44 protein-coding genes are annotated in these 52,388 nt (G+C 55.8%); 26 read left to right on the plus strand and 18 right to left on the minus strand.

All coding sequences use genetic code 11. The annotated features are described in order from the left end of the window. From B2R17_RS15345 to B2R17_RS15380, 8 genes are all read left to right on the plus strand, one after another. Positions 1-372, plus strand: a 372-nt coding sequence (locus tag B2R17_RS15345) for a uridine monophosphate kinase (protein WP_414707337.1), incomplete at its 5' end; no start/stop codon positions are given. A 99-nt stretch (positions 373-471) separates the two neighbouring features. Beyond that, complete coding sequence (frr, locus tag B2R17_RS15350) at positions 472-1,038, plus strand: ribosome recycling factor (protein ID WP_286764678.1); 567 nt, start codon at positions 472-474, stop codon at positions 1,036-1,038. A gap of 48 nt (positions 1,039-1,086) precedes the next feature. Then, a complete protein-coding gene (gene uppS / locus B2R17_RS15355) occupies positions 1,087-1,830 on the plus strand; it encodes a polyprenyl diphosphate synthase (RefSeq protein WP_286764679.1) in 744 nt (247 codons plus the stop codon). A gap of 80 nt (positions 1,831-1,910) precedes the next feature. Continuing rightward, positions 1,911-3,572, plus strand: a complete 1,662-nt coding sequence (locus B2R17_RS15360) for a serine/threonine protein kinase (protein WP_286764680.1) — start codon at positions 1,911-1,913, stop codon at positions 3,570-3,572. Positions 3,573-3,585: 13 nt separating this feature from the next. Beyond that, positions 3,586-3,960 (plus strand): hypothetical protein, encoded by a 375-nt coding sequence (locus tag B2R17_RS15365; protein WP_008667591.1) that lies wholly within the window; start codon positions 3,586-3,588, stop codon positions 3,958-3,960. A gap of 3 nt (positions 3,961-3,963) precedes the next feature. Further along, complete coding sequence (locus tag B2R17_RS15370) at positions 3,964-6,546, plus strand: ATP-binding protein (protein WP_286764681.1); 2,583 nt, start codon at positions 3,964-3,966, stop codon at positions 6,544-6,546. After that, positions 6,543-7,796 (plus strand): protein kinase domain-containing protein, encoded by a 1,254-nt coding sequence (locus tag B2R17_RS15375; protein WP_007334318.1) that lies wholly within the window; start codon positions 6,543-6,545, stop codon positions 7,794-7,796. The genes B2R17_RS15370 and B2R17_RS15375 overlap by 4 nt, the downstream gene beginning before the upstream one ends. A gap of 6 nt (positions 7,797-7,802) precedes the next feature. Beyond that, a complete protein-coding gene (locus B2R17_RS15380; RefSeq protein WP_008665358.1) occupies positions 7,803-8,486 on the plus strand; it encodes a class I SAM-dependent methyltransferase in 684 nt (227 codons plus the stop codon). On the opposite strand, the gene B2R17_RS15385 is transcribed toward B2R17_RS15380, so the two are convergent. The 4 genes from B2R17_RS15385 to B2R17_RS15400 form a co-directional block, all read right to left on the minus strand. Beyond that, on the minus strand, positions 8,468-8,851 hold the full coding sequence (locus tag B2R17_RS15385) for a translation initiation factor (RefSeq protein WP_008653307.1): 384 nt from the start codon (positions 8,849-8,851) through the stop codon (positions 8,468-8,470). The genes B2R17_RS15380 and B2R17_RS15385 overlap by 19 nt on opposite strands. Before the next feature lie 27 nt (positions 8,852-8,878). Then, positions 8,879-10,576, minus strand: a complete 1,698-nt coding sequence (locus B2R17_RS15390) for a SulP family inorganic anion transporter (RefSeq protein ID WP_008665356.1) — start codon at positions 10,574-10,576, stop codon at positions 8,879-8,881. A gap of 247 nt (positions 10,577-10,823) precedes the next feature. Further along, positions 10,824-12,191 (minus strand): sigma-54-dependent transcriptional regulator, encoded by a 1,368-nt coding sequence (locus B2R17_RS15395; RefSeq protein WP_008665354.1) that lies wholly within the window; start codon positions 12,189-12,191, stop codon positions 10,824-10,826. Next, positions 12,188-13,567, minus strand: a complete 1,380-nt coding sequence (locus B2R17_RS15400) for a two-component system sensor histidine kinase NtrB (protein WP_008665352.1) — start codon at positions 13,565-13,567, stop codon at positions 12,188-12,190. The genes B2R17_RS15395 and B2R17_RS15400 overlap by 4 nt, the downstream gene beginning before the upstream one ends. Before the next feature lie 220 nt (positions 13,568-13,787). Here B2R17_RS15400 and B2R17_RS15405 point away from each other — a divergent pair, with 220 nt between their 5' ends. The 4 genes from B2R17_RS15405 to B2R17_RS15420 all read left to right on the plus strand — a co-directional run bounded on the left by B2R17_RS15405 (position 13,788) and on the right by B2R17_RS15420 (position 21,310). Continuing rightward, positions 13,788-16,967: a DUF2309 domain-containing protein gene (locus tag B2R17_RS15405; RefSeq protein ID WP_414707339.1), complete on the plus strand. Its 3,180-nt coding sequence runs from the start codon at positions 13,788-13,790 to the stop codon at positions 16,965-16,967. Continuing rightward, positions 16,964-18,373, plus strand: coding sequence for a proton-conducting transporter membrane subunit (locus B2R17_RS15410; RefSeq protein ID WP_286764682.1), 1,410 nt, complete (start codon positions 16,964-16,966; stop codon positions 18,371-18,373). The genes B2R17_RS15405 and B2R17_RS15410 overlap by 4 nt, the downstream gene beginning before the upstream one ends. A 12-nt stretch (positions 18,374-18,385) precedes the next feature. Further along, a complete protein-coding gene (locus tag B2R17_RS15415) occupies positions 18,386-19,843 on the plus strand; it encodes a proton-conducting transporter membrane subunit (protein ID WP_286764683.1) in 1,458 nt (485 codons plus the stop codon). 126 nt (positions 19,844-19,969) lie between these two features. Beyond that, positions 19,970-21,310: a sugar porter family MFS transporter gene (locus tag B2R17_RS15420; protein ID WP_286764684.1), complete on the plus strand. Its 1,341-nt coding sequence runs from the start codon at positions 19,970-19,972 to the stop codon at positions 21,308-21,310. Between the two features lie 6 nt (positions 21,311-21,316). Here B2R17_RS15420 and B2R17_RS15425 read toward each other — a convergent pair whose 3' ends face one another. From B2R17_RS15425 to B2R17_RS15435, 3 genes are all read right to left on the minus strand, one after another. Further along, on the minus strand, positions 21,317-22,243 hold the full coding sequence (locus tag B2R17_RS15425) for a GGDEF domain-containing protein (protein ID WP_286764685.1): 927 nt from the start codon (positions 22,241-22,243) through the stop codon (positions 21,317-21,319). A gap of 82 nt (positions 22,244-22,325) precedes the next feature. Next, positions 22,326-23,375, minus strand: a complete 1,050-nt coding sequence (locus B2R17_RS15430) for a threonine aldolase family protein (RefSeq protein ID WP_286764686.1) — start codon at positions 23,373-23,375, stop codon at positions 22,326-22,328. A 40-nt stretch (positions 23,376-23,415) separates the two neighbouring features. After that, the gene (locus B2R17_RS15435; protein ID WP_008665333.1) at positions 23,416-23,736 is read right to left on the minus strand and encodes a DUF2853 family protein; all 321 of its coding nucleotides are present in this window, start codon (positions 23,734-23,736) and stop codon (positions 23,416-23,418) included. 154 nt (positions 23,737-23,890) lie between these two features. Between B2R17_RS15435 and B2R17_RS15440 the strand changes: the two genes are divergently transcribed. Then, positions 23,891-26,989 carry a DUF5060 domain-containing protein gene (locus B2R17_RS15440; RefSeq protein ID WP_286764687.1) on the plus strand — a complete coding sequence of 1,033 codons (3,099 nt, stop codon included), beginning with the start codon at positions 23,891-23,893 and terminating at the stop codon, positions 26,987-26,989. Here B2R17_RS15440 and B2R17_RS15445 read toward each other — a convergent pair. Beyond that, positions 26,978-28,177, minus strand: a complete 1,200-nt coding sequence (locus B2R17_RS15445) for an ATP-grasp domain-containing protein (RefSeq protein WP_286764688.1) — start codon at positions 28,175-28,177, stop codon at positions 26,978-26,980. The genes B2R17_RS15440 and B2R17_RS15445 overlap by 12 nt on opposite strands. Positions 28,178-28,391: 214 nt before the next feature. On the opposite strand from B2R17_RS15445, the gene fae reads away from it, so the two are divergent. Beyond that, positions 28,392-28,889 carry a formaldehyde-activating enzyme gene (gene fae / locus B2R17_RS15450; RefSeq protein ID WP_008658809.1) on the plus strand — a complete coding sequence of 166 codons (498 nt, stop codon included), beginning with the start codon at positions 28,392-28,394 and terminating at the stop codon, positions 28,887-28,889. Between the two features lie 63 nt (positions 28,890-28,952). After that, complete coding sequence (locus tag B2R17_RS15455) at positions 28,953-29,879, plus strand: methylene-tetrahydromethanopterin dehydrogenase N-terminal domain-containing protein (RefSeq protein ID WP_286764689.1); 927 nt, start codon at positions 28,953-28,955, stop codon at positions 29,877-29,879. A gap of 110 nt (positions 29,880-29,989) precedes the next feature. Here B2R17_RS15455 and B2R17_RS15460 read toward each other — a convergent pair whose 3' ends face one another. Beyond that, positions 29,990-31,735, minus strand: a complete 1,746-nt coding sequence (locus B2R17_RS15460; RefSeq protein ID WP_339886886.1) for a hypothetical protein — start codon at positions 31,733-31,735, stop codon at positions 29,990-29,992. A gap of 256 nt (positions 31,736-31,991) precedes the next feature. Beyond that, positions 31,992-32,252: a hypothetical protein gene (locus B2R17_RS15465; RefSeq protein WP_286764691.1), complete on the minus strand. Its 261-nt coding sequence runs from the start codon at positions 32,250-32,252 to the stop codon at positions 31,992-31,994. 69 nt (positions 32,253-32,321) lie between these two features. On the opposite strand from B2R17_RS15465, the gene B2R17_RS15470 reads away from it, so the two are divergent. Continuing rightward, positions 32,322-33,233, plus strand: coding sequence for a dihydrodipicolinate synthase family protein (locus B2R17_RS15470; protein ID WP_286764692.1), 912 nt, complete (start codon positions 32,322-32,324; stop codon positions 33,231-33,233). Positions 33,234-33,364: 131 nt separating this feature from the next. On the opposite strand, the gene B2R17_RS15475 is transcribed toward B2R17_RS15470, so the two are convergent. The 3 genes from B2R17_RS15475 to pyk form a co-directional block, all read right to left on the minus strand. Next, positions 33,365-33,745 carry an Hsp20/alpha crystallin family protein gene (locus B2R17_RS15475; protein ID WP_286764730.1) on the minus strand — a complete coding sequence of 127 codons (381 nt, stop codon included), beginning with the start codon at positions 33,743-33,745 and terminating at the stop codon, positions 33,365-33,367. Between the two features lie 104 nt (positions 33,746-33,849). Next, positions 33,850-34,275 (minus strand): Hsp20/alpha crystallin family protein, encoded by a 426-nt coding sequence (locus B2R17_RS15480; protein ID WP_286764693.1) that lies wholly within the window; start codon positions 34,273-34,275, stop codon positions 33,850-33,852. A gap of 303 nt (positions 34,276-34,578) precedes the next feature. Then, positions 34,579-36,009 carry a pyruvate kinase gene (gene pyk / locus B2R17_RS15485; RefSeq protein WP_008665317.1) on the minus strand — a complete coding sequence of 477 codons (1,431 nt, stop codon included), beginning with the start codon at positions 36,007-36,009 and terminating at the stop codon, positions 34,579-34,581. Between the two features lie 196 nt (positions 36,010-36,205). Here pyk and B2R17_RS15490 point away from each other — a divergent pair, with 196 nt between their 5' ends. The 9 genes from B2R17_RS15490 to B2R17_RS15530 all read left to right on the plus strand — a co-directional run bounded on the left by B2R17_RS15490 (position 36,206) and on the right by B2R17_RS15530 (position 45,567). Continuing rightward, a complete protein-coding gene (locus tag B2R17_RS15490; protein ID WP_286764694.1) occupies positions 36,206-36,829 on the plus strand; it encodes a hypothetical protein in 624 nt (207 codons plus the stop codon). Between the two features lie 37 nt (positions 36,830-36,866). After that, complete coding sequence (gene bioB, locus B2R17_RS15495; protein ID WP_008658819.1) at positions 36,867-37,946, plus strand: biotin synthase BioB; 1,080 nt, start codon at positions 36,867-36,869, stop codon at positions 37,944-37,946. A 1-nt stretch (position 37,947) separates the two neighbouring features. Continuing rightward, on the plus strand, positions 37,948-38,772 hold the full coding sequence (locus B2R17_RS15500) for an SDR family NAD(P)-dependent oxidoreductase (protein ID WP_286764695.1): 825 nt from the start codon (positions 37,948-37,950) through the stop codon (positions 38,770-38,772). A 103-nt stretch (positions 38,773-38,875) separates the two neighbouring features. Continuing rightward, positions 38,876-39,352 (plus strand): ribonuclease HI, encoded by a 477-nt coding sequence (rnhA, locus tag B2R17_RS15505; RefSeq protein WP_008665313.1) that lies wholly within the window; start codon positions 38,876-38,878, stop codon positions 39,350-39,352. Between the two features lie 107 nt (positions 39,353-39,459). After that, positions 39,460-41,010: a phytoene desaturase gene (locus tag B2R17_RS15510; protein ID WP_286764696.1), complete on the plus strand. Its 1,551-nt coding sequence runs from the start codon at positions 39,460-39,462 to the stop codon at positions 41,008-41,010. A 163-nt stretch (positions 41,011-41,173) separates the two neighbouring features. Beyond that, positions 41,174-42,052: a phosphatidylinositol-specific phospholipase C/glycerophosphodiester phosphodiesterase family protein gene (locus B2R17_RS15515; RefSeq protein ID WP_286764697.1), complete on the plus strand. Its 879-nt coding sequence runs from the start codon at positions 41,174-41,176 to the stop codon at positions 42,050-42,052. A 201-nt stretch (positions 42,053-42,253) separates the two neighbouring features. Beyond that, positions 42,254-43,816, plus strand: a complete 1,563-nt coding sequence (locus tag B2R17_RS15520; RefSeq protein WP_008658825.1) for a Gfo/Idh/MocA family protein — start codon at positions 42,254-42,256, stop codon at positions 43,814-43,816. A gap of 30 nt (positions 43,817-43,846) precedes the next feature. Continuing rightward, complete coding sequence (mtnA, locus tag B2R17_RS15525) at positions 43,847-44,917, plus strand: S-methyl-5-thioribose-1-phosphate isomerase (protein WP_286764698.1); 1,071 nt, start codon at positions 43,847-43,849, stop codon at positions 44,915-44,917. Positions 44,918-45,321: 404 nt separating this feature from the next. Next, entirely contained in the window at positions 45,322-45,567 is a 246-nt protein-coding gene (locus B2R17_RS15530; RefSeq protein ID WP_037250489.1) for a carbon storage regulator, read from the plus strand. 274 nt (positions 45,568-45,841) lie between these two features. Here the strand turns inward: B2R17_RS15530 and surE are convergent, their stop codons facing one another. From surE to B2R17_RS15550, 4 genes are all read right to left on the minus strand, one after another. Beyond that, complete coding sequence (surE, locus tag B2R17_RS15535) at positions 45,842-46,687, minus strand: 5'/3'-nucleotidase SurE (RefSeq protein ID WP_286764699.1); 846 nt, start codon at positions 46,685-46,687, stop codon at positions 45,842-45,844. 49 nt (positions 46,688-46,736) lie between these two features. After that, positions 46,737-47,459: a hypothetical protein gene (locus tag B2R17_RS15540; RefSeq protein WP_008658831.1), complete on the minus strand. Its 723-nt coding sequence runs from the start codon at positions 47,457-47,459 to the stop codon at positions 46,737-46,739. Positions 47,460-47,626: 167 nt separating this feature from the next. Continuing rightward, entirely contained in the window at positions 47,627-48,640 is a 1,014-nt protein-coding gene (locus tag B2R17_RS15545) for a mechanosensitive ion channel family protein (RefSeq protein ID WP_286764700.1), read from the minus strand. A gap of 109 nt (positions 48,641-48,749) precedes the next feature. Next, the gene (locus B2R17_RS15550) at positions 48,750-49,865 is read right to left on the minus strand and encodes a GNAT family N-acetyltransferase (protein ID WP_286764701.1); all 1,116 of its coding nucleotides are present in this window, start codon (positions 49,863-49,865) and stop codon (positions 48,750-48,752) included. 98 nt (positions 49,866-49,963) lie between these two features. Between B2R17_RS15550 and B2R17_RS15555 the strand changes: the two genes are divergently transcribed. After that, the gene (locus B2R17_RS15555) at positions 49,964-51,484 is read left to right on the plus strand and encodes a PDZ domain-containing protein (RefSeq protein ID WP_286764702.1); all 1,521 of its coding nucleotides are present in this window, start codon (positions 49,964-49,966) and stop codon (positions 51,482-51,484) included. A 9-nt stretch (positions 51,485-51,493) separates the two neighbouring features. On the opposite strand, the gene B2R17_RS15560 is transcribed toward B2R17_RS15555, so the two are convergent. Then, on the minus strand, positions 51,494-52,388 hold an 895-nt coding region (locus B2R17_RS15560), incomplete at its 5' end, for a triphosphoribosyl-dephospho-CoA synthase (RefSeq protein ID WP_286764703.1).

Here is a 52,388-nt window from a genome sequence, read left to right on the forward strand (position 1 = left end):
CGCCGCCGCGCCGTGCGCCACCTTGAGAAAAAGCGCGTGTGCATCTTTGCCGCGGGCACCGGCAACCCCTATTTCACCACCGATACCGCCGCGACGCTGCGCGCCAATGAAATGGCCTGCGAAGCGATCTTCAAGGGCACCAAGGTCGATGGTGTCTATGACAAAGACCCCGCCAAATTCGATGATGCGGTCCGCTATGATGACGTGAGCTATGACGATGTGCTGCAAAAGCGCTTGGGGGTCATGGATGCCTCTGCCATCGCCTTGGCGCGCGACAACAACCTGCCGATCATCGTCTTCTCTCTGGACGAACCGGGCGGCTTCAAGGGGATTCTCGCGGGCGAGGGCACATACACACGGGTTCAGGGCTAGGCCCCAACCTACGATAGATGCGGGGCTCCCTATACAAGGGGGGCTTGATCGCGTTATATCGGTTCAAATCTAGATAGTTACAAAACCACCGGGGACATCATGTCAGACGATTTTATGCTGGACACAGACGATCTTGAGCGGCGCATGAACGGCGCAATCGCATCGCTGCGCACCGAATTTGCCTCTTTGCGCACAGGCCGCGCGTCCGCCTCTATGCTGGAGCCTGTGATGGTCGACGCCTATGGCAGCAGCACGCCGATCAACCAGGTGGGCACCGTCAACGTGCCCGAGCCACGCATGGTCACCATCAATGTCTGGGACAAGGCGCTGGTCGGCAAGGTCGAAAAGGCGATCCGTGAATCCGGTCTGGGCATCAACCCGCAGCTCAATGGCACCATCATCATGCTGCCGATCCCTGAGCTGAACGAAGAGCGCCGCACCCAGCTAACCAAGGTCGCGGGCCAATATGCCGAACACGCCCGCGTCTCGATCCGCAACATCCGTCGCGACGGGATGGATCAGATCAAGAAAGCCAAGAACGACGGTGCGATGTCTGAGGATGACCAGAAAATCTGGGAGGGCGAAGTGCAGGACCTGACCAACCGCTTCATCACCCTCATCGACGACCAGCTTGAGACGAAACAGGCCGAAATCATGCAAGTCTGACCCGCGCTTTCGCGCAGGGACATAGAACTTGAAAGAAAAGGTCGAGACATGAGCACCGCCGAAACCCAGCCCCAGACGATACCCGGCGGGCCACGCCATGTGGCGATCATCATGGACGGCAATGGCCGTTGGGCCCAAGCACGCGATTTACCTCGCATCGAAGGCCACCGACGAGGCGTCACAACGGTGCGAACGGTCACGGAAATGGCCAGCGAACTGAAACTCGACGCACTGACGTTGTATTGCCTCTCGAGTGAGAACTGGAAACGGCCGCAGGCTGAACTTGACTTCTTGATGCACCTGCTGCAGCAGTATCTCGTTGAGGAACGACGAACCATTCGCGATCAGAATATGCGATTGCGTTTCATCGGAAGACGCGACCGGCTGAGCGATGAAGTCCTGAAAGAAATTGCTAAAACGCAGGCGGTGAGCGAGAACAACACCGGCACGGAACTGGTCCTGGCCGTCGACTACGGCGGACGCGACGAACTGACTCGAATGACTCGGCAACTCGCTCAGCAAGTCCGCGACGGCAAGCGGTCCATCGACGAGATCACTGAGTCGCTGGTGGATGAATCGCTGGACACGGCGGGACTGCCTGACGTCGATTTGATGATTCGCACAGGCGGAGACATCCGAATCAGCAACTACTTGCTGTGGCAAATCAGCTATGCCGAATTGTACTTCACCCCGAAATGCTGGCCCGAGTTCGAGCGAGACGACTTCCAGGCGGCTTTGGACGAGTTTGCCGGCAGACAACGTCGTTTTGGCGGGTTAAACGTGGGAGCCTGACACACTTCCCGACCCAATCTTCCATGACGTGGGTATGATAGAGAAGGTGTTTTTTCCATTCCGTTTTCGTTCGTTGCCTCATGCCTCGCAGTCGTCTCGGTCCGCTCGCCATTGAATCCCCGCTGGGTCCCGATCCGTCGGCGAGGGACGCGCGTGTTTGGCGTGCCGTGCACATCAAGATGCGAAAAGCGGTGGCCGTTCGCGTCTTCCAAATGCCATTTGGCGGAACCCAAGAATCACGACAGGCTTTCGCGGAAGAGTGGGATCGCCTCAAACGACTCGATCATCCAGCTATCGTCAAATGCTACGGTGGCGGCTTCGAAGAGTCGGAAGCCTACCTAGCTCATGAATTGGTCGAAGGATCCACCTTGGCAGAGGAGATTCAGCGTCGAGGTCGGTTGCCTTGGGAATCGGTTCTCGAACTCGCGGAGCCTTTGATCGATGCGTTGATGTATCTGCACGACCGCGACATCGTTCACGGAAGACTCACCCCTGACAAAGTCATCATCGCCGGGTTGAGTCCCGTGTTGATCGACGTTCGCGACGTCGACGGGACGCCGCCCTTTCGAAGCGGCCCGTACCACGTTTCGCGTCCACCATCGATCGGTCAAATGATGCGATCGGCTCCGGAGGCTCCCACGCCAAACGATCCGGTGACGACCCGCACCGATCTCTATCTGTTCGGTGCGTTGCTTTACGAGGCACTCACCGGTGCGCCGCCGATCACCGGTTCCACCGTTCAAGAAGTCACCAGCAATCTGAAATATCAGTCGCCAACTTCCGTGGCTTCCACCGTGATGGAATGCCCCGTGTGGATGGATCGATTGGTGATGCAGTTGCTCAACAAAGATCCCGGTCAGCGTCCCGTGTCGGCTGCCGCGGCCAAGCTTCAGCTAGCCGAAGTCCGCAAGCGTTCAATGTCTCGCAGTGGCGTCGCCGAGCATGCCTCGAGTGGTTTCAGCCCGCTGTCGGTGACCGACGATGCGGATCGCAAAGAAGCCCGCAAGTTGTTGGGGCGAAAAGAAATCGAAGCTGAAGTGGATTCGATTCCGGATGCGACACCGTGGCATGATCAAGCGTTGGTGCTGCTACCAATTCTGGCCGTTTTGATTGGCATACTGGTTTGGGTCGCTTGGCCAATGAACGAATCAAAGATGCGAAACGAAGCGGAGGAGTTGCTTGCACAAGACACACGCTCATCGATGTCGCAAGCTCGCATCAGCTACCTGGAACCGATGTTAGCTCAGTTCCCGGATGGAGAACATTCCGAATGGGCTGCCGAACAAATCGACCGCGTGCGAATGGTCGAGGCGGAGCACGCTTTGACAGTCAAAATGAATCGCAACTTGCCGCTCCAGAACGAAGCCGAACGCCTCGTTGCCGAAGCCATGAGGTACGAAACATTCGGTGACAATGCCACCGCGGTCGACAAGTACCAATCGATGATCACGGTGCTCGGCGACGAAGAACAATACAAACCTTTGGTCAATCTCGCCCGCAACCGCATCGCACAAATCTCACAGGCTGACACCAACCAAACCGAAGCCGCCCGGATCATCACGGACCGGTTGAAAGAAGCCGACCGGATGTTCGTTGAAGGGCGAACCATCGCGGCGCGAAAGATCTGGTACAGCATCGAAGAACTGTACGGATCCAACGCGGCTGTCGAACCACTCGTTGCCACCGCACAAAGTCGATTGGCGGAAACATCCGCCGGTGCCGCCGTCGACAAACTTCCTTAGCGAGATCGTCTGGATGACTTCCGCCGAAGCGAACCTGGAAATCCCGTCGCCGAACGAAGGCGTTGACTCGTCAGCGGAGCAAAAGCGTGGCGTCTCCGATGGTGTTCATCGTTCGATCGTGATTCAACCAGGAACGGTTGCACCGGCTTACTTGAACGGTGCCAACAACGACGACGCGGCTCAGTGGTCCAATCGCCCCGTCGCAACGTTGGCGGTTTTATTCTTTGTGACTGGTGCCTTTGGTATTCCGCTCTTGTGGCGAAACCCAAACTTCTTTGCGTGGCAACGAATCCTCTGGTCAATCGTGGTGCTGATCTACACGATCGCACTCTTCGCAGGAGTCGGCATGCTGGTGTTACACACGCTCGCCCCCGCACAGGGCAACTGACCGATGGGACAAGCGTGGTACGAATATCGCATCGACTACGCCTTATTCACCATCGTGTTCTTAGTCGGGCACTCCTCCATCCTTTCGCGGGTCCGGCGGGCCATGCCGCCGCCTTCCACGACACACCCGGAATCGTCCACCTCTCCCGAGGCAATCGGATCGGGCCTGCACACGAAATTGTCATTCTGCATTCTCGTATTGTTGCTGATCGGAGGTTTCATCGCGGTCGAAACCGCCGACCGTGTTCAGCGATCGCGGATGCGACAACAAGTTTTCGGAATTGCACCAACCTATGCTGCGGAACTGCAACAGCTTGGTCATGCGAACATCGACGAGCAAACGTCCCCGGATGATCCGCAATACCTTGGCATGATCGAAGCACAAAAGCGTTGGTTGTCGGTCAACCCACAAGTCACCGACATCTACACCATGCGACGAATCAGAGAGTCGGATTTGTACACCCGCCCGTTGCCCGAACGCGAAAATAACGACGGGCATCCCTACAAAATCATCGTCGACTCGGAAACGGACTACAGCGGTGATGGAAAGATTGAAGGCGTTCGAGAAAGTCGCACAGAGATCGGCGAAATCTTCTACGACAGAAGTGTCGAACAAATCGAACAAGCCTTCCGCGGCACAACAACCTTTGGCAATCAACCCAGTGTGGACCGCTGGGGAGTGTGGGTTTCCGCATACGCGCCATTGTTTGATGCTGACGGGAACGTTGAGGGGTTGGTTGGAGTCGATTTCCCAGCCCAAAACTACATCCGTTCAATCGTCCTCACCCGTCTCGGTGCGATGGGAATCGTTGCCGCACTCATCACGTTGTTTCTAGGTGCAGTCACCAGCATAGGAATGCTGAAGGCGGGTATCGTTGCCCAACAGCGCAACCAAGCTCTGCTGCAGGACCAGCGAGATTTGGCCACCCAAGCCGCCGCACAGGCCCGGCAGGCGGCCGTCATCAAGAACCAATTCCTGGCCAACATGAGCCACGAAATTCGAACGCCCATGCACGGCATTTTGGGAACCGCCGAGCTGATGAACCGAAGTTCGCTCGATGAGCAACAACGACACTACATGTATATGATTCAGACCTCAGCAAAAGGTCTGCTCACGGTCCTGAACGACATCCTTGATTTTTCGAAAGTTGATTCGGGACAGATGACGCTGGAGTCCGTCCCGTTTGAACTAATGGATCTTCTCAGCCAAACAATGCACGCCGTTGCGAATCTCAAAAACGAAGAGGTTGATCTGCAGTTCCAACCGCCCGTCGGTGTTCCCGAAGTCATCGTCGGTGACCCCACAAGACTTCGTCAGGTCCTGATCAACTTGGTTGGAAACGCTCTGAAGTTCACCGAACAAGGCCGAGTGACCGTCACCGTCGAAAACGAGACACATGACGCGACGACGTTGGACACATCCGATTCAAGAGGGTCTCGCATCGCGTTCACGATCACCGACACCGGTATCGGCATGACGGAACAGCAGCAGTCCAAGATTTTTGAGGCATTCACCCAAGGTGACTCATCCACGACAAGGCGTTTCGGCGGAACCGGGTTGGGCTTGTCGATCAGTTCGCAATTGGTGGAGTTAATGGGTGGGCGTCTGCAGGTCAGCAGTGTTCCAAACGAAGGCAGCAGCTTTCGCTTCGACATCCCGTTGCGAACGACCAATGGAGTGGCATCCCATGAGATAGCAAAGACTCAACCTGTCGAGACGCCCACGAAATCATTTGGGCAGTGCGATCAACCACGTGAGCTATTGCTAGTCGAAGATGGCGCCATCAACCGCACCGTCGCCGAAACCATGCTGCGTTCACGAGGGCATCGGGTGACGTCCGTTTCCAACGCGAGAGACGCCATTGAGCAACTCCGATTGCATTCATTTGACCTAGTGCTGATGGACGTGCAAATGCCGGAAATCGATGGTTTAACAGCCACCCAGATCATTCGAAACGATTTGCCTTCTCCAGCCAGCGACGTTCCCGTTGTCGCGTTGACCGCCCATGCCATGCGTGAAGACAGACAACGCTGCTTGGACGCCGGGATGAATGATTGCCTCACAAAACCCTATCCGCCTGAAGTGTTGTTTGAAACAATCGAATCGTTCGAGTCTCATACCGACGATCAAGACGACTTGGTTTCTCCGGCTCAACCAATCGAAAAGGCGCCTTCAACCAATGTTGACGATTCATCGGCTGAGCCATTGAACCGCGAGGTGATCCTTCACAATGTCGGTGGTGACTTGCAGGTGCTCGCGATGTTAGTCCAAACCATCACCGATGAATTGCCACCGCAAATGCAAAGGCTGCGACAGGCCATCGAAGTGGGTGATTCGACTCAAATTGCTCGAGCCGCGCACACGTTAAAAGGAACCGCCTCGGCAATTGGTGCGACGCGGGCGCAAGAAATCGCCGACAGGTTGGAAACCTTTCCTTCATGGGAGACGTCTGAAGAGAAGGCATCATATTTTTTCAACAATCAAATGAAAGCACTCGTCAGTGCCTTCGATTTGGCCCAAACTGAACTAAAGAAGTTTCTGCGTTCTTCATCCGGAAGAGAACACCCCGGAAACGAAACACTATGAAATTGCTGATCGCTGACGACAATCCAGTTTGGCGAAACCTGATATCGGCAGCTGTCGAAAACTGGGGCTACCGGATCGAGTTGGCTTCGGATGGCAACGAGGCTTATGAGCTTTTGCAGTCCGATGACCCGCCTCGTTTGGCGTTGCTCGATTGGTTGATGCCAGGGATGGAAGGCGTCGAAATTTGTCGCCGGATCAAACAAGATCCCGAAAACCCATTCACCTATATCATTCTGCTTACCAGTCGCGATCGTGATGAAGACATGATTCAGGGGTTGGACGCGGGTGCCGACGACTACCTCACCAAACCGATTGTCGCGCCGCTTCTAAAGAGTCGCTTGACCGCAGCGAGACGAATTGTTGAAGCCGTTCCACCGATGAAATGGACAAAACCTCAAATCGAAGGTTTCGACATTGATCATCTGATTGGACGCGGGGCCTTTGCAACCGTTTGGAAAGGCATGCACCGCGCCTCGGGCAAACCGGCCGCGATCAAAATCATCCGCGCGGATCTGGCAACCGATTTGGTCTTCGAACGGTTTGCTCGCGAAATTCAGGTGATGCGAAAAATGGATCATCCTGGAATTGCGACAATCTATGCGAGCCACTTAGAACGCGACTTGGCTTACTATGCGATGGAATTGATCGACGGCGAGTCTTTAGCGAACTACATCGCTCGGGAATCTCCGCGTGCGACTCGCATTATCGAGATGATGGCGATGGTTTGCGATGCCTTACAGCACGCGCACGATCATGGTGTGATCCATCGAGACGTGAAACCGTCCAACATCATGGTGGGTCCCGATGAGCAACCCAAACTGGTTGATTTTGGATTGAGTAAATCCATGTTCCGAACCAAATCACCCGTCTCGGCAAACAGCACCCACGATGGGGCTGTCCTGGGAACGCCACTTTACATGTCACCGGAACAAGCCCGCGGTGACGCCAACAGCGTGGATCATCGATCGGACCTTTACGCCGTCGCAACGATGCTTTATCTGTTTCTGCTTCGAGAGCACCCGCACGGTGCGCTGTCGCTGAGCCGCGAAGAAACGATCGATGCGATTGCGAACACCGATCCGCGACCGGCGACCGAGATCAATCCCAAATTCAACCCAAAACTCGAATCCATCCTTTCTCGATGCCTGTCCGACGATCCCGAGGAACGCCCCCAATCAGCAGGCCAATTGGCCCAAGAGCTTCGCGATTTCCTGAACGATCGTGCTGCGTTGCGAACGCAAACTCTTTGAATTGCTATGCCTCGACTTGATGCCCGCCTCAAACTGGTTGCGGCAGAGATCCGAGGAAAGGTCCATGCCGACATTGGGTCGGATCATGGTCATCTGCTCGCCGCTCTGTTGTCAGCCAGGCGGATCGAACGAGGCATCGCGGTGGAGAATAAACCGCAACCGCATCAGAATTCCTCCGCCACCTTGGAACGACTGAACGCGGAAGTTCGACTTGGCGATGGGATGGACGTCATTGAGAAGAATGAAATTGACTCGCTGAGCATTTGTGGCATGGGTGGCCAATCCATCGTTCGCATTCTCAGTGAGCATCCAAACCGACTGCCTCAACAAATCGTGTTGCAACCCAACAAGGCAATCGACTCGGTCCGACAATGGGCCAGAGACAACGGCTATTGGTTGACAGATGAAAAGTGCACCGGCATCAAACGGCGTTTCGAAGTGCTGGTTTTCAGACGATCCGGATCTTCACCCGATCCCGTCTATCAGAAGCTAGACCGGGCTGGTTTGGATGAGTCCATGGGCCTGATGTTCGGGCCGTGGTTTCTGTTGCGAAAAGACGAACAGTTGTTGCAGCGATTGGCCGAGGAACAACGCTATCTGCAAGCAAGACCCAACCTCACCGAAACGAGCCAGGCAAGGTTGGAAACCATCCGCCGCCTCCTGACGTCCGATCACTTCTTGAGACGATAGCCGATCTCGCCCAGTTTCTGCCGCACGCGTTCGACGTGGTCACCTTGCAGTTCGATCAAATCGTCCGCCTTTTTCACCGTGCCGCCCGCACCGCATGCGGACTGCAACGTTCCAAGCAAGTCTGGCAAATCATTCGCGCGGGACGTCAAACCTTCGACCAGCGTTACGGTTCGGCCACCTTTGCGCCGGTCCAATCGAACCCGTGCGGTTTGCTTTTCCGGCGGCAACCGGTCGGCTTCCCGCTGCTGTTGGGCTTCGGCCTCGGCCTTTTGCTGGGGTGTGCATTTGCACTCGGATTCCTTCTGACCGCACAAATCGCAGGTCGGAGGAATATCGAACGGAGTTCCCGCGAAGAGACGCGTCATGACGTCGGAGGGGGCAAAAGGATCGAATCAATGACTCACGAGAGATCGCTTTCGAGCAGCCATCGGGTGTCGTGAGAACGGTTGATGATGATCCATCCCAACGACGTTCAATTCAATCCCTTCGCGAGCGAATTCGCCTTCGAGTTCGTGCAATTTTTCCATCACGCTGTGATCGATCAAATGAACTTCACTGAAGTCGACGGTGCAGTTTTTGCCTTGTTTGAGGCTTTTTTCGACGACCTGACGCCGAAAACCGATCCAGTTGCTGAACACGGCCGAATCGCCCGCGTGAACGTTGACTTCCGTTTCGGAAGCTTCATCGAACTCCAACGTCGGCACAAACAACGATCGCAGAGGTACTCCATTGATCATGTGAATGGCAAACTTGGTGGCAATGCCGATCGCAATCCCAATCAACAGATCCGTTGCGAGGACGGCAACCAACGTTGTCGCGAAAATGATCAATTGTTCGCGGCCAACACGGTAAACACTTCGGAATTCGCTGGGCGATGCCAAACGAAAGCCGGTGAAGACCAGCATCGCGGCCAATGCTGCTCGTGGAATGTTGTGAATCAAACCAGGCAACAAAGCGACGAATCCTAGCAGGAAAACTCCGTGCCACATATTCGCGAAACGGGTCTTGGCCTGATTATCAATGTTGGCTTTGCTGCGGACGATTTCCGAGATCATGGGCAAACCACCAATCAACGAGGCCGCCATGTTGCCAACACCAACCGCCCAAAGGTCTCGGTCCAAGTTGGTCTTTCGTTTGTGGGGATCTAACATGTCGACCGCTTTGGCGCTAAGCAACGATTCCAGTGAACCAATCAACGCAAACATCAGAACCCAGCCCAAAGCCGCTGGAAGTGTTTCGCTGTTCAGGAAAACGCCAAAGTCAGGAAAGGTGATCGCACCAAACAAGTTGAACGGCACGGTTACCAAGTCGCTCTCACCAACCGCGAATTCTTTTCCCATCAGTGTGTATGTGTGATCGCTGCTCAGGTTCATCACCATTCCCATCGGAATCGCGACTAACAGAACCACCAATGGACCGGGCACCTTGTTGATGAAACCGTCGCTGGTTCGACTCTTCAAAAATGCCAAACCAAACAAGATCAGCAGCGACACGCCACCAATCAACGCGATCTCGGGATTCGCATTCATCAAAAGGTGCGGCAGCTCCTGCAAAATCTCGAGTGGTTCACCGCTGGCGGTTTGCCCGACCACGATGGGAAGTTGTTTGACCATGATGATGACGCCGATCGCCGCCAGCATTCCGTGGACCGCAGCGGTCGGGAAGAAGTCGCCAAGGATCCCCGCTCGCAGCAACCCGAATGCAATCTGAACCAGGCCGGCCACAACACCAACCGCGAGAGCCATTTTGTACGCTTGCATGTCAGCGACGGGGTCCACTCCGGCGGTGTAGCCAAAGCTATTCACGGCACCCAATACGATCACGATCATCCCGGCCGCGGGACCTTTGATGGTCAGCTCGCTGTTGCTCAAAAAGGTCGTCAGTATCGAACCGACAATCGCGGTGAACACACCGGCGATCGCTGGGAACCCAGAGGCGAGTGAAATCCCCAAACAGAGTGGCAGGGCGATCAAGAACACCAAACCGCCGGCGATCAAATCGTCTTTTAGAAACCGCTTGAACCCGCTGATGTCACCGCGGGGTGAGTTATCCATGCTGGCGGTCGAAGAATCCGAAGGTGCATTCATCATGAAGTCGGCATTGCGAATTGATTGAAAACCACTGCCATTGCAGAGGTCAACGCACTCAATTGCAGGCGTCGTACCAACCCAACATTCCGACCCGCGCGACCTGGGGCAGTTCGCTCATTTTGCCAGCGTTTTCCGGGGAAAAACCGATCTCAATTTTCTAGAAAACGCAGAGAGTCTCCGCTTCGACGGTGCATCCACCCGGTGAACGTGCAAACGATTGCGTGAAACCTGCAAAGAATTGCACGACTCAATGCAGACCGTAGCGTCCCATTTTGTAGTGGAGTGTCCGGACGCTGACCCCCAGCCGTTTGGCAGTGTTCTCTCGGTGGAAGTCACATTCGGCGAGAACGGTCGAGATCATCTCACGTTCGCAGTTTTCGACCGCTTCGCTGAGCGAAGCAGGCAGCGTCTTTGCCCCTCGATCCGTTGTAGCGGGCTGCAAATCGGCGGGGAGTTCGTTTGAATCGATCACGTCGCCGGTGTGAGTCACCACCAAACGCTCGACCAAATTGCGAAGCTGCCGAACGTTGCCCGGCCATTGGGCTCCGACCAGCACACGCATGGCGTCCGGAGCGATCTGTTTCATCGGCCGACCATGACGCGTGCAGAAGTGTTGAAGGAAGTGTTCGATCAACAAAGGGATGTCATCGCGACGCTGCCGAAGCGAAGGCACTTCGATTGGAATGACATTCAATCGGTAGTAAAGGTCTTCGCGAAAGGTGCCGTCTTGAATCAGCTCTGGCACCGATTTGTTGGTGGCGGAAACCACTCGCACGTCGGTTTCCAACAACTTCTCACCGCCGACTCGCGTGAAGCGACGTGACTCCAACACCCGCAGCAAATCGACTTGGCTTTTCGCTGACATTTCGGTGACTTCGTCGAGGAACAATGTTCCACCGGTCGCCTGCTCAAAGCAACCTGGTTTTTGCCGCGAAGCGCCGCTGAACGATCCTTTCTCGTGGCCGAACAATTCACTCTCGAGAAGAGTCTCGGGCATTGCTCCCAAGTTGACCGCCACAAATGGCCCACCGCTTCGGTCGCTCAAATCATGCAACGCTCGCGCCACCAATTCTTTGCCCGAACCACTCTCGCCCTGGATCATCACGGTGGCTTCGGTCGCGGCGACCTGCCGAATTTGATGAAACACGTCCTGCATCGCGGCACACTGACCGATGATGTTTGACAACTCACCAGCGTCGGCCAACCGAGTTCGCAGCGATTGATTTTCCTGACGCAGCTCTCGGTGTTCGCGGGCCTTTCGAACCTGTTGCCGAACCAAGTTCAGATCGAGCGGTTTGGAGATGAAATCAAACGCGCCAGCACGCATCGCATCGACGGCGGTTTCAACCGTGCCGTGGGCGGTGATGACGATGACGGCCACCTCCGGATCAAGGTGCCGAATTCGCCCCAGCAATTCGATTCCGTCCATGCCGCCACCCAGTCGAACATCGGCGATCACCAACTGGTAAACACCGGATTCGAACGTCGCCAAGCCTTCTTCCGCGTTGGCAGCGGTTTCGATTCGATCCGCTTCGTTGACCAATCCTTTCTGAAGCCCCGAACGAATGTTGGGTTCATCATCGACGATCAGTACCGAAAATTCGCTGCGGTTCATGCTGATTGACTCAGTGGAAGGAGGACCGTGAACTCGGTACCCAAAACGGAGTGGTCGGAGTCGGGATTGGTGTTCTCAATCACCCGAAAATCGATGCTGCCATCGTGCTGGCGAACGATCTTGTCACACAAGGCCAACCCCATGCCAGTGCCGTTGTTGCGAGTCGTGAAGTAAGGGTCAAAAATCTGAGACCGAATTTCTTCGGGAATGCCGATGCCTTCGTCACGCACATCGATCCGAACAAACTCGTCTTGGCGACTGAGTCGGAATGTAAGCTTTCCTCCGTCAGTCATCGCAGCCATTCCGTTGAGCGCCAAGTTCAGCAGGACTTGTTCAAGACCCACGGAATCACCCTCGATCAGTCCCGGCATTTCAGCGGGAAGCTGCACGTCTAGCTTCACCGATTGCTGCTCAGCTTGCGGACGCAGCAAACGCACCAATCGTTCGATCAGAATCGCCACGTCCACTGATGTCCGGCCAACTTCGTTGGTGGAAGCGTAATTGCGAAACCCATCCAGAACATCATTGATGCGGCGGATCTCAGTGTGCAAAACGTCCAGAAGTTCATCAACTTCCGCGTCCTGCGTGGTTGTTTCCAATCGCTCGCAAAGCAGCTGAATATGCAGCGACAAGGCACTGAGCGGATTTTTGATTTCGTGCTGCAAACCCGCCGCGAGTGATCCCAAACCCATGTAACGTTCCATCCGGCGGAGACGTTCTTCCATCAAGGCTCGTTCCGACACATCCCGCACGTGCAGGACGGTGCCGATCTCCTCACCCCTTCGATTTCTCAACAGAGTGCACCCGGCTCGCAGCGTTTGACGATGGCCTTGATTGTCGAGGTTGTAGTCGCGGTCGCGGATCGGGTGATGATAAGTCGCGACGTCTTCGCGAATCTCGGCTAGCAACGCGTGCCGCTTTCCGAGCGATTCCAACGTTCGCCCCAGATGTTCTTCGTCGCAACTGACCAACTGCTTTCCGCTCGGGTTGATACTGGTCATCCGTCCGTTGCGATCGGTGGTGATCACTCCGGCGTCCATGCTGGCCAGCACGTCTGCTGAATAAACTTTGACGTCTTCCAAAGTCCGTTCGCTGGTCAGGTAACCTCGCACGACCCAAGCAAACGCGACCGCGGTTCCGATTGTGTTCAGCCCCAACAAGACCAACAATCCGCCTTGCAGACTGAGTTCGCCTGACAATTCTCGAGCGGCCTCGAGATCACTCTTTGGCAAGTGCTGGGTCAGTTTGGCAAAGATTTCTTGTTCATGATGCACGTGGTACAGCATGGACGCGGTGACCGCGAAAGCTGTCAGGCTCAACAGTGCCAGCACCGCTGCGAATCGCCTGACGCTGGGGCCATCGTGGTTGTCAAACATCGGGTTTGCGTGGTTGAAGGGTCATGTTCATTCGCGGTCAGCGTGCAATGCTTTGCACACATTGCGTGCAAGATCCTGCACACCGTCAGGAGAAATGCAACGTGAGCGAGATTGCTTCAGCGGGCGGAAACTCCGTTTTTGACGCTGTTTTAGCCCGCCAGTCGCACTCGTTTTCTCCCAGATCCGCCCTTGGCACAACACGTGCTTTCCCAACGACCTTCTGTTTTCTTGGACGCATCCCAAATCGCCGCTTTGCGCCTTTCACAAGGACACTCAACCAAACACTTCACATCGAACCACAAACGTCCTGCAAGCGATCAAACACGCACGTCACTTCTTGCCTGCGCAGGGCCCTATCTCAGTATTCGTTCACCACAACACGTTGCACGCTTTCGAGGACCTGCCTTTCGAGAAAGCAGTGATCGAGGGTGGACGCCGATTTGGTTGCGAGCCCTATCTCAGCGAGGAACGCTACCACGAAGAGCTTCTGCGAGGTCGTATCAGCCGCGAGGATCTTCGTGAAGTCTTGATGGCTGACCTGCAGGATGACGCTGACAAACTGGTGGCGTCCTTTGGGACTCGCTACACACTGCGTTTGTCGATGTTGCAAACCGAACTGCAACCGATGCCCGAATCAGGGCTGAGCTGGGTCCTGGCCGAGAGCGAATTGCTGAAACGCTTTCGAGACGAAGTCCCCACGCCGTATCGGGAAAAAACAATCACCCAAACTCGCGGTTGGGTGATGCGGTACCTGGAATCAATCACCACTGACACCGCGTCGTCGAATCCGGCATCGCCACTTCCCGCTCCATTGCAAGATCGCTTGAAAGCGGCCGGTGAATCCCAGATCCATCGCTGGAGCGATCAACAATGGGAAGCCTTCACCTTGCACGCGTTGTGGGAGACTTGCCAACTGGGTGTTGAGACAGCCGAGGTTCAACCACCGAAGGCGGAGAGCAATGATTCACTCCATCGGCTGATGCTGAGTGAACTCGGGATGGATCTGAATACGAAGATCAACGACGTCCTGATTCGTTTTTGCGGCTGCTTCCTCGACCAAGGTTTCGCGGATTGGACATTGCCCGAACGAGAAAACGGCTTCGCCAAGGCTTTCGCGGGTTTGTACTTGGGCCGGTGGAGCATCCGTGCCGATTGGATGAAACACGTTGACGCTTCGCTACATGAAGTCCAGTCGTCGGATTGGGATGCCATTCACAGCATTGAACAATCGCTGGAACGGCTAGGCATCTCGGACAACGACTGCGAGAGTTTCCTGTCGGAATGTCTGCTTTCGCTGAGAGGTTGGGCGGGCATGATTTGGCAAATGGAAACGAACAGTCCATTCTTGGCCAATCCAATCCCCGAAGGATCGCTCAACGAGTACTTGGCCGTTCGTTTGATTTTGTTGGCACACGCCATCGAGCACTTCGGCAAAGCCAAGCTTAACATCGGAACTGTGAGCGAGATCCTTCGACTTGCGTTGAAATCGGCGGATGTCAGGTCCACGCCGTCGACGCGTTCTCGCACCCACACGATTTTTCAGCTGGCTCAATTGGGAGGCTGGACTCCCGAACAAATGCTGAACATGTCGGCTGCTCAATGGCGATGTTTGATAACCGAAATCGAGTCATTCACATCGCTGGACCGTCGCCGGTTGTTGCATGCCGCGTACGAACGCCACTACGCCAACCAAGCACTTGATGCGATTTCGATTCACTCTCGTCGCCGACGTGAATTGCCCGCGAATTCGCGACGGCGTCCGGCCTACGCGGCAATCTTCTGCATCGACGATCGCGAAGAATCCTTTCGCCGACATCTGGAAGAAGTCGCTCCGGATTGCCGCACCGCATCGGCTGCTGGCTTCTTTGCCGTGGCGATGTACTACCAGGGTGCCGACCACGCTAGCTTTCGTTCTCTTTGTCCGGCGATCGTAAAACCACAGCACTACGTCCGCGAAGAACCGTTGTTTTCTTCAATGGCCGCTGGTGAACGACGTGCCGTTCGGCGACGCCGGCTGGGTTGGTTCGCTCACCAAGTTCATCAAAATTCGCGAACGTTGATTGGCGGTTGGGTCACCGGGTTGTTTGGTGCCATTGCGACGGTACCGATGGTCGCACGCATCTTGGCACCTCGATTGACATCGCAAATTCGCGAATCGATGGGAAGCTTGGTTCGTCCGCCAGCAACAGAGTTGCATCTCGAACGACTGGCAGAAGCCCCCGGTTCCGATGCCGAGTCGATGGGGTACAGCCTCGATGAGATGTCCCAAATTGTCGTTCGGATTTTGCAAGACATCGGCATGGTCGATGCCTTCCCGCCAATCATCGTGTTCTTTGGTCATGGCAGCGGCAGCCTGAACAACCCACACGAATCCGCTTACAACTGCGGCGCGTGCAGTGGCGGTCGAGGCGGCCCCAACGCTCGGGCGTTCGCCGTGATGGCCAACGACCCTCGGGTGCGCCGCCGCGTTGCCGAACAGGGAATCAAACTGCCCGATGAAGTCCGCTTCGTCGGTGCCTATCACAACACCTGCAATGACGACGTCGACTACTACGATTTGGATCTCTTGCCGCGGTCACTTCGCGAGTTGTTCAGGCGAATCGAATCGGATGTCATTGAAACACGAGCCCGCAACGCTCACGAACGAGCCCGCCGGTTTGAATCGGCACCATTGGACCTGACACCGAACGAAGCTCTCGAACATGTCGAGGAACGCGCGGAAGATTTGTCGCAAGCACGACCGGAATACAACCACGCGACCAATGCGTTGGTCACGGTGGGTCGGCGTGATTGGTCACGAGGTTTGTTCATGGACCGCCGAGCGTTCGTAACCGAATACGATCCGGCGGTGGACGACGAAAACGGACACATTCTCACTCGCATTTTGCAAGCCGCGATTCCTGTATGCGGTGGCATCAGCTTGGAATACTACTTCTCGACCGTGGACGTCGAAGGGTACGGGTGTGGATCGAAATTGCCGCACAATGTGGCTTCCATGGTTGGCGTGATGACGGGTGCGGCCAGCGATTTGCGACCGGGGCTGTCTCAGCAAATGGTTGAGATTCACGAACCGATGCGAATTTTGTTTGTCATCGAAACCACCCCGGAGATGCTGCAAAGAATCATTTCCGAAAACGAAGGCATCCGGCGAATGGTCGAAGGCAACTGGGTTCAGCTCGCCATTCTCGATCCATCGACCTCCACCGTTCAGCGATACATCAACGGACACTTTGAACCACACATCGTCGCCGATCGTGAGATCCCAACGGTCCAGTCTTCGATGCATTGGTACCGTGGTCAGCGCGACCACCTCGGGTTTGCGACCGTCCAAGAACCAGAGATCAAAACACCTTTGAGTTCATCCGAATCCGACGCAAACACATCGGAGGTTCTGGTATGAACACGCTGGACATCTTCTTCCATGTTTTGGGCACCGCCGTTGTCGCCAGCCCCGTGCTGCTGCTTGCGGTCATGGGTTTGACATTGCTGTTCAATCGACCGCTCAGCGAAACCGCGACGGTGCGGCTCACGCAGACCTCAGTGTTGCTGTCCCTGATTCCCGCAATCGCGATTTTGATCACGATGTTGGCGACAGGGATCCGCAACGTTCCGATCGAGTTTGGGAATTGGGTGACGATTCCCGAACAAGCCTTTCACTTTCATTTGAAGTTCACCTTCGATCGCCTGAGCATTCCGTTCTTGATGCTCTCGTGTGTGTTGTGCGGTGTCGTCGGAGAGTTCACGCGACGATACTTGCATCGCGAACAGGGCTTTGCGCGGTTCTTCTTGTTCTACGCCATCTTCTATTGCGGGATGGTTTTGTCTTCGTTGGCGGGCACCATCGAAACGCTATTCGTTGGATGGGAGATGGTGGGACTGTCGTCTGCCCTGTTGATCGCCTACTTCCACGAACGCGAAAATCCGGTTCGAAATGGCCAACGCGTTTGGACGATTTATCGGCTCTCGGATGCCGCCTTGTTGATCGCCGCGATCACGATGCATCACATGGTCGGCGAGGGCGACTTTGGCGGGCTGATGAATTCAGAAATCTGGCCGGAAGGAACCGCGGCGGTGACTTCATCCCAAGCTTTGCTGGTTGGAACGTTGCTACTGATCGGTGCAGCAGGGAAATCGGCACTCTTTCCATTCAGTGGTTGGTTGCCACGCGCGATGGAAGGACCAACACCGTCGAGCGCAATCTTTTACGGGGCTTTGTCGGTGCACTTGGGTGCCTATCTGTTGCTTCGTCTCAGTCCTTTGTTGGAAGCATCTCTCGCATTGCAAATGATGGTGCTATCCCTCGGAGCAATATCGGCTATCGGAGGTGCCCTGATGTCTCGGGTGCAAACCGATATCAAGACATCGCTCGCGTATGCGTCGCTGACTCAGGTTGGGATCATCGTCGTCGAAATCGGATTGGGCCTGCGTTACCTCGCACTCATTCACATCATGGGACATGCGACCTTGCGAACGATGCAGTTGCTCAGGGCACCCACTCTGCTTCGCGACTACAACGACCTCGAGAACAAGATCGGGTCTCGCTTGCAGCAACAATCCTGGTCAGGCGTGGGCTGGTTGCCAAAACCAATCCAACGTTGGTGTTATCGATTCGGAGTTGACCGAGGCTTCATGGACATCGCTCTGGATCGCTGGATCGCGGGACCGTTCGTGGGTTGCTTCCTCGCCTGCAATCGAATGGAAGAACGGATCACTCGCTTTCTTTCGCGAGAACCTGAGCCGAACGTAGATAGTGATGAGTCCGGTTTCGACGGCAACACGCCGCAAGATATCTCCACCGCCGCATAGGAATCTCCTTCGTTGTCCGAACTGCATTTCCCATGGATCGAATGTTCGATTCTCGTTCCACTGCTCGGCGCAGTGTGGCTGCAACTTCGCAGCAACAATGAACGCGCGCTGCGCGACACAGTTATCATTTGCGTTGCGACATTGTTGCTGACGATCGGCGAACTGGTCGACTTCACCATGGTCGGCACGTTCGAAGCGCACGATCACTGGCAATTCCTCAGCTGGATTTTTCCGCCAGACGCTTTTGTGATCGACGAGCTGAGCGCGTTCCAGCTGCCGTTGGCCGCTTTGATTTTCATGGTCATTGTGCTGTCGACGCTTCGCACCAAAGCGCCGCGTTTCTCGCTTGAGTTGGCATTGATTTCAGAATCATTGGTGTTGGCAACGTTCAGCTGTCGCGCGTCATGGGCATTAATCGCATTGCTGATCGCTTCCACCATTCCGCCTTTCTTAGAACTGCGACGTCGCCAGCGGTGCACACGAATCTATTGTTTGCATATGGGCCTTTTTGCTGCTCTGTTGGTCGTTGGCTATGGATGGTTGACACTGGTCGACTCCGGCACCACCGCCATTCTGATTCCGGGTGCGTTGTTGACCGCCGCGGGACTGCTTCGAAGCGGCATTTTCCCGTTACATCTGTGGATGACGGATCTGTTTGAAAAGGCCACCTTTGGCACCGCGATTTTGCACACAACTCCGTTGGTCGGCGCGTACGCGGTGATGCGATTGGTTTTGCCGATTGCGCCTTCTTGGGCATTGCAAAGCATCGCGGTCTTGTCCTTGTTCACGGCGGTGTATGCCGGTGCAATGGCATTGGTGCAATCGGACGCTCGCCGAATGTTTTGTTTTTTGCTTCTGTCTCAGTCCTCGCTAATTTTGGTTGGACTGGAATTGGTCACTCCTACCGGACTGACCGGTGCGTTGAGCTTGTGGTTGTCGGTGGCCATGTCGCTGACTGGATTTGGAATCACGTTGCGATGCATCGAAGCGAGAATCTCTCGTTTCTCGTTGGATGAATTCCACGGTCTCTATGCACAGATGCCGATGCTGGCAGGATTCTTCTTGTTAACCGGGCTGGCATCCATTGGATTCCCCGCAACGATCGGGTTCGTTGGAATGGAACTGCTGATCGAAGGTGCGGTGGAGGTCTATCCGTTGGTCGGAACGATGGTGGTGATCGCGACGGCGTTTTGCGGCATCGCAGTCTTACTCGCCTACTTTCGAGTTTTCACCGGTCGCGAAAACCGAACGTTGGTTTCGATGCGGGCTCGTCCCGCCGAACGTTTCGCGATCTTGCTGCTGACGTTGTTGCTGCTCGGGGGCGGTTTGTACCCACAACCGGGAATCGCTTCGCGTTATCACGCCGCGAAAGAACTGACGCGTTTGCGTCACGATACACCACCGGATGACGTTCCAGCCCATGCCGCGTCGCGTGGGCACTCATCCCCGGCGGCGAACATACCCGAATGAAGTCTTGCTAGACTTTGGAACGGCGGTCACGCAAACGGTCAGTCGGCGCGAAATCATTGGCGCGGCGGCACGACGGTTGGGCAGCGTGCGTCCAACAAGCAACGTTCCAACACCGGGCAATCGAAATTGAATCAGCGTGTTTTTCTGTGGAGTTTGACGTCATCTTTGGCGGGGTTTCTGTTCGGCTTTGACACGGTCGTCATTTCCGGAGCCGAAAAAGCCATCCAGGGTCTGTGGGCGTTGGGTGATTTCCAACACGGCCTTGCCTTGAGTGCCGCGTTGTGGGGAACCGTCATTGGATCGTTGATCGGCGGTTGGCCGACTGACAAATTTGGACGCAAAACGACGTTGCTCTGGATCGGGATTCTTTACTTGGTCTCAGCGATCTGGTCAGGTTTTGCGACCGACGTCTTTTCGTTCATGATCGCCCGATTCATCGGCGGATTGGGAGTAGGTATTTCCACCGTCGCGGCTCCGCTCTACATCTCCGAAATCTCGCCACCGGAACATCGCGGGACGCTGACTGGATTGTTCCAATTCAACATCGTCTTTGGAATCATGGTCGCGTTCGCATCCAACTACCTGATTGGTACGTGGGGCGGCGAGAATGCTTGGCGATGGATGTTGGCGGTGGAAGCGGTCCCCGCGTTGATATTCACCGCCATGTGCTTTTCGTTGCCATTCAGTCCTCGATGGTTGATCGCGGTCAAGAAAGACCCAGCGGCCGGCATGTCGGTTTTGAAGCAATTGCGTCCAGAAGCGTCCGATGACGATGTGCAAAAGACGGTCGATGAAATCGTCGCGTCCGTCCGTGCCGAGTCGGACCTGACTCCCGCGGAACCATTTTGGAGCCGGCGATTGTTCACTCCCATATCGATTGCTTTCTTGGTCGCGTTTTTCAATCAGCTTTCTGGCATCAATGCCGTGCTGTACTTCTCGCCGCGAATCTTTGAGTTGGCCGGGATGGGCGAACAAGCCGCTCTTTTGCAATCGATCGGGATTGGCGTCACCAACCTGATCTTCACCTTCGTGGGTTTGTACTTGATCGACCGATTGGGTCGTCGCACGTTGTTGCTGATCGGATCGGCGGGCTACGTCCTGTCGCTTGGAACGTGCGCGTACGCTTTTCAGTCCGAAACGTTCAGCATCGTTCCCGCATGTATTTTTGCCTTCATCGCGGCGCACGCGATGGGGCAGGGTGCGGTCATTTGGGTACTAATCTCGGAAGTCTTTCCCAACGAACATCGCGCCGCGGGTCAATCACTGGGCAGCTTCACGCATTGGATCTTTGCGGCATTGCTGACGCTTGTTTTCCCGGCCGTGGTGGAAACGTTCCATCCCGCTGCCATCTTTGGGTTCTTTTGCTTCATGATGGTCCTGCAAGGACTTTGGGTCATCACGATGCTGCCAGAAACCAAAGGCATCTCGCTGGAGCAAATGGAAGCGAAACTCGGAATTCGCGTCTGAGCGAGCTCAGGCAATCTGGCCGCTGCACACGGGCCGAATAGCAGTCTCGATCTTGCACTGATTGCGCCCGCCTTTCTTGGCGGCGTACAGGGCCAAATCCGCCCGGCGAAAAGCAGAACGGCTGTCATCAGAAGCCAGCACACATGTGCCGCCGACACTGACGGTCACTCGAATGTTTTCAGGGTGGAAGTCCAACTGCTCGATCGCTTTTCGATGCTGCTGTTGAAGCGTTCCGAGTTCATCAATGGTGGTGTTGCCAAAGATGATCGCGAATTCTTCGCCACCGATTCGAGCCACCAGATCACCTGGGCGACTGGCGTCACGAAGCGCTTCGCCGACCTTGCAAATGACGTGGTCGCCCAAGTCGTGTCCGCGGGAATCATTGATTGATTTGAAACAGTCGATGTCGACGATGGCCACGCAGAACGGCACGCCGCTTTCTGAAAGTGTTTCCAATCGATTTTTGAATTCGATGTCGCAGCGTCGACGATTCGCGATTCCCGTCATCGAATCCAGAAGGGAAGCCTCTTGGAGTTCCAGCATCTGTCGCTGACGCAAAATGGCATGGATCGTCAATCGTGTCAGCAAGTGATCCTTCAGGTCATTCTTGGACAAGAAGTCCTGAGCCCCCGCTTCGATTGCGGCGAACCCGGTTTCCACGCGATCGTCACCGGTTTGGACGACGATAGGAATCGATGAGACTCGTTCTCGAATTGCGCGAATCGATTGCAGTCCGCTGCTGTCGGGCAATCCTAGGTCCAGCAGGACAACGTCGAATTCCGATTGGCCGGTCTTCTCAAGTGCTTGGCTGAGCGAAGACGCTCGAACGATCTCGGCATCGAACATCGTGGAGCGTTGGAACACCCGTGTGATGAACATCGCATCCAAGTCATTGTCTTCGACCAACAACAAGCGAAGAGATTCGATGGGCATAAGTTGGGATCAGTCCGTGAAATGGGTGCCGAGGTTTGAGAGTCTGGTCAAACGTAGGACACAGTCGGGACTTCGAAGGCAACTAACCCAGTAAACCCAGGAATTGGTCAATTTCGGCGGGATCCGTGCAGAATGAGGTCACGAATCGGTACATGGCGTGCCCCTCAGGTGGGTCCGTCGTGGAGTCGTTCGGCGTCGGCCAAGGATAGAAACGAGCCCCCGCCGCCTGCAAACTTTCCGCTCGCGACTTTTCCATCACCACAAACACTTCGTTGGTTTCGTTCTGCCAAGCGAGTTCCGCGGCGGAAGACTTCTCGATTCCGGCGGCCAATCGGGATGCCATCTTGTTCGCATGCCGAGCCAAACCGAGCCAAAGATCATCATCTAGGTAGGCATGGAATTGAGCTGCAATGAAGCGAGTCTTCGAAAACAGCTGCGCCGCACGCTTTCGAATGAATGGCATTTGCTTGGCCAACTCGGGTCGAAAGAAGATGATGGCTTCCGCACACCAGCAACCGTTCTTTGTCCCGCCAAACGACAACACATCCACACCCGCTTTCCAAGTCATCTCCGCGGGCGTCAGATCCAAATGGACGAGTGCATTCGCGAAGCGGGCACCATCCATGTGAAGTGGCAACTTATGGTCATGAACGATGCCGCTGATCTCTTTCAACTGGTCAACGTTGTAGACCGTGCCCACTTCGGTCGCTTGCGTGATGCTGACCGCCATCGGTTGTCCGTGGTGAACAAAGTTCGGATCAAACCGTCGCAATTGCTTTTGCAATGCCCGTGGGCAGATCCTTCCCAGGTCTCCGGAGACGGGAGCCAAACGAGCTCCCGAGGTAAAGAATTCGGGAGCCCCACATTCATCTTCGATCAGGTGGGCGTCACGGTGGCAGAGCACAAAGCCACCCGGTCGGTTGACGGCGGACAAAGCCAACGAATTCGCGGCGGTGCCGGTACCGACAAAAAAGACTTCGATATCGGTCTCGAACAAATCGTTGAAACGTTGTTCGAGCCGTTGATCCAGGTCGCTCGTCCCGTAGGCGGGCGACATCCCCTTCGCGTGGCGGCTCAAGGATTCCGCAATTGGATCGGCGGCACCGGCCCAATTGTCACTCGCAAAAAACATGAACCGATACCTCGCGAAAGTTTAGCGCATTAGAAAATCATCATCCCGCCACGCGGTTCATCGTATCGCTTTCTTGTGCCAACAAATAGTAGAACGTGACGCGGCATTTTGACTTGTCGCCCTGCATGATCTTGCAAACCTTCGCGATGGCCGCGTCAGCTTCTTCGGATGTCAGATCGAGGTTCACGGAACAGTAGCCACGTTTGATGCCGGCCAGTTCGTCCGGGTCGGTGGCCGCGACGATTGCTGAGTCACGGTTCGCCAAAGCCAACCGCAGATGGTTGGCCAAAGATTCCACCGCGTCTTCGCTGGGATTCGGCACGTACTTCTTGACGTTGGCCATGTATTTTTCGATGTCCATCTGTCTCTACTTCATGGTTAAAAGGAGCGGAAGCGACCACCCGTTTGTAGTGGACTGGGAACGTCAAAACAACCTTGCAAGCGATCGCTGTTAATTCTGCAACCACTGAACTAGATTGGTCGCTCCTATCACCCCCTCGAGGAGTTCCAACACCATGCAAGTGTGTAGATTTCGTAAGTTTCTTACGCAACAAACAGTCTTTGCTTTGGCTGTCACGGCCACTTGGTGCGTCAGTGCCACGGCCCAAAAACCAGACGCTGTCTTCACAGAAGCAAACGGGTTTGTGAAAGTCGAAGCGGAAGACTTTGCTTCACAAACCAACACCGACAAACGTGCCTTCTATCTGACAACCATTGAGTCGACTCCTTCGGTGCAACCCGATGGGGATCCTTCTCATGCGTCCGATGCCAGTGGCGGAGCGTACTTGGAAATCTTGCCGGATACGCGGCGGACACACGCTGACAAACTGATTCACGGAACCAACTTTTCGCCGCAGCCCGGCAAAATGGCTGTGCTGACCTATCGCGTGAATGTGCAGACTCCCGGTCGTTACTACGTTTGGGTACGAGCCTATTCGACCGGCAGCGAGGACAACGGTTTGCACGTTGGCATCGATGGCACCTGGCCCGATTCAGGGCAACGTCTGCAATGGTGCCAGGGCAAACACTCCTGGTATTGGGACAGCAAGCAACGAACCGAGGCTCAACACTGCGGTGAGCCCGGCAAGATTTTTCTCGACATTCATGAGCCCGGCGAACACAAAATTCATTTCTCCATGCGAGAAGACGGGTTTGAGTTCGACCAATGGTTGATGACAACGGACAGCAACTTCCAACGACCTCCGGCGGGCAAGTCGAACAAGCCCAAGGAAAATGCCACCGCACAAGTCCTTTCGCTTCCCGCAAAGGAGTTTGAATTTAAATCTGGTGGTTACTACTTGGACCAAGGCAAATGGTTGGCAATCAATCCTGATAAAAACCAATCCGCTGCTGCGAAGAAGGTCTTTCCTTTCCCCAGCGGTCGCTATGACGTCACGTTGAAAGCGGTCGGCGAGAACGACGGTCAATCCACCTACTTGGTTTCGGCTGACAAAGAATCGGTTGGCTCCTTCACTTGTCCGATGGCGGACCAAACCTTCGCCGAAGGCAAACAGTTCCATAGAACGTTTGCAAACGTTCAGATCACCGAAGGAGCTGAATTAGAAGTCAGTTCCAAGATCGCATCCGCAGATGGAGCAGAATACAGTCGTGCCCGTTGGAGCGAACTGACGTTTACCCCAGCCAATGAGTCGACCGCGAAGGCGGCAGCCAATTTCGCGAAAGAGCACAACCTCGTTGCCGCGAAGGCAGCCACTGAGTCCAAGTCCAATGATCGCGCCGGCAGCCCCACGAAACCGGTCAGTGATCAACCGCTTCAAATGCCCCGCGAAAACGATGGCGATGGTAGCGTTCAGGTCACCGGTGAAAAACGCATGTGGCACAAGGTCACCGTCACCCTCAACGGTCCCTACGCTCACGAGCAAGACAACACTCCGAACCCATACTTGGACCATCGGATGGAAGTCGAATTCAAACATGAGAGCGGCAAGCAATACTTGGTGCCGGGATACTTTTCCGCCGACGGCAATGCTGCCAACACGTCCGCTGAATCGGGCACCAAGTGGCGAGCAAATTTTGCTCCCGATGAAACAGGCGAGTGGACTTACACCGTTCGTTTCGAGACCGGAAAGAATGCTGCGATCAACCGCGATGCATCGGCCGAAGCGGTCTCTCCATTTAATGGAAAGACCGGCAAGTTCAATGTCGCAAAGACGAACAAGTCCGGACGCGACTTCCGTGCTCATGGTCGACTTCAATACGTCAACAAATCGCACCTCCAATTCGCGGGAACCGGTAAGTACTTCCTCAAAGCGGGTGCGGATGCTCCTGAAACGCTGCTTGGTTATGCCGAATTCGATGGAACCGTCGCTGGCAAACCCGGCAAAGTTCCATTGAAGAAGTATCAACCGCACCTTGGCGATTGGCGTCGGAGTGACCCGACTTGGAAAGACGGACAAGGCAAGGGATTGATCGGTGCGGTCAACTATCTTTCATCAAAGGGTTGCAACGCGTTTTCATTCCTGACCTACAACGCGGGCGGCGACGGCGACAACGTTTGGCCGTTCATCCACCGTGATGACAAACTTCACTATGACTGCAGCAAGCTGGATCAGTGGGGCATTGTCTTTGACCATGGAACTCAAAACGGCATGTACCTGCACTTCAAGTTGCAGGAAACCGAGAACGATGACCATCGACAAGGCCAGAAGGCCAATGGCTTCAAGCCCGAATCGCTTGACGGTGGCAAACTCGGCTCCCAGCGAAAGCTGTACTTGCGAGAGATCATTGCTCGATTCGGCCACAACTTGGCCTTGAACTGGAACCTCTCCGAAGAGACCACACAAACCACCGACGAACACCTCGCGATGTTGAACTACATCGAAGAGATGGATCCGTACGGACACAATCGTGTCTTGCACACTTTCCCCGGTGAGCAAGACAAGAAGTACGATCCGTTGCTCGGTGACAAGTCGAATTTGACCGGTGTGTCTCTGCAAAACAGCCACATCAAAGACACTCACTGGCAAACGGTGAAGTGGAGCGAGAAAGCCCGCGAGGCTGGAAAGCCTTGGGTGGTGGCCTTTGACGAATCTGGGTCGGCTGCTCACGGCCAGTGTCCTGACCTTGGCTACCGCGGCTACGACGGTCACGACAAGACCGGCAAAATGACCTACACCCAACACGAAGTCCGCAAGCAAACGTTGTGGGGCAACTTCATGGGCGGTGGCGGCGGAGTCGAATATTACTTCGGCTACCAATACGCTGAGAATGATCTTGGTTGCGAAGATTGGCGAAGCCGCGATCAAAGTTGGGACGCTTGCCGGGTCGCCATTGAGTTCTTCCAGAACAACTCGATTCCGTTTTGGGAGATGGTCAACGCTGACGAGTTGGTGGACAATGAGAAGCACGACAACTCGAAGTATTGCTTGGCCAAAGCCGGCGAAGAGTACGTCGTTTACTTGCCCAACGGTGGCACCACCTCGATCGACTTGAGCGATGCGGACAGCGAGTTCCAAGTTCATTGGTACAACGCTCGCATCGGCGGCGATCTTCAATCGGGGTCCGTCAAAACGGTCTCCGGCGGTGGTTCCGTTGAGATCGGGAATCCTCCCGCGGATGCAGATCAGGACTGGGCGGTGTTGCTACGGAAGTAGTTCGCCTTGAACAATCCGAATGGCCCGGCGCAATTGCGCCGAGGCCATTTTTTTTGCGCGGTCATCAACTCGAAACAACAACGTCAGGATCGGTTCACCGACTGCGACGCGTGTGCGTTCCGGCGGTAGGTCAGCAAGTTCGATGGTGATTGATTCGGCACGCCACCGCTTTCGAATCGTTGAAACGTCGACGACGCCTTCTTGGTTGGCAAACACGATTCGCTTGATCCACTGAGTGCGGGTGCTCGACGATGACCAATCTGTTGACTCGGACAGCCAATTCAATCGGCTTGCGGGGTCACCACCATCGATCGCTTCGAGGTGCATTCGCATCAACGAATCGTCCGAGCCCATCCAACCAGTATCCGTTGCCCATCGCTCGATCACTTCGCACGACGCACTCGGACGAGCATTCAGTTCCAACAACCACCATCGTCCCGTCGCATCGCGAATGAAGTCGAGGTTGAACAATCCACGAAGCGAAAACGACTTTGCAACTTGTTCACTCAGGGTCTGCAAATGACGCCAGGGCACCTCGCCGACACCGACGCCCCCGATTTGTGAGACCGGTCCTCGAGAGCCAGAGTAGACAAACGGCCGATCACCGAACCTTTGGTGCAGCCCAACGGTGAGCCCTAAGACGTGAGTCTGGTTGGCACTCGCGATCGCCACCAACCCGTACGAGCGCCCGGTGATGCGTTGCTGCAGCCATCCATCACTCGATTCTAAGATTGACTCCGTGGATGTAGGTATCGAACGAATTCCCATTCCTCCGGTCGAGTTGGTCTGCTTCCAAATCCAGCGAATGGGTCGCCCCGACGTCTCGGCAATCAGGTCGGCGGCGGAAACGTCATCGCAATTCGATCCCGCCAAACGGCATCGTCCGGCGGAGCACTGGTAGGTGAGCGGAGTCGCAACGGGGAATTCGCCAGAATCTGACGCAACGGCGATTTCGCGAACGATTGCCTGCAGGCGATTCCATTGTTGCCAAGAATTTCCCCCGCAGGAAATCTGGAGTCCGCCGACACGAATCACGCGTGCGGCATGCAAATTCGCGACTGACTCGATCTGTTGCGACAGATTTTCCTGGGATTCTTCGCCAGCCCGAAAAGGATGAAATTGGTCACAAACCATTCGGGTGTCAGAATCGCCAAACCAATCCAGACCAATGACCAGGGAATTTGGCATGCCACGCCGCAGTGACTGCGCAGCCCAGCGGACAGATGCCCCCGCCAGCAGTATCGCGGGGCGGTTTTCACCGTCGCGGGGGTTTGTTACCGTTTCGAGCCTGCCCGACCCACCCATCGCCATTGGTGTGTTCATCCTGCGTGTGGGGTAAGGACCATGTGTTCCCACCGGTAACTCTTTGGGCGTTTGTTTCCCCTCTCAAAGGCATCTTGTCATGCAATTCCACATTGGTGAATCCCTCGTCGGTGACGGCAACGAAATTTCTCACATCGATCTGATGATCGGTAGCAAGGACGGACCTGTTGGCGCCGCGTTCGCCAACGCTCTGGCAAACCAAAGCGAAGGCCACACCAACCTGTTGGCCGTTCTTGAGCCCAACGTGGCCGTGAAGCCATCGACTGTGATGGTGACCAAGGTCACGATCAAAGGCATGAAGCAAGCCGTCCAAATGTTCGGACCTGCTCAAGCCGCCGTTGCACAAGCCGTTGCCGATGCCGTCAGCGAAGGCATCATTCCAAAGGACCAGTGCGAAGATCTGGTTTGCGTCTGCGGTGTGTTCATCCACCCAGCAGCCGAAGATGACGAAAAGATCTACAAGTACAACTACGAAGCCACCAAGGACGCTCTGAAGTCGGCGATGCAAGGCAAGCCATCGGCAGACGACATGCTGGCGAAGAAGGACACCGCAGCTCACCCATTCAAGGGTTTCTGAGCCAACGCTTTTGTCCAAAGCAAACGACGAACAAGCTTCGGGTGAGAACCCGGAGCTTTTCTTTTGCCTTCAAAGAAGTTCTCCTCAACAGCAACGGTCGCGACGATGTCTAAGAAAATCCTTCTTCAACTGGACGTGGATCCTCATCCCAGTTCGTTCGATGCCGTGGTTGCGGTGGATGCGGATGTCGATCACTTGCTTCAGTACGGCAACGTGGAATGCGAGGCAGTCGAATCGCTGGTCCACGGGGCCATGTTCACGCGGGGCGGCGACGATCTGAAGAACACGGCTCTGTTCATCGGCGGGAACGACGTTGTGAAAGCCGAAACAATCTTTCGCAGCGTCCAAAAGGCTTTTTTTGGCCCCGTCCGCGTGTCGGTGATGCTGGACGCTTCGGGATGCAACACCACCGCCGCCGCTGCGGTCGCCTCCGCCTCCAAGCACGTGTCACTGGATGATTGCACGGCGGTCGTGCTGGGAGGCACCGGCCCGGTTGGCCGTCGTGTCGCACAAATGCTGGCACGACAAAACGCCAACGTGTTGCTGACAAGCCGATCGCTCAACCGAGCCGAAAGTGCCTGCAAAGAGATTGGCGAGCAGGTCAGCTCGGGCAACCTCGAAGCCGCCGCTCCCGAGAACCAAGACGACTTCAAAGCGTTGTTGGAACAAGCCGATGTGATTGTCGCCAGCGGAGCCGCAGGCGTGGAACTGGCTTCGAAGGAGTTGATCCACAGTTTGTCCAAGCTACGAGTTGCCATCGACCTCAACGCGGTACCGCCCGCCGGGCTCGGTGGCGTCGAGGCGTTCGACAAGGCCAAACCGCTACACGAAGGCCAGGACGATGGTCCCGTCGCGTACGGTCCGATCGGTGTCGGCGGCTTGAAGATGCGGACTCACAAAGCCGCCATCGCCAAACTCTTTACCTCGAATTCGCTGGTCCTGGACGCGGACGAGATCTACGACCTGACGATCGAACAAATGAATCGTTGAGCGTCGAGACGCGAACACGACACCTGTAGAAATGCGAAAAGGCGAGTCTCGAAAGACTCGCCTTTTTTGATGCACTGGCTGGTTCGCGAAAACCAAATAGTGATGAAAGCCTACAGTTCGCGGGCGTAGGTTGGGTTCCAACGAACGCGGTGCGAGATGTTGCGGATGCTGGCAGGTTGGCCGTAGGTTCCGCGGCGTTTCCAGTTGGCTTCTCGATCACCCAGTTCAGGCTGCTCGACTTCGTCCGAATCTTGAGGATCGAACAAGTGATCGTAGTTGTCGGGCAGATCACTATCAGGTAGGTCGCTGTTGGAGTCGGGCTCGGGAGCACCAAATTCAACTTTGCCCATTGTTGATTTGGGCTCGGATTCATTCGATTGATACGGAGCTTCCAGTTCCGTTTCTTCCGATTCCAAAATGGGTCGTGAGCTAATCACCGAACCGGGCTCGGTGATGATCGACGAACTGGGATAGCTCGACGAATACGGTACCGAGTCGACGATTGGATGGAACGACGAATAGCCACTCGTGATCGCCGGGCTGAAAGGGTCAGCGTATGACAATGGCACACGTTCGACCACGGTTCGCGGAACCATTTGTTGAACTTGATACTTTTGATATCGCGGAACCGAAACAGGTCGACGAACGACTTGCACGACTTCCTCTTGCTCGTAGTACTTCACCGTGATCGGTTCACGCCGAGTCTTGTAGACCACACGATTCGTTTGAACCGGCACTTTGCGAACGACTTCTTCGGCGACCCAACGTTTGCTTTGCACCGGCACCTTGCGAGTGGACGTTTCCGTCACAGGACGCTGCACGATGTAGGGCACTTTCCGCACAGTGGTTTGTGGAACCATTTTGGTCGTTTGCACAGGCACGTTTTGCGTGACCACTTCGGTTTGCATCCGCTGCACGGTGACAGGGACATTTTGAGTCACCATTTCCGACTGCATCCGAGTCACTTGGATCGGACGCTGGACTTGCTGAACTTCCGGCACGTACTGCGTCTGAGCGATTTGCTGATTGACGTAATTCGGGCGATAAACCATTTGCGTTTGGACTTGCGGCGGCGTGACCACGGGAACCGCGGTTGCGGCACCTCGAGGATACGCCAGCAATCCGAGTGGCCCAGGTTGGTAGTAGGCTCGCGGATTCCAACCCAAACCGTATTGCAGTTGGCTTGGGGTGACGGTCGTCTGTGGCACATAACCACCCGCGTCGACCGTTTGCTGTTGCACCGTCGTGACGGGTCGATAGGAGGTGACTTGCTGTGTTTGCAACTGGGTCTCAGTCACAGGTCGTTGGACCATGTACTGCTTTTGAACCATTTGCGTTTCGGTGACCGGACGCTGCACTTGGTACTGCTTTTGGTACATCTGCGTTTCGGTCACGGGACGGTAAGTCGTGACACGTTCTTCGCGTTCCGCCGTTTCATTGACGTAGCGAGTTTGTGTCACGGTTTCTTCGCGATACGAAGTTTCCGTCACCGGTTTGTAGATTGTGTAGCGTTCTTCGCGGAACGAGGTTTCGGTCACCGTTTCCGGGACGGTGATCTCACGTTCTTCAACGCGTGTTTTCAGGACGGGCCGATAACTTTTGACCTCTTCCTCAACGTACTGCGTCTCGTAGGTCAATCGTGTTCGCTCAACCAATTCGGGCTGCATGATCGTTTGGGACTGCAAGCGATATTGCGGCGTGAAGCAGCATGCATCCTGAGCCGATGCGGTGCCGGCTGCCAGCAAGCAACTCAGCGCGGAGAGCTTGGCAAATTTCGATGACAGAACAGTGTGATTCATGCGTTCATTCAAACAGAGGTCTTTGAGGCGAAGGCCGATACGAGTCGAAACGGTCATGGTGGCATGTCTCAAAAAGGAAAACCTGGGTGCGGCACCGAAGTCTCAATGCTTCGAGACGACAGGTGTACAGACCCATGGGTCACAGCCGGATTGTTGCAATGGCGAGCCCAAAGGAAAGGGCGAACCATCGGCGCGGCAGGCATCCTTGGGGCCAAAACAGCCGCACAAATAAGAGTAGGCAAGACTTAAGCCATTTGCAGAAAAAACCCGTGAAAAACGACACTTTTGCGACCTCCCCGGGGTGGCAACTTCGCTATTTTGCCGAGACCGTCTCGCCAAACACACAGGCGTTGCATTTTCGCAACATCGCACAATCCACCCAAGCCTCCCGTTCGTTCAGGGCGTCATTTTCGATCGGCACCGCACCCGAACATCGAAGCAGCAGCAAGCGGTCATCCAAAACCCAAGAGTCCTGTTCGCCGGTGGGATCGCTGCTCCCGTCGCTTCCGGGTGAAGGAGAAGTTACTTTGTGGGCCAAGATTTGACTGTTCTCCTTTTGCCCGCCGCCGGACATCCACGTTTTCCGCCGCGTCGTCTGTCAGCGGGCCCCACCGATCACTTCCCCGCCCCCTGAGTTCCCACCATGAAAACTGGACCGTTCAATCCCAACCTGTTGTCAGAATCCGTCTTTGCCGTGCCACCGTTGGCTCGTGACGCGGACTACCAAATCGATGCGGACGAAAACGAAAAGATCATCCGCTTCCTGGAAGCCGGTGGTGTCCGTTCGTTGCTGTACGGTGGCAACGCGGTTTTCTACCACACCAGCTTGGCTGATTTTGACGATCTGCTCGGGATGATCTCCGACTCAGCCGGTCCGGATACGACCGTGGTGCCATCGTTTGGTCCATCCTTTGGAATCGCGTCGGACCAAATCAACATCCTTCAAGAGTTTGATTTTGGAACCGCGATGCTGTTGCCGTCGCGAGACATCGTCGATTCGGCGGGCATCGCGACCGGCATCCGCAAGTTGTCCGAACAATACGGCAAACCAATCGTCGTTTACCTGAAGCACGACCGTTGGTTGTCTCCCGACGATTTGAAGTCGTTGGAAAGCGACGGCGTGATCTCATGGATCAAATACGCAGTCGTTCGCGACAATCCCGCCGAAGACGATTATCTCCGCGAAGTCCTGGATGTCTTTCCTGCGGAGCGAGTTGTCAGCGGCATCGGAGAACAACCCGCGATCGTTCACCTGCGTGACTTCGGCATCACGGGATTCACCAGCGGTTGTGTTTGCGTCGCACCGCGCAAGAGCATGGACATGCTTGGTTCCATCCAAGGCGGTGACATGGAAATGGCAGAATCGATTCGGCAATACTTCCAGCCGCTCGAAAACCTTCGCGATGGAATCCACCCGATTCGGGTTCTGCACGAAGCGGTTGCCCTTGCCGGCGTCGCAGAAACGGGCCCGATCCAGCCCATGCTCAGCAACGTCTGCGACGAAACCAAATCGAAGATCCAAGAAGCTTTGCGGACGATGAAGCTGATCAGCTGAGCCGAAGGCCGTTTCAAAGCGGGCCTTCACAAGAGCCATCTAAATCAGAAGCCTTCCAATACAAAAGACCGTGCGGTCATCCCGCACGGTCTTTCTCATTGACACCCACACCAAATCGACGATCACCGGTCTCAGCGGACCTGGACCTCGATTCGACGAGGCTTTGCTTCTTCGGATTTTGGCAAGTGCAGTGTCAGCACGCCGTCCTTCAACTCGGCAGTGATACCGGCCGCGTGAATCTTTTCACCGATCGTAAAACTTCGTTGGAAGTCACCGACTTCGTACTCGGACTGCAGGTAGCGGTCCGCTTCGACATGACGTGTGACCCGTCCGCGAACGGTCAACAACCGGTTCTCAAACTGGATATCCAAATCCGCTGGCTCAACACCGGGCAAATCGCCAAACAGTGTCAACGCCTGCTCGCCTTCCCAGATATCGAATCGCGGCGTGAACATTTTGCCGCGGTTGCTGTTCTGGGTCTGTTCTTTCGAACGATCCTTTGGACGAGTCATTGAGGTCGTCTTTTCATCTGACCCATTGGAATGGGTCGTCATGGCAGTGCTCATGAGTTTCTCCAATCAATCAATTAGGGTTGGGCCAAGGTAAAACCAATCGGTCAGTTCGACTGAACTTCAATTCGGCGTGGCTTAGCCGTTTCGCTCTTTGGCAACGTGATCTTTAGAATGCCGTGCTGGAAGTCTGCCGAAACTTGGTCGGCATCCACGTCCGCAGGCAATTCCATCGTTCGATGGAAGCTTCCGAATCCACGCTCCTGACGATGCCAAGTCCCGCCTTCCATCTCCGGAGCGGATCGCTCGCCTTTGAGAGTGAGCTGATTCGCATCGACATAAATCTCAAGCTGCTCGGAATTGAATCCGGGCAACTCGGCCTCGACGTAGACCGTGCCTTCGTCTTCCCAAACATTCAGTGCGGGAAAGGTGACAACGGATATGGGGGATGAACCACCGCGAGAGAACAAACGATCCATCTCACGAGAAAGTTGGCTCAATTCGTTCCAGGGTTCCCAACGAGTCGCTAACATTTTCAATCCTCCGTCTACACGAATGTGCAAGCAAAGTTTGTTGATTCAGTTTCCTTCGACAGCGAATGTCAATCTGACAGACGGCGTCGTTTGAGAACTGCAAAAATGCAACGAGTGTGCCAATCGATGGCGAAGCGACCTCAAATCCAGGCCCTCAAAAACGAACCAAACCGTGAACCGGAGTCGTTCGTAGAACTGGGTTTGGACCGATGCGACGGAAGACCATCGCGATGGATCATGAGCCGTCATTTGGCTTGTTGAGGAAGAGCGGCGTGAGCTTCAAACTCACGACCAAGCGTCGGTCTACTGGACCTGACGCAATTGCAGCGTGTCGATGATTTTCTCATCAGCCAAAGCGTTGGTGATGACCCCCAACCAAACGCCCGTTTTGCACCAACCGCTTTCCTTCAGAACTTCCAGTGCGTTGGTGATCGTTTGGTCGTGATCTTCGGAGAACTCCATGAAGAACGGCTCCACACCCCAAGGCAACATCAAGTGACGGAACGTGTGTTCGACGTCCGTGAAGGCGAAGATTGGCACTCCCCGAGGGCGCAGGGCACCGAGGACGTAGGCGAGAAAACCGCTGCGAGTGAAGACCACGATTCCTGAATCGCCCATCTCCTGTGCCAAAGTGCACGCCGATCGCAGCATCATCGACTTGGGTTCGCGAAGCACGATCTTGGAGTTCAGTTGACGGCTGACCGTTGGCTCAATGCTGGCGACAATGTTTTGCAGCACACCTACGGACTCCAGTGGGTATTTGCCCGTGGTCGTCTCGCCAGACAACATCACCGCGTCGGCTTGTTCACGAATCGCGTTGGAGACGTCTGATACTTCTGCACGAGTTGGAACCGGCGATTGAATCATCGATTCCAGCAGGTGCGTGGCGATGATGACGGGCTTGCCGTCTTCTTGGCAGGCACGAATCAAATCGGTTTGAACAAGTGGCAATCGGTGGTAATCGATTTCAACGCCAAGGTCACCGCGAGCGACCATGATCGCATCGGATTGCCGGATGATCGCCTTCATGTTGCGAACACCAGCTTGGTCTTCGATCTTTGAAATGATTCGTGCGGGTGATCCGTGTTCGTCCAAGAAAGCACGAAGCGTGCGGACGTCTTCCGCTTGGCGAACAAATGACAGTGCAACGAAGTCGATGCCCGCTTTGATTCCCGCCGCCAAATCGGTTCGGTCTTTGTCCGTGATCGCGGGCAAGTTGACTTGGACGCCGGGCAAGTTGATGTGACGTCGTGATTCCAGAACGCCCGGTGTGATCACGCGACAGCGGACCGTGGTGGCGTCTTTCTTCAGCACGTGCCAATGCAACAAACCACTGTCGACCAAGATCGTGCTGTCTAAATCGATCGCACCAGGCAGTCCCGGGTAATTCACACTCACTCGAAGAGTTCCGTCCGATTCGACGGCCGATTGATCCGCGCAGTCTTCGGTGAACAGAACCAGCTCGTCGCCGGCTTTCAGCTCAATTGCATCCTCAACCGCACCGGTTCGAATCTCGGGGCCTTTGACGTCCATCATCACCGCAACGTGACGACTGATATCCTTGGAAACCTTTCGGATTCGTGCGACGATTTCGCCGACCCACTCAGGCGTTCCGTGCGCCATATTGAGTCGCATGACATCGACGCCTGATTCGATCAACGCCGCTAGTTTTTCAGGGGACTCGGTTGCCGGGCCGATCGTGGCAATGATTTTGGTGTGACGGTAGTCCTGCACGGTTGCGTCTCAATGAGCGGAAATAAGTGACGAGGCGGCGAAGTGTCGCGGGCAAAGGCCCCGCAAACAACCAGTCGGCCGACCAACGGCCAGCATCGCACCGGTGACGGCTTTGTTGGTCACATTTGCCTCCGTTCGCCCCGCCGGTCACAATGCCGAGCAACTTCCGAACATTCGCGACTTTGGATTTCGCACGATGTCCCCTCTTGAAATGCAGCCCACGTTCTCTATGGACTTTCCGGTCTCATCGGATGTCCTCGTGGGTCGAGTGCGGTCGGCCATCAAGTCGCTCGGATCAAACACCCGGGCGGTGGCCGCGGGCAAATGCATCGAGATTGCTCCGCCAAAAAGTGAGACTCGATTCTGGTCGCCTCATTTGTCGGTCCAAATCGGCGACTCACCGGCGAGCTCCGACGCTCACACCGAAGTCACCACTTCCGCGGATTCTCCCGACGATCAATCGCATTGCCAGCTATTCGGACGTTTTTCGCCGAGACCGGAGATCTGGACCTTCTGCATGTTTTTGTACCTCGTGATGGCAATGGTTCTGTGTGGCGGTTTGCTGGTGGGGTATGTGCAGTGGAGCCTCGGTGCGTCTTTGACGGGGCTTTGGCTGGTGCCGATTTCGCTGGGCGTTATCGGTGGATTGCACGCGGCGAGCTTGGCCGGGCAAGGATTGAGTCGCCATCAAATGATTGAATTGCGTGAGCAGTTGGATCAAATTTTGGATTTGGCGATCCAAGAAACTCCCACTACGGAACGCCCCGGCTTGTCGACGGCAGACCAAACGCCGACGATGCACGTCGAAATCACGTCCTGATCTTCCTCATCTCTTTCCCCGCTGACCCCCTGGTTCCATGAGCGTTGCTGATTCCAGTGCTGCCGATTCTGTTGCTGCCCCGGACACTGCCGACACGTCATCGTCCGTCGGTGTGTTTTCGCCTCCGGGATACTACGACGCGTTGGCTCAACAAGTCCTCGACGGCACGCCGATCACCCGTGAGCAAGCTCTGGCGATGTTGGAAGCGTCCGACCTGGACGTGCCCGCGATCATCTCGGCCGGTTACCGAATTCGTCATCAGTACTTTGGCAACACCGTCCAGCTGTACTTTTTGATGAACGCCAAGAGCGGTTTGTGCCCCGAGGATTGTCACTACTGCAGCCAATCCAAGGTCTCCGATGCTCCCGTTCCCAAGTACAACATTCTCAAACGCGATGCGTTGATGGACGCCGCCAAGGTCGCGGCAGAACGAGGTGCGAAGACCTACTGCTTGGTGATCTCGGCTCGCGGACCGAATGAGCGGGAAATGAAAGCGGTCGAGGAGATCGTTCCGGAGATCAAACAGAAATACAACTTAGACATCTGTGCCTGCTTGGGCCTGCTCGATGAATCTCAAGCGGCACGGCTAAAGGCTTGTGGTGTCGACCGAGTCAATCACAACCTGAACAGCAGCGAAACGCACTACGAAAAAATTTGCACGACCCATACATACGAAGACCGCGTTCAAACGCTGCGTCACGTTCGCGACGCGGGCATGGAGATGTGCAGCGGCGGCATCATCGGGATGGGCGAATCCAAATCCGACATCGTGTCGATGGCGTTCGATCTGAACGAGCTTGGTGTGCAATCGATTCCCGTCAACATTCTCAACGCGATCGACGGCACGCCTTTGGAAGGCACCGCCGCGCTGACTCCTCAAGACGCACTCAAAGCACTCGCCATGTTCCGGTTCGTGAACCCCGATCGTGAACTGCGAATCGCCGGCGGTCGTGAACTACACCTTCGTCAGTTGCAACCGATGGGGCTGTACGTTGCCAACAGTGTGTTCGTCGGAGACTACCTGACGACGCAAGGCCAAGCACCGCAAGCGGATTACGACATGATTCGCGACCTCGGTTTCGATGTCACCGGTTCGTGCGAAGAGATGAGCGTCTGAGGTGGAAACCACCAATCGTCGTTCACGATTGCAAGACGTCTTTGACACCGATGATCCGGTTGCCATCGTCACGGGCAGTGGTTCGCCGCGAGTCGGCCGTGTCATCGCGGAAGAGCTTTCGCGGCGTGGTTGCCACGTCGCTTTGCACGCCAACACCAGCATCGACGAAGCCCAGCAAGCCGCCTCGCAGTGGCAGCAACGTTTCGGCCGCGAAGCGATCGTCGTCCAAGGATCGCTCGAAGAAGATGCAACCTGCGACGCGATCATCGATCAAACGCATCAGCACTTTGGCCGGCTCGACATCCTGGTCAACAGTGCGGCGATCTGGACGCCAACACGATTTGAGAACATCACCGGTGAAGAGATCCGACGGTACTTCCAAATCAACTCCGTCGCGTCGCTGCTGTGCGCCCGAGCTGCCGGTCGACACATGGTCGCTCAATCGACCGGCGGCTGCATCATCAACCTCGGTGACTGGGCCACCGTTCGACCGTATGCCGAACATGCCGCTTACTTCCCCAGCAAAGGCGCGATCGAGGTCATGACCCGGTCGTTGGCAGTAGAACTGGGTGCCAACAACGCTCGCATTCGAGTCAACTGCGTTCAACCAGGACCGGTATTGCTGTCCGATGATGTCTCACAGGAGACAGTCAACGAGCTGGCAGACAGCACCTTGGCTCGGCGGGTTGGAACGCCCGAAGATGTCGCTCACGCTGTCGGCTTCTTCTGCGAAAACACATTCGTCACCGGAGTCTGTTTGCCGGTCGATGGCGGTCGCAGCATCTTTGCACCGGATGGCCTTCAGATCGGTCGCAACACCGGATGAATCTGGTTGAAGCCAGACCATCGCGACGACCATTCCGCGACTCAAATCCTGTATTTCGAATCATGCAACACGGACGCACCTCCACTCAACGGACTGAACCAAGATGACCGATTCCGCAACCAAAACTGCTTTCAAACCCGTGGAGCTGTACACCGATGGTGCCTGCAGCGGGAACCCGGGCCCGGGCGGTTGGGCGTTTGTGTTGCGTTGCCCGCGAACGCTGAAAGAGATCCAACGATCAGGCGGTCAACCTCACACGACCAACAATCAGATGGAATTGATGGCGGTCATCCGTGGGCTCGAGGCTCTCAAAGAACCTTGCGCCGTCGACCTGTACTCCGACAGCAAATACGTCGGGCAGGGGATGTCGAGCTGGATGGCGGGTTGGAAGAGTCGCGGTTGGAAACGCAAAGACGGCTCCAAGTTGGTGCCGGTCAAGAACGTCGAACTGTGGCAAGAACTCGATCGGCAAATGCAAGATCACCGGGTGACCTACCACCACGTCAAAGGTCACGCCGGACACACCGAAAACGAACTGTGCGACCAATTAGCAGTCGCGGCCTACCAGCAGTATCTCTAACACTGGCCGCACGCGTAAGATAAGGCAGTTGCTCGCAGCGAGCGTTGGATGCTTGCTTTGCGAAGCGGCGATCGGTTTGTGTTCTTCGTTCGGTCAGTAAGGTTGTCATGTCCCAAAAGAAAGTCGTCATCGTTGGGGCCGGACCTGGTGGACTGGCCTCGGCGATGCAGCTCGCCGCGGGCGGCTGCGATGTGACCATCCTGGAACGCCGCGGCCAGGTCGGCGGCCGGACGTCCGCGATCGAAATCGATGGTTTCCGTTTCGACTGCGGCCCCACGTTTTTCCTCTATCCACGCGTGCTCGACGAGATCTTTCACTCGACCGGTCACGACTTGATGGAAGAGGTCCCGATGGAGCGTTTGGATCCGCAGTATCGGCTGACATTCGGTGGCGGCGGTCAACTGGATTGCACTCCCGACATGGACGAGATGGATCGCCAGATCGCTCAGTTCTCCCCGCAAGACGTCGGGCAACTGAAGCGGTACATGGACGACAACCGGATCAAGCTGGAAAAGTTTCGCCCGATCTTGGAGTCACCGTTTCATTCCGCGATGGACGTGATGAAGCCGTCCTTGCTGGGCGCTGCCAAGCACCTGCATCCATTTCGAACACTGGGCAAAGAACTCGAGCGTTATTTCAGCGACCCACGGCTCGTGATCGCGTTCGCGTTCCAATCCAAGTATCTCGGGATGTCGCCATTCAACTGCCCGAGTTTGTTCAGCATCCTGTCGTTTCTCGAATACGAGTATGGCGTCTTCCATCCCATCGGCGGCTGCAGTCGCGTCAGCGAGAAGATGGCCGAACTCGCCGAAGAGATGGGCGTGAAGATCCGGCTGAACGAATCAGTCGATTCAATCGAAATGGAAGGCCGACGAGTTCGTGCGTTGCATACCGAAAACGATCGCTACGACGCGGATGCTTTTGTCGTCAACGCCGACTTCGCGGACTGGATGACAAAGACTGTTCCCAACGCATCTCGCAAACGTTGGTCGGACGAACAGATCGCGCAGAAGAAGTTCTCCTGCAGCACTTATATGTTGTACTTGGGCATCGAAGGTCTGTACGAAGACCTGCCGCACCACAGCATCCACATCAGTAACGACTACAATCGCAACCTGCGTGAAATTGAAACGGATCACGTCCTCAGCCAAGATCCGTCGGTGTATGTCCAGAACGCGGGCGTGACTGATCCAACCTTGGCTCCCGCCGGACACAGTTCGCTGTATGTGTTGGTCCCCGTCACGCATGACACCAAAAACGTCGACTGGTCAAAAGAAGCCGCCGGTTTTCGCGAATTGACTCTCGACAAACTTGGTGAACTCGGCCTGACCGATGTGCGTGATCGAATTCGAGTGGAACACCAAATCACTCCTGACGATTGGCAAAGCGACTACTCGATCTACAAGGGTGCAACGTTCAACCTGGCACACAATCTAGGTCAAATGCTTCACATGCGACCGCGCAATCGATTCGAAGAACTCGATGGCGTTTATCTGGTCGGCGGCGGAACTCATCCGGGCAGTGGACTCCCGGTGATCTATGAATCCAGTCGCATCAGTTCGCGATTGTTGCTGCAAGACTTGGGGATGGACACGGGCTTCATCGACGACTCCGCCCGCGGTGTGCCGCCGCGTCCCGAACCAGCTGTAGTGGCATAAGCTTCCAAGCTGTGATTCTCATTCCAATGAATGGATACATTGCCACGAAGCCTTCACGAAGAATGGCACTACCAACGCTGGCTCACAACGTTGGCTCGCAAAGCAGCTAGAATCCTGGGTCTGAACTTACATTCCAGATCCATGCATTCATCACGAGCCCCACGTGAACATTCGATCGCCATTGCGACGCCGAACAAGCGTCTCCGCTGCTGTTCCATTCTGCATCGCGGTCTGCTTCGTCAGCCTTGCCACCACCATGTGCTCGGCCCAAACGTCCGCGTCGAACTCAACGGTTCGTCCGTCGCATCCCAAAGCTCACGCGCACAACGACTACTTGCATGAGCGTCCGCTGCTGGACGCCCTCGACAACGGATTCCGCAGCATCGAAGCAGATATCTTTTTGGTCGATGGTGACCTCTGGGTCGCACACTCCACCGCAGAGCTTTCCGCCGATCGAACGTTGAAAGCGTTGTACCTCGATCCGCTGCGTCAGCGGATGCAATCCCACGCGAATGATTCCTCGGAACCTTTCCAAAGCGTCGAAGGCGATGGCCAACCCGTCACGCTGTTGATCGACCTGAAATCCGAAGGAGAGTCCACCTACCGGGCACTCAATCAACTGCTTTCGAAGTACGACGACGTGTTCACGCACGTCGATTCCGACGGCGTGCATCGTCGCGGGGTCACGGCCATCATCAGCGGCAACCGTCCCATTGAATTGGTCCAGTCCGACTTGCCACGGTTTGTTGGCGTGGACGGGCGACTCAGCGATTTGGAGAGCGACTACTCAGCCGACCTGATGCCGTTGATCAGCGATCACTGGGGCCGCAATTTCCAGTGGCGAGGCAAAGGGGAATTGCCCGCGGCCGACCGAGAAAAGCTGAGCCAGATCCTAAAACTAGCCCACCAGAAAAATCGCCGGATTCGGTTCTGGGCAACGCCTGACGACGAAGCCGCCTGGGAGGTCCTGCACGAAGCCGGAGTCGACCTGATCAACACGGACGACCTCGAAGGACTCAACCAGTTCCTGCAGTTGAAGTGATGGATCGCGGGCCAGCAACACTTGAGGAAATCCGGGCTTCGCCTCCGAATCGGCCTGATCGACGAGATTCCTTAGCCGGAGCGTAAAATTGCGAGTCTTGGAACTTTGACGGCACAAGGTGGATGAATACGCCGCACGAAGCGTGCATAATGTGCATGCTTCCCCGTTGTCCCACCTTCCTCTCCTTTCCATAGGCCCGCCATGAAATCTGCCCCAGCCTCCTCCACCCGTGACTCGCGAATCAGTCGTCGTCAGTTCACCGCGACCGGAATCGCGGTCGGGGCGGCCATTGGTGTTCACACCAGCCGATCCGCTTCCGCCCAAGCCACCTCGCCCAACGAAAAACTTGGCGTGGCAATTTGTGGCGTCAACAGCCGCGGCGGAGAACACATTCGCGGATTCGACAAAGACCCCCGCACCGAAATCCGAGTGTTGGTCGACATCGATGAAAAAGTTGGCAACAGCCGCGCTGACAAGGTCGCTGACCTGCAAGGACTTCGCCCCAAAGTCGTCAAGGACTTTCGCGAAGCCTTGGACATGGACGATGTGCAGATTCTGACCAGCGCCACGCCCAATCACTGGCACGCGTTGATGGGTGTCGAAGCGATGCAGGCGGGCAAAGACGTCTACATCGAAAAACCGATCAGCCACAACATTCACGAAGGCCGTGCCCTCGTCGCCGCAGCAGCCAAGTATGGCCGCATGTTCCAAACCGGTACCCAGTGCCGTAGCAGCTCCGGCATTCGCGAAGGCATGCAGTTCCTCGCTGATGGTGGAATCGGCGAAGTCAAGCTTGCTCGCGGCCTGTGCTACAAACGACGCAAGTCGATCGGCCCATTGGGTGACTATGAAATTCCCGCAGGCGTCGACTTCAATCAGTGGAGCGGACCGGCCACCTACACCGATCCCAAGCTGACGCGTCAGCGATTCCATTATGACTGGCACTGGCAACGTCACTACGGCAATGGCGACTCGGGCAACCAAGGTCCTCACCAAACCGACGTCGCACGTTGGGGATTGGGTCTTGATCGGCACCCCAACGCGGTGCTGAGCTACGCCGGCCGTTTGGGTTACAAAGCGGAACGCAAAGACCCCGACTACGTCGATGCTGGCGACACCGCCAACACTCAAGTTTCGATTTACGATTACGGTGATAAAACGATCGTGTTTGAAACTCGCGGCCTCAGCGTTGACGAGTCGGCCGACCAAGAAATCAACGAGCTGTTCGGCTACAGCAAAGGCAACAAGATCGGCGTCATCTTCTACGGAGAAGACGGCTATCTCGTGCAAGGTCCCAGCTACAGCCGTTGTGCCGTGTTCGATAAAGAACGCAAATTGGTGCGTGAATTCAAGACGACATCCAACGTCGGTGACGCCCACTTTGCGAACTTCCTCGATGCGGTACAGTCTCGCGACGCCTCCACGCTTCATGCGGATGCGCGCTGCGGTCACCTGTCGGCTGCGGTCGCTCACCTGGGCAACATTTCGTACTACGTTGGTCAAGAAAACCGGGTCGATCCCAAAACGATCTCCGAGTCACTCGCGAACATTTCGTCTCTGGATGACGATCAAGCCACGCTCGATCGAACGCTGCAGCACCTTCGGGACAACAACGTTGATCCTGAAAAAGAGCAGCTGTCGCTCGGCCCCGTGCTGAAGTTTGATCCCGAGTCGGAAAGCTTTGTCGACAACGACGAAGCCAAAGCGATGGAAACTCGCGAGTATCGCGACGGGTTTGTCGTTCCCAGTGCGGCTGACGTTTGATTTTCCAAACCTCTCGCAACGGTCCCTGATGTGAACGAAGCTGAAACGATTCGATATCACGCCGCCCACGATGGGCGGCCAGCAGAACTGGATCTGCTGGATCAAACCAAGTTGCCTGGAACGCTAACGCGTTTGGTTTGCACAACCATCGACCAAACGCACGATGCGATTCAACGTTTGGTCGTTCGCGGTGCACCCGCCATCGGCATCGCCGCCGCGTACGGGGTCACCCTGACTCCGGTTGATGCCGACGCAAGCGCGAGCCTGCCTGAAGCGCAGGCTCAGTATCGGCAAACGATCGATCATCTGGCGACCAGCCGACCAACGGCGGTCAATCTCTTCTGGGCCCTCGATCGCATGCGAGCGATCGTCGATGGATTCTCCGGGGAAGTCGCCGAACTTCGCGAGCAATTGGTGACCGAAGCCATTCGCATTCATGATGATGATCGGCAAATGTGTCGATCCATCGGCCGCAATGGCGCGACGCTATTGGCTCATTGCAAAAGCGTCATGACCCACTGCAACGCCGGATCGCTGGCAACTTCGATGTGGGGAACGGCCCTGGCACCGATGTACCACTTGCACGAGTCGGGCCACACGCTGGAGGTGTTTGCCGATGAAACGCGGCCGCTGCTTCAGGGAGCCCGTCTGACGGCCTGGGAACTTCACCAAGCCGGGATTCCGGTCACCGTCTGCACGGACTCCATGTCCGGCAGTTTGATGCGGCAAGGCCGAGTCGACGCCGTCATCGTGGGAGCCGACCGAATCGCGGCCAATGGAGACGTCGCTAACAAGATCGGAACCTACCCGCTGGCGGTGCTGGCCAAATACCACAACATTCCGTTCTACGTCGCGGCGCCGACGAACACGTTTGATGCCGAACTCGAATCGGGCGATCTGATTCCGATCGAGCAACGCAATGCGGACGAGGTTTCGTATCCTTGCGGGGCCGATTCACCTCGCCAGACTCCGGAGGGGGTCGCGGTCGTGAATCCCGCATTCGATGTGACGCCGGCGGAATTGGTGACAGCGTTGATCACCGAAAAAGGCGTGATTTCTGGGCCCGATACCGCAAAAGTCCGGGCTCATCTCGATGCGTGACCAAACGTGTCACGCTCCTAGCTGATACTACTTGTGTGGACGAGAGAAACAGTTGTCTCAGGGTGAGACGGCCTCTCTTTTTGAAATGAGTTGAACGCGAGCTGGTTGGAACAAACTGTCATCGATCCAAACCAAGTCTGAAATCAAATCGATTTGCGAATGTAGCCATTTTCCGCTTAGAATGTGTTTTCTGAGCATAAGCGAATGATTTAAGAGGATTTGGAAGTTTAGGTGAACCTTATGGCGCAGATCTTGCTCATTAAAGTTTCCTCACGAGGGCATCGCCCCCGTGTTGCAAAGTGAAACGAGAACAGCCCTCTCTTGTCTGAGACGTTGAACTCGAAAACCAACGCTTGAAACGATTTTCAAAACGCAAAAGCATCCCGCAGGGAAAGGATTCAGAAATGTTGGTACTTAGTCGAAAAGAAGGCGAAAAGCTGGTCATCGGTGACAACATCGTGATCACGGTCAACCGAATCGCTGGCAATCGTGTCGCAATCGGTATCGAAGCTCCTCGAGAAGTTTCGATCGTGCGTGGCGAATTGGATCAACGTGACAGCGTGGATCGGGCCAGCAAAGACAAAGCGGGTGCTCCAAACTCGGCCATGCTTGACCACGATATCGCTGTCGCTGGTCAAGCCGAACGTTGATTGCCGCTCTCTCACACTGAGCCCCATCCTTCCCTCCCGTCTCGCCTCGTGGCTCTTTTTCCACGTCGATTGAGACCGAATTGGTTGGATCTTTGAAGCAAATGCTTCACGTGCCGAGGCTGTCCCAAGCCTTCACGTTGCGCCGGTGCGACACATCAGGTGTGCAATCAGGGACCAGTGTGGACATGCGGCTGGTTGGAAATCGTCCGCCGCATGAGATCTTTCGTTTCGCAAATTGCGAAAATCGATTCGCATCTCCAGCGCGCTTCGTATCTCAAGCGGGATAGGGGCTGATCCGACTGATCGTCAGATTGCCCGAAAAACATCGCTCAACGTCCGTGCCCGAAGACCTGGGCCGTCCATGGAAATCCGATTGGATCTGGATCGGCTGACGTTCCACTCGCCTAGGCAATGCTTCCGAACCGGTCGCAGATTGAGACGTCTCCGGAACCTCCGCTGGATCTTTGAGCGTCCCAGCTCGCTGCATTGGTTTTCGCTCCACTTCGCAATCGAACATCGGCGGCAAATCCGTGTCCGGATCAATTGCTGGCAAATTGACGTTCCACAATTGCCCCGGTTGATGCTCGGAATCGTTTGTCGGCAATCCGCCGGCGGAATTGCCGGGCAACGTCACTTCGCGAAAGAATGAGTCCAAAACGGGCCTGAGCCATCGCCCCGTATGATCCCAAGTCTTGGGCACATCCGGACGTCGGTAGTGCGAAACCGCCATGCTGTGGACACCATGCAGTGCCGCTTCGCGGGCGGCGGCAAATGTTCCGCTCACCAGCAAATCAACACCCAGGTTGGCTCCCGCATTGATTCCTGAGAACACCAGCGAAGCATTGGGGCACAGCACCGTCATGGCAGAACGAACACAATCGACCGGAGTTCCGTCGACCGCGAACCATCGGGATTGCAGTTCGGTGACGGCCAAGTCTCGGGTGGTCGTCACGCTGTGCCCACACTCGCTGCGTCCTCGATCGGGTGCGACCACCGTGAGGTCATAGCGATCTTCGTTGTCGGACATTCGAATCCATTCCGAAATCGCCTGATGCATTGCAAGCAAACCGGGTGCATCAATCCCATCGTCATTGGTCAATAGAATCGCGGTGCGTTGCATCAGCGGATCAGAGTCTTTGGCCGGAAGTAGATGTTCGATGAGGTCTTGTTCAGCGAGGTTTGCGTCGAATCAACGCTTGCGTCGCCGACACCAACGAGGGCATTTCGCTGGGACGAGGATCAGGCGGGATCTGAACAAAATAGTTCGCGTCGATACCCATCACTTCCCGGCGTGTCGCTGATTGGCGTGGGTCTTCGTCCAAGAACAAAGACGCCATCTCGAAGTCGCGGTCCCAAAGAATTTGATCTGCCAGAGACTCGATCAATTCATCCCACGCCGCCGTGTCTAGCGAGTGCAGATCTGGGATCCGGAATTCCGTTGGCATCACCTCGTCGACATGAATGACTTCGCCCGTTTTACGTTCCATGCCCAGCAAGTCATCGCGGACCAGACAATCAATTGCCGCGTCCCGGATCAATTGCCGCCAGTAAACGTTTTCGACGTCCAACGACAAATCCATTTCCATCTCCACGTGATGGTGCAGCTCCGAAAACAGAGCTGCCACGGTGGCTTCGGCAATGGCGCTGAGCGGCATGCCCTCGGGCGTGGGCTCCAACAAGTGCTGCGCAACGTCATGCAACAAGGCAATCTGTTGTTCGCTGTGCAGATTGTCGAACAGTTCGATCCCGGTCTCGCAGGACCAATCCGTATCGGGCTGCCATTCTTCATCGAACTGCATCAGCAGATCTTCGAGCAACGACTCAATCAATCGCTGCATCAATTCCGCTTCGGCACCTTCGAGCGTGCGATCGCCTTGGCTGGTGTGCCACATGGTCGTACCGATTGATGGTGTGATGGAACGGCATCTAACGAAAAAAGGCCACCGATCTGACTCGGTGGCCTCAGCATACTTCACAGCATCACCGCCGGGCTAGCCGACGGCGATTCTGATCATGGATTCGCCATTTGTTCATCGTTCCACGAAAGGGTGCATCAACCTCAACCAACCATGCGATCGGCGCCCCGTCGGGTCGGCCGAGTGCGTCCGGCTTTTTCAGCATTTGCAGCTGCGTCTGCAAATTGATGCACGTGCACATCCATTTGAGGGAACGGAATACCGATTTCTGCCGCATCCAGTTGCGTTTTGATTTCGCCTGTCAAAGCCTCGGTCATCGGCCAAAAATCTGAGCTGGCAACCCACATGCGGACTTTCCAATTCACGGCACTGTCACCCAAACCAGCCAGCACGACAGCGCTGCCTCGATTTTCGCCTTGGATCACATTGGCAGACAACTGATCGACCGCGTTTTGAAGTGCAGTTCGAGTGGTTTGCAGGTCGGCGGAGTAGTCCACACCGACGGGCACTTCGACACGGCGATGTTGATGGTGACTTATGTTTTCAATTGTTCCACCCGCGATTGCGCTGTTGGGAACGATGATGCGTCGGTTGTCAGGGGTGTCCAACGTCGTCGTGAACAAATCGATTTCATCAACCTTGCCTGTCACGCCAGCCGCGTTGACAACGTCACCGACTTTGAACGGACGAAACACCAACATCAAAACGCCGGACGCAAAATTGCTGAGCGTTCCTTGGAACGCCAAACCGACGGCAAAGCCTGCCGCGGCCAACATCGCGGCCAATCCGCCCAGAGGTGCACCCAGCTTCGTCAGCACACCGCCAACGACGGCGAACATGATCGAGTAGAAAACCATCTTGCCGACGAACTTGCCAAGCGTTTCATCCACGCGTCGACAAACCGGCCGACTGATGACTCGCATCAAATACTTGGCCACCAAGTATCCGATGAAGATGACAAACAAACCCAAACCCGCTGATAGAAGTGCGGGTGCGAGATGTGTGGTGGCGTAATCCGTCAAACCATCGAAGTTGCCTTCGGTCATTTGACTGACCAGGTCCGACGTTGCATCCGCAAAACTTGGAGTGGAAGGATCGGTGGCTCCCAAGTTCATCTCAGAAGCAATGGTGGATGGTGAGATACTGGTTTCGGTCATAGCGAATCACGACAGCGCACGGAGCGGAAATAGAAGGCACGTTCTGCAGAACGTCGATACCTCATTCCAGCGAGGGGATTCAAGATCGATGCACACTTGTTTCCTGTTCTCAGCTGGTTGTATTCCTCGCCCAAACCGACTCACGCAGAACAGTTTGCATCGGCAAACGCAGGTATGCATCGCGTGCCGGACGATTGGTTCGATCCACGGCAAGAATCATTCGCGAAGCGGACTCCTCACGACAGCACTCAAGCGCCAACGAAAGGATGTCACGCGAAAATCCACGACCGCGAGCCTCGGGAACTACGCCCATGTAGACGACTTCCAAAACCGATGCCGAATCGCCGCCGTGACGTGCCATCAACAAGCATCCAATGGGATCGTCGCCCGGACGTTCGGACAACATGAACCACAGATCCGGTGCGTAGGTGGGCACGCCTTGGTAGCCATCCATGATCTCCGCCGCGGTCCGAAATTGTTCTAGCGAGGGACAATCCATCGACCCCTGATATGTCAGCTGAACCAAAGCACGAATCGCCTTCATTTGCTCTTCGTCATCGGCGTCGACGGTTCGGGCGTGCAATTGGGTCGGCGCATCCAACAAGTCAAAAGAAGACGAGTCAGTCAAATCGAGAGCGAGATACTCCAGGTCACCGACCTTGGAAAATCCCATCCACTCCGGCCACACGCCCGGTAAGTGGCTGGACCGAGCGGAGTCGCCTTCCGCGAGCGATGGATCATCCGCATCAGAAGCGGAATTTTCCTGCGGCCAAGCGGTCGCCCACTGCAGAAATTTGATTCCCCGCTGCTGGCAAATCTGACCAAGTGTCCGGCCAAGCCCATCAGCCAATCGTGAATTCTGGGTTTCTCGGTCGATCATGCGAGCGGGCTGGTCCGCCGCGACAACGATTGGGCCGGCGTGCAGCACCGTCGCCATATCGCTGTTGGGTGTTCCCAGAACAATCGCGATCGCGTCGGAGCTCTCGCTGATCAGCAAAATCAGGTCGTCGGTGACTTGGCGTGAAATTGCCGACCGAATCTGGTCCGTCACCATCACCGCTCGAGCCGGCGGGATTTGAGCGAGTGCCGGCGGCAGCAGCGTGGGAAGCTCGGCCAGAGAAAATGGGCGAAAAAGCGGTATCCGGTCGGATGCATCGCCAGAATTGGTCGCCTGGGTGCCGTTGGAAGGCTCGTCAAACCCGAATTGGTTGGCGTTCCCCATCATTCTCTCTATGATCGATTGACCGCGTCCTTCCGCGTTCCCTCCCACCCGTCGGGAGGCAAATTGTCGAAGGAACCTTCAGTCCTAAAATTGAGATAAAAATGCTTCGATCACGTCGACGCTCGAACTGGATTCGCTGGGCCGTTTGCCTGTCGATGGTTTCGTGCATTCATGCGATCGACGCATCGGATGCGTCGGCTCAACGTCTGCTGGAACGTTTGCGAAATCGCATTCAAACCCCGCCGCCGTCGCCGCTTCAACAACCACCGTACCAGAATCCCGCCACCACCAACCGCGCCAATTCGGGACGAAACCGAACGTTGGCCACACCGTTCCCAAGAACCAATTCGTCCGCCGATCGCCGAGCCCCGGCGACGCAGCGTCCCCCAGCCGCGACGAACAGGCAATCCACCGTGACGGGGCGTGGTGGTGAGATCGCGTCAGAGAACATCGAGTTCGGCATGCGAGTCTCGCCGGCGGTTGTCGGCGGATACCAAGGCCTCCGCGTCGATGGCTTTTCATCTGACTCTCGCGCCGATGAAGCTGGTGTTCGACCGGGAGACTTGATCGTATCGATTGGCAACTCGCGGACACGTTCGCTCGATGAAGCCGTTGCCGCTCTCGACGACATCCGGCCGACACCAGGAAAAGAACCTTTCGTCGCGATGCAATTGTTTCGAGGCGGCCGTTTGTACCGCGGAAATGTTCCGGCGATCGCCAATGAACGCATCTCAGCCAAACCACCGATCACACTTCCTGATACCGGCCGAAGTGTTTTGGACGACTCCGAAGCAAACAGGAATCGTCCGCAAGACAACGAGTTTCCGGCGCCGCAACTCCCAGCACCAGCGACCAACCGTCTGCCGCCACCAGCCAACAACGCGGGCCCCACCCTCGCTCGTTCGCGCGGTTCACTTGGCATCGAAGTTCGCGATGCGACACCTCAACGTGGCGTCATGATTGTGTCGGTTCCTGATGGGACCGCGGGCAAAGTCTCGGGACTCTCCGAAGGAGATCGGATCGTCTCGGCATCTGGTCGTCTCATCCGTGGAACGGACGACTTGCTTCGTGAGATCTCAGTTCTTCAACCCGGTGACGAAATCGAGTTTGGTTTGATTCGCGGTGACGCAATGCTTCAAAAGCAAATTGAAATGGGCGGCCCAGGCGGCGAGCCCACGCGTTCCGCCATCGCCAATGCAACTCCCGCGGCAGCGGATACCAACGGGGAAGACTCCGACGCGGGCGAAGCACCATCGAGCGGCTTCCTTGGCGGTATGGGATCGATGTTTGGCAAGATGCTCGGTGGCAACGCTTCGACAGCACAAGCACCCGCCAGCGAAGAGCTTCCGCCGCCGAACGCTGAACCCAAGGCGACATTCACGTTGCCAGCTCCCGCCGAATCCCTGCCTTCGCCCAAGCCGACTGCGGAACCATCGGTCGAAGCCGATCCGTTGGCGTTGCCCAGCGATTCCCTCACACCGAGCGTCGAAAGTCTTCCGCCTGCAAAACCAGCTCCCGTGTCAAAACCGGAATCGTTGCCGGCTGAACCAAAGCCGCCGACGGTGGAAGAGTTGCAACGCGAAATCCAACGTTTGAAGCAGCAACTGCAAGCGAAGGAATGACGTCGGAGATCAACCGCGCATCCGCAAGCAGACATAAACGGCAGCGGCAATGAAGTCCGCTGTCGTGCCAGGATTCAAACGGTGAGCTTCGCTCCGCAAATACGCGTCGAACTCACTGATCGATTTGAGTTCCCCAGTGCCGAGTCCCCCCGTGCGTTCGAACTCGTCCAAGCACCGCTTGGCTCTTTGGCGGACTTCTTGTTCGATTTCGCGGCCATTCTTCCGCGCGATCAAAGAGTCACCGCGACCGGCCAGCAATCGCAAATGAGCCAGCGAAATGCCTGATAGCAGATCGCCCGTTTCGCGGACGGACGCCTCCACGATCGGCACAACATCAGCAAAGAAACTCTCAAAACCGTTCGCGTATTCAGCCGCGATCAAGTCGCGATCCTTTGCCGCTCGCATCCCGGACATCACGTCGAACGAATCGGTCAACGATTGAACATCCAGCGATGGGTCTTCCGGTTGATAGTCCCCATCGATGCCACCGGCCGACGCTTTCGCGATCGCTTGGCCAAGTCGATGACTTTGTTCTTTGTCGATGTTCAACAGAACGTTTGCTGTCGCGTCACGCCAATCATTCAACGTCCATGAAGAGCTTGCCGTCCGCTGCTGTTCTTCCGCCAACACGATCGGCCCCAACAGCAACGCGATTCCTAGATTGACGTTCGTGTTTGTCTTGCGTCGTGTTTGTTCGATCAACGAATAAACTCGATCGCCCAAACCCGATGAAGCCACGGTCAGCTCACTAGCAGCGATTTCGGCGGCCGAAACAAAATCTGCAAAGCAGAGACCATCAAACTTAGCGACCGGATGAACGTTGCCCGCTTTCGGTGCGGTCGCTTCCAGCACGCAAGCGTACTGGATCGCATCGGCTGGACCGCCGAGTGTGTTCGCGATCCAC

It is taken from the genome of Rhodopirellula sp. UBA1907, assembly GCF_002337565.1.
Taxonomy (GTDB): domain Bacteria; phylum Planctomycetota; class Planctomycetia; order Pirellulales; family Pirellulaceae; genus Rhodopirellula; species Rhodopirellula europaea.

Bases quoted from the DNA above. Each gene is read 5' to 3' on its own strand.
- B2R17_RS15530 (WP_037250489.1), top strand. From the start codon at position 45,322: ATGTTGGTACTTAGTCGAAAAGAAGGCGAAAAGCTGGTCATCGGTGAC.
- B2R17_RS15445 (WP_286764688.1), bottom strand. From the start codon at position 28,177: ATGCCAAATTCCCTGGTCATTGGTCTGGATTGGTTTGGCGATTCTGAC.
- B2R17_RS15545 (WP_286764700.1), bottom strand. From the start codon at position 48,640: ATGACCGAAACCAGTATCTCACCATCCACCATTGCTTCTGAGATGAAC.
- B2R17_RS15440 (WP_286764687.1), top strand. From the start codon at position 23,891: ATGCAAGTGTGTAGATTTCGTAAGTTTCTTACGCAACAAACAGTCTTT.
- B2R17_RS15520 (WP_008658825.1), top strand. From the start codon at position 42,254: ATGAAATCTGCCCCAGCCTCCTCCACCCGTGACTCGCGAATCAGTCGT.
- B2R17_RS15470 (WP_286764692.1), top strand. From the start codon at position 32,322: ATGAAAACTGGACCGTTCAATCCCAACCTGTTGTCAGAATCCGTCTTT.
- B2R17_RS15375 (WP_007334318.1), top strand. From the start codon at position 6,543: ATGAAATTGCTGATCGCTGACGACAATCCAGTTTGGCGAAACCTGATA.
- B2R17_RS15365 (WP_008667591.1), top strand. From the start codon at position 3,586: ATGACTTCCGCCGAAGCGAACCTGGAAATCCCGTCGCCGAACGAAGGC.
- bioB (WP_008658819.1), top strand. From the start codon at position 36,867: ATGAGCGTTGCTGATTCCAGTGCTGCCGATTCTGTTGCTGCCCCGGAC.
- B2R17_RS15425 (WP_286764685.1), bottom strand. From the start codon at position 22,243: ATGCCCATCGAATCTCTTCGCTTGTTGTTGGTCGAAGACAATGACTTG.
- frr (WP_286764678.1), top strand. From the start codon at position 472: ATGTCAGACGATTTTATGCTGGACACAGACGATCTTGAGCGGCGCATG.
- B2R17_RS15380 (WP_008665358.1), top strand. From the start codon at position 7,803: ATGCCTCGACTTGATGCCCGCCTCAAACTGGTTGCGGCAGAGATCCGA.
- B2R17_RS15490 (WP_286764694.1), top strand. From the start codon at position 36,206: ATGTCCCCTCTTGAAATGCAGCCCACGTTCTCTATGGACTTTCCGGTC.
- B2R17_RS15550 (WP_286764701.1), bottom strand. From the start codon at position 49,865: ATGATGGGGAACGCCAACCAATTCGGGTTTGACGAGCCTTCCAACGGC.
- B2R17_RS15430 (WP_286764686.1), bottom strand. From the start codon at position 23,375: ATGTTTTTTGCGAGTGACAATTGGGCCGGTGCCGCCGATCCAATTGCG.
- B2R17_RS15400 (WP_008665352.1), bottom strand. From the start codon at position 13,567: ATGTTTGACAACCACGATGGCCCCAGCGTCAGGCGATTCGCAGCGGTG.
- B2R17_RS15385 (WP_008653307.1), bottom strand. From the start codon at position 8,851: ATGACGCGTCTCTTCGCGGGAACTCCGTTCGATATTCCTCCGACCTGC.
- B2R17_RS15395 (WP_008665354.1), bottom strand. From the start codon at position 12,191: ATGAACCGCAGCGAATTTTCGGTACTGATCGTCGATGATGAACCCAAC.
- B2R17_RS15390 (WP_008665356.1), bottom strand. From the start codon at position 10,576: ATGATGAATGCACCTTCGGATTCTTCGACCGCCAGCATGGATAACTCA.
- rnhA (WP_008665313.1), top strand. From the start codon at position 38,876: ATGACCGATTCCGCAACCAAAACTGCTTTCAAACCCGTGGAGCTGTAC.
- B2R17_RS15410 (WP_286764682.1), top strand. From the start codon at position 16,964: ATGAACACGCTGGACATCTTCTTCCATGTTTTGGGCACCGCCGTTGTC.
- uppS (WP_286764679.1), top strand. From the start codon at position 1,087: ATGAGCACCGCCGAAACCCAGCCCCAGACGATACCCGGCGGGCCACGC.
- surE (WP_286764699.1), bottom strand. From the start codon at position 46,687: ATGCAACGCACCGCGATTCTATTGACCAATGACGATGGGATTGATGCA.
- B2R17_RS15540 (WP_008658831.1), bottom strand. From the start codon at position 47,459: ATGTGGCACACCAGCCAAGGCGATCGCACGCTCGAAGGTGCCGAAGCG.
- B2R17_RS15555 (WP_286764702.1), top strand. From the start codon at position 49,964: ATGCTTCGATCACGTCGACGCTCGAACTGGATTCGCTGGGCCGTTTGC.
- B2R17_RS15480 (WP_286764693.1), bottom strand. From the start codon at position 34,275: ATGTTAGCGACTCGTTGGGAACCCTGGAACGAATTGAGCCAACTTTCT.
- B2R17_RS15460 (WP_339886886.1), bottom strand. From the start codon at position 31,735: ATGACCGTTTCGACTCGTATCGGCCTTCGCCTCAAAGACCTCTGTTTG.
- B2R17_RS15465 (WP_286764691.1), bottom strand. From the start codon at position 32,252: ATGTCCGGCGGCGGGCAAAAGGAGAACAGTCAAATCTTGGCCCACAAA.
- B2R17_RS15360 (WP_286764680.1), top strand. From the start codon at position 1,911: ATGCCTCGCAGTCGTCTCGGTCCGCTCGCCATTGAATCCCCGCTGGGT.
- B2R17_RS15510 (WP_286764696.1), top strand. From the start codon at position 39,460: ATGTCCCAAAAGAAAGTCGTCATCGTTGGGGCCGGACCTGGTGGACTG.
- fae (WP_008658809.1), top strand. From the start codon at position 28,392: ATGCAATTCCACATTGGTGAATCCCTCGTCGGTGACGGCAACGAAATT.
- B2R17_RS15475 (WP_286764730.1), bottom strand. From the start codon at position 33,745: ATGACTCGTCCAAAGGATCGTTCGAAAGAACAGACCCAGAACAGCAAC.
- B2R17_RS15435 (WP_008665333.1), bottom strand. From the start codon at position 23,736: ATGGACATCGAAAAATACATGGCCAACGTCAAGAAGTACGTGCCGAAT.
- B2R17_RS15370 (WP_286764681.1), top strand. From the start codon at position 3,964: ATGGGACAAGCGTGGTACGAATATCGCATCGACTACGCCTTATTCACC.